The organism is Gordonia sp. NPDC003504 (genome assembly GCF_053587995.1).
Genome location: NZ_JBSFPC010000001.1, coordinates 801028 through 857597, shown reverse-complemented (window position 1 = coordinate 857597; position 56570 = coordinate 801028). Strand labels below are relative to the sequence as shown.

General features: G+C 66.4%; 54 protein-coding genes (2 of these 54 only partly in view). 32 read left to right on the top strand and 22 right to left on the bottom strand.

The genetic code is table 11. The features are described from left to right. The 8 genes from ACWDPV_RS03825 to ACWDPV_RS03790 form a co-directional block, all read left to right on the top strand. Positions 1–1028, top strand: the 3' portion of a protein-coding gene (locus ACWDPV_RS03825; RefSeq protein ID WP_348810232.1) for a glucose-6-phosphate dehydrogenase. Its footprint begins 331 nt before the window's first position; only the last 1028 of its 1359 coding nucleotides appear in the window; the start codon falls outside the window, past its left edge; its stop codon occupies positions 1026–1028. Beyond that, entirely contained in the window at positions 1013–1489 is a 477-nt protein-coding gene (locus ACWDPV_RS03820) for an SRPBCC family protein (protein ID WP_348806434.1), read from the top strand. The genes ACWDPV_RS03825 and ACWDPV_RS03820 overlap by 16 nt, the downstream gene beginning before the upstream one ends. A gap of 11 nt (positions 1490–1500) precedes the next feature. Next, a complete protein-coding gene (locus ACWDPV_RS03815; RefSeq protein WP_348810230.1) occupies positions 1501–1881 on the top strand; it encodes a DUF427 domain-containing protein in 381 nt (126 codons plus the stop codon). A 254-nt stretch (positions 1882–2135) separates the two neighbouring features. Continuing rightward, entirely contained in the window at positions 2136–2648 is a 513-nt protein-coding gene (locus ACWDPV_RS03810) for a MarR family winged helix-turn-helix transcriptional regulator (RefSeq protein ID WP_449741810.1), read from the top strand. Beyond that, positions 2645–3067: an organic hydroperoxide resistance protein gene (locus ACWDPV_RS03805; RefSeq protein ID WP_348806437.1), complete on the top strand. Its 423-nt coding sequence runs from the start codon at positions 2645–2647 to the stop codon at positions 3065–3067. The genes ACWDPV_RS03810 and ACWDPV_RS03805 overlap by 4 nt, the downstream gene beginning before the upstream one ends. Positions 3068–3076: 9 nt before the next feature. Further along, the gene (locus tag ACWDPV_RS03800) at positions 3077–3505 is read left to right on the top strand and encodes a DoxX family protein (RefSeq protein WP_348806438.1); all 429 of its coding nucleotides are present in this window, start codon (positions 3077–3079) and stop codon (positions 3503–3505) included. Between the two features lie 25 nt (positions 3506–3530). Next, positions 3531–4973, top strand: coding sequence for a DHA2 family efflux MFS transporter permease subunit (locus ACWDPV_RS03795; RefSeq protein WP_348810227.1), 1443 nt, complete (start codon positions 3531–3533; stop codon positions 4971–4973). A 93-nt stretch (positions 4974–5066) separates the two neighbouring features. Then, on the top strand, positions 5067–5939 hold the full coding sequence (locus ACWDPV_RS03790) for an SGNH/GDSL hydrolase family protein (RefSeq protein WP_348806440.1): 873 nt from the start codon (positions 5067–5069) through the stop codon (positions 5937–5939). A gap of 26 nt (positions 5940–5965) precedes the next feature. Here ACWDPV_RS03790 and ACWDPV_RS03785 read toward each other — a convergent pair whose 3' ends face one another. The 4 genes from ACWDPV_RS03785 to ACWDPV_RS03770 are packed head-to-tail and all read right to left on the bottom strand — an operon-like array spanning position 5966 to position 9277. Next, complete coding sequence (locus ACWDPV_RS03785; protein WP_449741809.1) at positions 5966–6640, bottom strand: FadR/GntR family transcriptional regulator; 675 nt, start codon at positions 6638–6640, stop codon at positions 5966–5968. 20 nt (positions 6641–6660) lie between these two features. Then, entirely contained in the window at positions 6661–7614 is a 954-nt protein-coding gene (locus tag ACWDPV_RS03780) for a sulfite exporter TauE/SafE family protein (RefSeq protein WP_449741808.1), read from the bottom strand. A gap of 47 nt (positions 7615–7661) precedes the next feature. Then, complete coding sequence (locus ACWDPV_RS03775) at positions 7662–8873, bottom strand: RNA polymerase sigma factor (protein WP_449741807.1); 1212 nt, start codon at positions 8871–8873, stop codon at positions 7662–7664. After that, positions 8870–9277 (bottom strand): YciI family protein, encoded by a 408-nt coding sequence (locus ACWDPV_RS03770; protein WP_348806444.1) that lies wholly within the window; start codon positions 9275–9277, stop codon positions 8870–8872. Before ACWDPV_RS03770 ends, ACWDPV_RS03775 begins: the two co-directional genes overlap by 4 nt. A 167-nt stretch (positions 9278–9444) precedes the next feature. Here ACWDPV_RS03770 and ACWDPV_RS03765 point away from each other — a divergent pair, with 167 nt between their 5' ends. Then, positions 9445–9984, top strand: coding sequence for an alpha/beta hydrolase (locus tag ACWDPV_RS03765; RefSeq protein ID WP_449741806.1), 540 nt, complete (start codon positions 9445–9447; stop codon positions 9982–9984). On the opposite strand, the gene ACWDPV_RS03760 is transcribed toward ACWDPV_RS03765, so the two are convergent. The 4 genes from ACWDPV_RS03760 to macS form a co-directional block, all read right to left on the bottom strand. Beyond that, the gene (locus tag ACWDPV_RS03760) at positions 9934–11433 is read right to left on the bottom strand and encodes an IS1634 family transposase (protein ID WP_449741805.1); all 1500 of its coding nucleotides are present in this window, start codon (positions 11431–11433) and stop codon (positions 9934–9936) included. The two genes, ACWDPV_RS03765 and ACWDPV_RS03760, sit on opposite strands and share 51 nt — an antisense overlap. 238 nt (positions 11434–11671) lie before the next feature. Next, positions 11672–13324 (bottom strand): DUF2339 domain-containing protein, encoded by a 1653-nt coding sequence (locus ACWDPV_RS03755; protein WP_449741804.1) that lies wholly within the window; start codon positions 13322–13324, stop codon positions 11672–11674. Between the two features lie 588 nt (positions 13325–13912). Then, on the bottom strand, positions 13913–14572 hold the full coding sequence (locus tag ACWDPV_RS03750) for a response regulator (protein WP_449741803.1): 660 nt from the start codon (positions 14570–14572) through the stop codon (positions 13913–13915). Further along, positions 14569–15810, bottom strand: a complete 1242-nt coding sequence (macS, locus tag ACWDPV_RS03745; RefSeq protein ID WP_449741802.1) for a MacS family sensor histidine kinase — start codon at positions 15808–15810, stop codon at positions 14569–14571. Before macS ends, ACWDPV_RS03750 begins: the two co-directional genes overlap by 4 nt. 127 nt (positions 15811–15937) lie before the next feature. On the opposite strand from macS, the gene ACWDPV_RS03740 reads away from it, so the two are divergent. Both ACWDPV_RS03740 and ACWDPV_RS03735 read left to right on the top strand, forming a co-directional pair. Next, positions 15938–16066, top strand: a complete 129-nt coding sequence (locus tag ACWDPV_RS03740; protein WP_449741801.1) for a hypothetical protein — start codon at positions 15938–15940, stop codon at positions 16064–16066. Between the two features lie 141 nt (positions 16067–16207). Continuing rightward, complete coding sequence (locus tag ACWDPV_RS03735; RefSeq protein WP_449741800.1) at positions 16208–16843, top strand: hypothetical protein; 636 nt, start codon at positions 16208–16210, stop codon at positions 16841–16843. 187 nt (positions 16844–17030) lie between these two features. On the opposite strand, the gene ACWDPV_RS03730 is transcribed toward ACWDPV_RS03735, so the two are convergent. Further along, positions 17031–17474 (bottom strand): Ltp family lipoprotein, encoded by a 444-nt coding sequence (locus ACWDPV_RS03730; protein WP_449741904.1) that lies wholly within the window; start codon positions 17472–17474, stop codon positions 17031–17033. A gap of 159 nt (positions 17475–17633) precedes the next feature. Here ACWDPV_RS03730 and ACWDPV_RS03725 point away from each other — a divergent pair, with 159 nt between their 5' ends. From ACWDPV_RS03725 to ACWDPV_RS03685, 9 genes are all read left to right on the top strand, one after another. Then, positions 17634–18926: a glycosyltransferase gene (locus ACWDPV_RS03725; protein WP_449741799.1), complete on the top strand. Its 1293-nt coding sequence runs from the start codon at positions 17634–17636 to the stop codon at positions 18924–18926. 467 nt (positions 18927–19393) lie between these two features. Next, the gene (gene lon, locus ACWDPV_RS03720; protein ID WP_449741798.1) at positions 19394–21730 is read left to right on the top strand and encodes an endopeptidase La; all 2337 of its coding nucleotides are present in this window, start codon (positions 19394–19396) and stop codon (positions 21728–21730) included. Between the two features lie 253 nt (positions 21731–21983). Beyond that, a complete protein-coding gene (locus tag ACWDPV_RS03715; protein ID WP_449741797.1) occupies positions 21984–23504 on the top strand; it encodes a catalase in 1521 nt (506 codons plus the stop codon). 238 nt (positions 23505–23742) lie between these two features. Beyond that, positions 23743–24099 carry a hypothetical protein gene (locus ACWDPV_RS03710; RefSeq protein ID WP_449741796.1) on the top strand — a complete coding sequence of 119 codons (357 nt, stop codon included), beginning with the start codon at positions 23743–23745 and terminating at the stop codon, positions 24097–24099. A gap of 384 nt (positions 24100–24483) precedes the next feature. Continuing rightward, entirely contained in the window at positions 24484–26337 is a 1854-nt protein-coding gene (gene dnaK / locus ACWDPV_RS03705) for a molecular chaperone DnaK (RefSeq protein ID WP_449741795.1), read from the top strand. Beyond that, positions 26334–26987 carry a nucleotide exchange factor GrpE gene (gene grpE, locus ACWDPV_RS03700; protein WP_449741794.1) on the top strand — a complete coding sequence of 218 codons (654 nt, stop codon included), beginning with the start codon at positions 26334–26336 and terminating at the stop codon, positions 26985–26987. Before dnaK ends, grpE begins: the two co-directional genes overlap by 4 nt. A 113-nt stretch (positions 26988–27100) precedes the next feature. Further along, entirely contained in the window at positions 27101–28309 is a 1209-nt protein-coding gene (gene dnaJ / locus ACWDPV_RS03695) for a molecular chaperone DnaJ (protein ID WP_449741793.1), read from the top strand. A gap of 3 nt (positions 28310–28312) precedes the next feature. After that, positions 28313–28723: a heat shock protein transcriptional repressor HspR gene (locus ACWDPV_RS03690; protein ID WP_449741792.1), complete on the top strand. Its 411-nt coding sequence runs from the start codon at positions 28313–28315 to the stop codon at positions 28721–28723. 147 nt (positions 28724–28870) lie between these two features. Further along, complete coding sequence (locus tag ACWDPV_RS03685) at positions 28871–30073, top strand: hypothetical protein (protein ID WP_449741791.1); 1203 nt, start codon at positions 28871–28873, stop codon at positions 30071–30073. Positions 30074–30122: 49 nt separating this feature from the next. Here the strand turns inward: ACWDPV_RS03685 and ACWDPV_RS03680 are convergent, their stop codons facing one another. Beyond that, a complete protein-coding gene (locus ACWDPV_RS03680) occupies positions 30123–31274 on the bottom strand; it encodes an FAD-binding oxidoreductase (protein WP_449741790.1) in 1152 nt (383 codons plus the stop codon). A 184-nt stretch (positions 31275–31458) separates the two neighbouring features. Between ACWDPV_RS03680 and ACWDPV_RS03675 the strand changes: the two genes are divergently transcribed. After that, positions 31459–32580, top strand: a complete 1122-nt coding sequence (locus ACWDPV_RS03675; RefSeq protein WP_449741789.1) for an amidohydrolase family protein — start codon at positions 31459–31461, stop codon at positions 32578–32580. Positions 32581–32792: 212 nt separating this feature from the next. Here ACWDPV_RS03675 and ACWDPV_RS03670 read toward each other — a convergent pair whose 3' ends face one another. Together ACWDPV_RS03670 and ACWDPV_RS03665 are read right to left on the bottom strand one after the other, a co-directional pair. After that, on the bottom strand, positions 32793–33701 hold the full coding sequence (locus tag ACWDPV_RS03670) for a serine/threonine-protein kinase (protein WP_449741788.1): 909 nt from the start codon (positions 33699–33701) through the stop codon (positions 32793–32795). A gap of 82 nt (positions 33702–33783) precedes the next feature. Then, positions 33784–34212: a nitroreductase family deazaflavin-dependent oxidoreductase gene (locus tag ACWDPV_RS03665; RefSeq protein WP_449741787.1), complete on the bottom strand. Its 429-nt coding sequence runs from the start codon at positions 34210–34212 to the stop codon at positions 33784–33786. Between the two features lie 129 nt (positions 34213–34341). Here ACWDPV_RS03665 and ACWDPV_RS03660 point away from each other — a divergent pair, with 129 nt between their 5' ends. Then, positions 34342–35709 (top strand): FAD-binding oxidoreductase, encoded by a 1368-nt coding sequence (locus tag ACWDPV_RS03660; RefSeq protein ID WP_449741786.1) that lies wholly within the window; start codon positions 34342–34344, stop codon positions 35707–35709. Between the two features lie 91 nt (positions 35710–35800). On the opposite strand, the gene ACWDPV_RS03655 is transcribed toward ACWDPV_RS03660, so the two are convergent. Then, positions 35801–38194 carry an acetyl-CoA acetyltransferase gene (locus ACWDPV_RS03655; RefSeq protein WP_449741785.1) on the bottom strand — a complete coding sequence of 798 codons (2394 nt, stop codon included), beginning with the start codon at positions 38192–38194 and terminating at the stop codon, positions 35801–35803. 922 nt (positions 38195–39116) lie between these two features. On the opposite strand from ACWDPV_RS03655, the gene ACWDPV_RS03650 reads away from it, so the two are divergent. Next, complete coding sequence (locus ACWDPV_RS03650) at positions 39117–40013, top strand: LysR family transcriptional regulator (protein WP_348809889.1); 897 nt, start codon at positions 39117–39119, stop codon at positions 40011–40013. Between the two features lie 42 nt (positions 40014–40055). Here ACWDPV_RS03650 and ACWDPV_RS03645 read toward each other — a convergent pair whose 3' ends face one another. Beyond that, on the bottom strand, positions 40056–41735 hold the full coding sequence (locus ACWDPV_RS03645) for an acyl-CoA dehydrogenase family protein (RefSeq protein ID WP_449741784.1): 1680 nt from the start codon (positions 41733–41735) through the stop codon (positions 40056–40058). Further along, complete coding sequence (locus ACWDPV_RS03640; protein WP_449741783.1) at positions 41732–42385, bottom strand: TetR/AcrR family transcriptional regulator C-terminal domain-containing protein; 654 nt, start codon at positions 42383–42385, stop codon at positions 41732–41734. The genes ACWDPV_RS03645 and ACWDPV_RS03640 overlap by 4 nt, the downstream gene beginning before the upstream one ends. A gap of 193 nt (positions 42386–42578) precedes the next feature. Between ACWDPV_RS03640 and ACWDPV_RS03635 the strand changes: the two genes are divergently transcribed. From ACWDPV_RS03635 to ACWDPV_RS03620, 4 genes are all read left to right on the top strand, one after another. Next, the gene (locus ACWDPV_RS03635; RefSeq protein ID WP_449741903.1) at positions 42579–43451 is read left to right on the top strand and encodes a universal stress protein; all 873 of its coding nucleotides are present in this window, start codon (positions 42579–42581) and stop codon (positions 43449–43451) included. Between the two features lie 438 nt (positions 43452–43889). After that, positions 43890–45074, top strand: a complete 1185-nt coding sequence (locus ACWDPV_RS03630) for a 4-hydroxybenzoate 3-monooxygenase (RefSeq protein WP_449741782.1) — start codon at positions 43890–43892, stop codon at positions 45072–45074. Between the two features lie 61 nt (positions 45075–45135). Beyond that, on the top strand, positions 45136–45330 hold the full coding sequence (locus tag ACWDPV_RS03625) for a helix-turn-helix domain-containing protein (RefSeq protein WP_449741781.1): 195 nt from the start codon (positions 45136–45138) through the stop codon (positions 45328–45330). Positions 45331–45364: 34 nt separating this feature from the next. Continuing rightward, positions 45365–45661: an IclR family transcriptional regulator domain-containing protein gene (locus ACWDPV_RS03620; protein ID WP_449741780.1), complete on the top strand. Its 297-nt coding sequence runs from the start codon at positions 45365–45367 to the stop codon at positions 45659–45661. Here the strand turns inward: ACWDPV_RS03620 and ACWDPV_RS03615 are convergent. Next, positions 45594–46268, bottom strand: coding sequence for a TetR/AcrR family transcriptional regulator (locus ACWDPV_RS03615; protein ID WP_449741779.1), 675 nt, complete (start codon positions 46266–46268; stop codon positions 45594–45596). The genes ACWDPV_RS03620 and ACWDPV_RS03615 overlap by 68 nt on opposite strands. Positions 46269–46389: 121 nt before the next feature. Here ACWDPV_RS03615 and ACWDPV_RS03610 point away from each other — a divergent pair, with 121 nt between their 5' ends. Further along, the gene (locus tag ACWDPV_RS03610; RefSeq protein WP_449741778.1) at positions 46390–46785 is read left to right on the top strand and encodes a (R)-mandelonitrile lyase; all 396 of its coding nucleotides are present in this window, start codon (positions 46390–46392) and stop codon (positions 46783–46785) included. Positions 46786–46805: 20 nt separating this feature from the next. Next, positions 46806–47660, top strand: a complete 855-nt coding sequence (locus ACWDPV_RS03605; protein WP_449741777.1) for an aldo/keto reductase — start codon at positions 46806–46808, stop codon at positions 47658–47660. A gap of 141 nt (positions 47661–47801) precedes the next feature. Here ACWDPV_RS03605 and ACWDPV_RS03600 read toward each other — a convergent pair whose 3' ends face one another. From ACWDPV_RS03600 to ACWDPV_RS03580, 5 genes are all read right to left on the bottom strand, one after another. Next, a complete protein-coding gene (locus ACWDPV_RS03600) occupies positions 47802–48416 on the bottom strand; it encodes a TetR/AcrR family transcriptional regulator (RefSeq protein ID WP_449741776.1) in 615 nt (204 codons plus the stop codon). A 4-nt stretch (positions 48417–48420) separates the two neighbouring features. Beyond that, positions 48421–49284: an ABC transporter ATP-binding protein gene (locus tag ACWDPV_RS03595; protein ID WP_449741775.1), complete on the bottom strand. Its 864-nt coding sequence runs from the start codon at positions 49282–49284 to the stop codon at positions 48421–48423. Continuing rightward, positions 49281–50117, bottom strand: coding sequence for an ABC transporter ATP-binding protein (locus tag ACWDPV_RS03590; RefSeq protein ID WP_449741774.1), 837 nt, complete (start codon positions 50115–50117; stop codon positions 49281–49283). The genes ACWDPV_RS03595 and ACWDPV_RS03590 overlap by 4 nt, the downstream gene beginning before the upstream one ends. Next, on the bottom strand, positions 50114–51193 hold the full coding sequence (locus ACWDPV_RS03585) for an ABC transporter permease (protein WP_449741773.1): 1080 nt from the start codon (positions 51191–51193) through the stop codon (positions 50114–50116). Before ACWDPV_RS03585 ends, ACWDPV_RS03590 begins: the two co-directional genes overlap by 4 nt. 394 nt (positions 51194–51587) lie before the next feature. Then, on the bottom strand, positions 51588–52739 hold the full coding sequence (locus ACWDPV_RS03580; RefSeq protein ID WP_449741772.1) for a diguanylate cyclase: 1152 nt from the start codon (positions 52737–52739) through the stop codon (positions 51588–51590). Positions 52740–53037: 298 nt separating this feature from the next. Here ACWDPV_RS03580 and ACWDPV_RS03575 point away from each other — a divergent pair, with 298 nt between their 5' ends. The 3 genes from ACWDPV_RS03575 to ACWDPV_RS03565 all read left to right on the top strand — a co-directional run bounded on the left by ACWDPV_RS03575 (position 53038) and on the right by ACWDPV_RS03565 (position 56090). Further along, positions 53038–53424 carry a MarR family winged helix-turn-helix transcriptional regulator gene (locus tag ACWDPV_RS03575; protein ID WP_449741902.1) on the top strand — a complete coding sequence of 129 codons (387 nt, stop codon included), beginning with the start codon at positions 53038–53040 and terminating at the stop codon, positions 53422–53424. A 276-nt stretch (positions 53425–53700) separates the two neighbouring features. Next, positions 53701–55335 (top strand): MFS transporter, encoded by a 1635-nt coding sequence (locus ACWDPV_RS03570; protein WP_449741901.1) that lies wholly within the window; start codon positions 53701–53703, stop codon positions 55333–55335. A 122-nt stretch (positions 55336–55457) separates the two neighbouring features. Beyond that, a complete protein-coding gene (locus ACWDPV_RS03565) occupies positions 55458–56090 on the top strand; it encodes a TetR/AcrR family transcriptional regulator (protein ID WP_449741771.1) in 633 nt (210 codons plus the stop codon). Between the two features lie 42 nt (positions 56091–56132). Here the strand turns inward: ACWDPV_RS03565 and ACWDPV_RS03560 are convergent, their stop codons facing one another. Next, positions 56133–56570, bottom strand: the 3' portion of a protein-coding gene (locus ACWDPV_RS03560) for an oxygenase MpaB family protein (RefSeq protein ID WP_449741770.1). Its footprint extends 447 nt past the window's final position; only the last 438 of its 885 coding nucleotides appear in the window; the start codon falls outside the window, past its right edge; its stop codon occupies positions 56133–56135.

The window sequence follows — 56570 nt, the reverse complement described above, 5'->3', positions numbered from 1 at the left end:
GGTCGTGTGAGGCGTTGCGGGACGTCGACATTCCCGACGGCACCATCCTGGCACCCGAAAAGCCCTTCGGCACCGACGAAGACAGTGCCCGCAAGCTCAATGCCCTGCTCACCGAACTCGTTCCGGAAGAGCAGGTTTTCCGCGTCGATCACTTCCTCGGTCAGTCGGTCCTCCTCGATCTCCTGAGTATTCGGTTCGCCAACAGGCTGTTCGAGCCGGTGTGGTCGGCGGACAGTATCGAGTCGGTGGTCATTCGGTACGACGAGAGCATCGGATTGGAGGGGCGCGCCGACTTCTACGAGAAGGAGGGGGCGTTGCGGGACATGGTGCAAAGCCACCTGCTGCAGTTGCTCGCGGTGGTCGCCATGGATCCGCCCGCCTCGCTGGCAGAACGCGACCTGCGTGACGCGACCGGTGCGGCGTTGCGCGCCACCCACATCTGGGACGACGACCCGGTGGCGTCCTCGCGTCGTGCCCGCTACACCGCGGGCGAGTCCGGTGGTGAGTCGATGCCGTCGTACGTCGACGAGGACGGTGTCGATCCCGCACGCAACACCGAGACCCTGGCCGAGGTGACACTCGGGGTGAGATCGGCTCGCTGGCAGGGAGTTCCCTTCACCCTGCGATCCGGCAAGGCGCTCGAAGCGGACAAGGAGATCGCGTTGACGTTCCGCCCACTGCGCCACATCCCCGCACAGTTCGGCACCGATGTGGCGCCCAACGTGGTGCGGCTGCGTCTCGGACCGGACGCCATGTCGGTCCAACTGAATGTCCACGACGGTGCCGATCCGTTCACCCTCAAGACCATCGACTTCGACACCGACCTCGGCAGCGGATCGGTCCGCGCCTACGCCGAGGTGTTGTCCGGCATCCTCGACGGTGACGCCACACTCGCCGTCCGTGGTGACGCGGCCGAACAGTGTTGGCGCATCATACAACCCGTCATCGACGCCTGGGAAGCCGACAAGGTCGCGATGGATGAGTATCCGGCGGGCAGCACCGGACCGGCGGGATGGCCGTCGTTGTGACCGCCCGATCGCAGATCGCCTCGGTGCGTGTGGATATCGATGCGCCCGTCGACGTGGCGTTCGGCTATCTCACCGATCCTGACCACAGACCCGAGTGGCAATCGAGCCTGTCACGCATCGACGACGTGGTCGCGATGGGTTCGCGTCCTGGTGATGTGGGGAGCAGTTGGCGTGACATCACCCGGGTTCCGCTGGTCCGCCCGGCGATGGAGGTGGTCACCAACGAACCCTGCCGTCGCTGGGCGGAAATCGGCCGTTGGGGACCCGTCGACGCCGAACTCGTCCTCGAATTCGCTTCTCCCGCTGAGGATCGCACCAGTGTCACGGCCACGGCGGTGATGACCGTACCGACCGTCGCGGCACCAACACTTTACGTTCTGCGTCTGATCACCCCCGCGGCATTGCGCAGCGATCTGAAAAGGGCTGCTGCTCTGCTGAAGTCACCAACCACCACCCCATAGCGAGGAACCTCATGTCCGACCGACCGCACCTCACACCCGACGCCACCCATCCGATCACCGTCGAACCGACCCCGGGGCGGGTGCGGGTGTGGCTGGGCGACACCCTGATCGCCGACACCACCCGTGCCCAGACCCTGCGTGAATCAACCTATCCGGCAGTGCAATATGTACCACGCGCCGACGTGGTCGCCGAAGTGCTGACCGGCAGTGACCTCTCGACCTACTGCCCTTACAAGGGAGACGCCGGCTATCACGGCCTGCGTGATGCGACGGGAACCGTGCTGGCCGACAACGCATGGTTCTACGCCACGCCGTATGCGGCCGTCGCCGACATCGCCGATCATCTGGCCTTCTATCCCGACGCGGTGCGGATCGAGATATCGGCAGGTTGAGGCCCGGTGGGTGGATGCGGTTCCTCGCGTGGGGTTGTCGGCTTTCGGTGGTCTCGACTCGGCGCTCGCCCTGGGGGCTCGCACCGGCTCGACCGACGGGTGTGACGACTACCCGCTGGTCGAGGCCCGTGTCTGCCGGGCCGAGCTTGGAGAGGTCGAGGCCGCCTTCGTAGGTGATAGCCGATGCCGGACCGCCAACCTTGTGCCACACAACTAGGTTGTGCAACATATAAATGACGTCTACAGTCGATGACGTGAACAGCCCACGCCTCGATGACCAGTTGTGTTTCGCGTTGTATGCGGCCTCGCGGGCCGTGATCGCTGCCCAACGCCCTGGCCTGCGAGAACTGGGACTCACGTATCCGCAGTACCTGGTGATGATGGTGCTGTGGGAGCAACGATCGGTTCCCATCGGCGGATTGTGTGAACGACTGCACCTGGATTCGGGGACGGTGTCGCCCTTGGTGCGCCGCCTCGAGTCGGCGGGTCTCGTGCGTCGTCGTCGCTCGCCGGAGGACGAACGGTCCGTCATCGTCGAACTGACCGACGAGGGCGCGGCGATGTCGGATCGCTCGGATTGCGTCACCGCTGCGCTCGCCGATTCCGTCGAGGCGTTGACCGCGGACGGTCACGAACCCTCGGTGACGGCCGACGACCTCGGTCCCCTCAAGGCAGTCCTGCACAACCTCGTCGACGAACTCGATCGACTCAATTCCGTTCAGACACAACGAGAACAATCACAACGGCAACAAGGAGAATCCGCATGAGTCACCTCTACACCGCCGAAGCACTGGCCACCGGCGACGGACGTAACGGACACGGACGCACCTCGGACGGACGCGTCGACGTCGACCTGGCCACGCCCAAGGAACTCGGTGGCACCGGTGAGGGCACCAACCCCGAGCAGCTGTTCGCCGTGGGATACGCGGCCTGCTTCCACAGTGCACTCCGGGTGGTTGCGCGTGCCGAGAAGGCCGACGTGACCGATTCTGCTGTCGGCGCACGGGTCTCGTTGGACTCCGACGCGGAAGGGCGTTTCGGCATCGCGGTCGACCTGGAGATCACGCTACCCGCCGTCGACAAGGCCACCGCGCAGGAACTGGCGGAGAAGGCGCATCAGGTGTGCCCGTACTCCAACGCGACTCGCGGCAATGTCGATGTCACCCTGACGATTTCCGAGGACTGAGGGCCAACCATGTCACTTGCATCGCTTGCGCCGACCACGACGCCCCAATCCCGAGGGCGAGCCGCAGCCCGCATCGCGCTCGGAGCGGTCCTCGCACTGGCCGGCATCGGGCACATGACATTTCAGCGTGACGAGTTCCAGGCCCAGGTCCCCGACTGGGTGCCGGTGGGCAAGGACTTCACGGTCCTCGCCTCCGGGGTCGTGGAGATCAGCCTCGGCGCGGCACTGATCGCACTGCCACGGCATCGCCGCATCGTCGCGGGAATCGCCGCACTGTTCTTCATCGCGGTGTTCCCCGGCAACATCCATCAGTACGTCGCCCACATCGACGCCTTCGGACTCGACTCCGATACCAAACGACTGGTGCGGTTGTTCGGTCAGCCCGTGCTCGTCCTGTGGGCCCTCGCGGCAGGCAGCGACGGAAAAACGAAGAGCTGAACGCGATCACGACTGCATTCCCCACATGACCACCCCGATCTCGAGCGCGCGAGGACGTTGGCTGATCGCCGCGTCGGTGCTCGGATCGGGTGTGGCATTTCTCGACGGCACCGTCGTCAACGTTGCCCTGCCGGCGATCTCGCGCGACCTCGACACCGGACTGCAGGGCCAGCAGTGGGTACTCGACGGCTACCTGCTGACCCTCGGCGCCCTTCTGCTGATCGGCGGGGTCGCCGGGGATCGGTACGGCCGCCGCCGCGTGTTCGTCGGTGGACTGGTGCTGTTCGCCCTGGCATCGATCGGATGCGGATGCGCCCCGACCATCGGCTGGCTGGTGGCGGCCAGGCTCGTCCAGGGAATTGCCGCGGCCGCAGTGGTGCCGGGCAGCCTGGCACTGATCAATGCCGGCATCGACGAAGACGATCGTGGCCGGGCGGTCGGCCTCTGGGCCGGGATGTCCGGAGCAACAAGTGCATTGGGACCGTTCGTCGGAGGCTGGCTGGTCGACGCGGTGTCGTGGCGGTGGGTCTTCCTGCTCAGTGTTCCGCTCGCTGCCGGAGCGATACTGATTGCGCTGAAACACATCCCGGAGTCCCGCGATGGATCGGCAACCGGCCGGCTGGATCTCGCGGGCGCACTGGCGATGACCATCGGACTGGCCGGGGTGATCTATGCCCTGATCGAGGGTCCGGCACGCGGCTGGGGGACCGGTACGATCGTCGCCGCCGCGATCGGAACCCTCAGTCTCTGCGGGTTCCTCATCGTCGAAAACCGGGTGCGCACACCATTGTTGCCGCTTGAGCTGTTCCGGTCCCGCCAGTTCTCCGGGGCGAACCTCACCACCCTGCTGGTGTACGCGGCCCTCGGTGGGGCGCTGTTCCTGCTGGCGTTGCAATTACAACAGAGCATGGGGTACTCGGCCCTCGAGGCCGGAGCCGCGATGTTCCCGGGCACGGTCATCATGCTGTTCGGGTCGCCCGCCGCGGGCGCCATCGCCCAGCGCACCGGCCCACGGATACCGATGACGATCGGCCCCGTGATCGCCGCCGTCGGCTTGGGTCTGATGGCCAGAGTCGTTCCCGGACAGCACTATCTGACGTCGGCCTTTCCCGCCGTGGTGCTCTTCGGGATCGGTATGACGGTCACCGTGGCCCCGTTGACCGCCGTGGCGCTGGGCGCGGTCGACGATGCACACGCCGGTACCGCGGCGGGCGTCAACAACGCCGTGGCCCGCATCGCGGGCCTGCTGGCGGTCGCGGTCCTTCCAGCCGTCGCCGGGATCACGGCCGGACCGGGTGAACCGCTGGGTGACGGATTCGGCGTCGCGATGCTGATCGCGTCCGCCATGTGCGCGGTGGGTGGACTCGTCTCGGCGCTCACAATCTCTTCCGGAGCAGGGTTTCGTCCCCAGGTGATCCCGGCGGTCAACAGCGCCTGCCAGGACCCGGCCACCCGACGTCCCGTCTGATCTCTTCGCCGGTCCCAACGGTCGAGTCGTCGGCTACCTGCAGGGATGCTAATCTCATCGCCGGTCGTCGGGGCTGATCTCGGGTAGGTGGACATGCTCCGTGACGTCTTCGTGTGGCGTCGTGCCGTTTTCGTGCTCATCGTCGGTCTGTCGGCGCTGACATCGGTCATGACGCTCGCCCCGGCGGGCGCTGCCCCTGCTGCCGCCTCGGCGTACTATGTGGCGCTGGGTGATTCGCGTGCGACCGTTGCCTCCTGGACCGCACCGTTCGTCGACGGATGTGGTCGCGGCCCGGACTCCTACCCGCTGCTCGCTGCGACGACACTGGGCGTCTCGGTGACCACGCGGGCCTGCGGCGGCGCGACCACTGCCAACGTGACCACCACACCGCAACTCACCCTCCACGGCTTCATGCGCCCGCAGATCGAGGCGCTGCCGGCACAGACACGGGTGGTGACCCTGTCGATCGGCGGCAATGACATCGGCTGGTGGGGGCTGATCTCCCCGTGCTTCGCACCGATCTTCGGCATGGACGCACGATGCCGAACGAACACGTCGATGGCCTCGACCATCGACACCGCACTGGACGGACTGGCACCGAAGATGGACACGACGTTGCGCGCGGTGCACGCCAAGGCCCCATCGGCCCGGGTGCTCGTCGTCGGACACGGCGGCTACTACGGGGCGAAAGGCTGTCCTGGACAAGCGAACATCAGCGACGCCGATGTTCCCGTCGTGACCCGGTTCTTCGACCGGTTCAACGATGTGCTCCGATCCGCGGCCGCCAGATCGGGCGCGGAGTTCGTCGACATCGCCACACCCGCCCGGGGACACGACGCGTGCGCCCCCGACGCCCTGCGATGGTTCCAGGGCAACAGTGACGCGCTCACGGTTCAGGCCCGTCACCCCACCCCGCTGGGTCGGCGGGCCATGGCCGACATCGTGGCGTCCGCCATCGGAAGGTGACGGGGCCCAAGCGCGACGGTCCGCCCTCAATCCCGCTTTCCGAGTTGGTCTGCGAGGCCCAAAAGGTGTATGCGAGTGAGAGCTTCGGCAGTTTCCGGATCACGGTCCAAGACGGCTGCCACCAATCTCTCGTGATCTGATGTGTCGTGATCGTCGAGGTCCATCAACGTGAGCATGTCGGTCATGGCGGTGATCAGGCGCGGTCGCAGACTGTCGAACAGCGCGATCAACAACGGGCTGTGCGACGCCTGAACCATTCGCCGGTGCAGTCGGATGTCGGCCGTCGCAAGTGCTTCGGGCCCGGAGCCGGCGACATCGTTGCGGGCGTTGAGGGCCTCCCGAATCGCGGTCGCATCTTCGCTGTCGTGGGCGAAGGCTGCCAGTGCGGCAGCCCGCGACTCGATGGCGATGCGGACCTGCAAGACGTCGCCGATCTCGGCGATCTGCGCGAGTTGATCCCATGGCTCGGCCGGTTCTGCGGCGGCGAGAAACACGCCGACACCTTGTTTGGTGACCAACACGCCGCGAGCAGCCAACCGGCGGATCGCCTCGCGTATCGTCGAGCGGCCCACCGAGAGTTCGCTCGCGAGTGCCACTTCACCGGGAAGTTGCTCACCGATCGCCCAACGTCCGTCGCGGATGTCGTCGAGCAATGCCCGGGCCGCCCGCTCCGACAGCGGCACCCGTGTGAGTGCTTCCATTTCTCCCGTTTCCCGCATCCCTAGCCATGTGACGACGATCGCTGACGATGATAGTCAGACCGGGCTGCCGTGGGCTGCGCCGCAGCGCTCACCTCACGCCACATGCGGTACATCTCTCGGACGGCGATTGCGAGGGCGAAGAGGGCGAACACCACGCTGAGGACCTTGATGTCGAGTGCCAACGCCAGCAGGACCCCGACGACGGCGCCTGGCAGCGCGCCGATGTTGAGTAGGGTGCCGAGGCGCAGATCGGCCGTGCCCTGGCGGGCATGGGCGATGGTCCCGACGATGGCGTTCGGAAAGAACATCAGCAGCGAAGTGCCTTCCGCGGTCGGCAGGTCAGTACCGAAGAGCAGCATCAGTGCGGGCACGGCGAGAAGACCACCACCCAGTCCCATACCGGCGGCCCAGGCCCCGATGACGAACCCGAGAATCAGCGAAACCGGAAGCGTGAATCCCCAGGAGGCAATCCAACCGGCGGGCACCACGGCCGATCCCTGGAGGGGGTCGGCTCCGGCGGCATCGAGAATCAGTTTGAGGCCCGTGGCCAGCAGAATCGCGACGAACAACCACCGCAGCACCAGGTGCGGGATCTTCAGGATCAATGGCACGCCGAGGAGTGCGCCGAGTGTTCCGCCGATGACCATTCCGGTGCCGGCGTGCAGATCGATAGAGCCACCGACCAGGGCGAAGGTCGCCGCGCCCACTCCGGTGACGGCGATGTTGGCGGCGCCGGCCGTGCCGTGCAGGCTCGGCCGCTGCAGCGAGGTCACCTTCTCGAGAGCGGGGACGTAGAAGACGCCGCTACCGCCGCCGAGCAGTCCCCCGATGACGCCGCCGGTCGCGCCGATGCCGAGCGCTATGCCCAGCCCGGGCCGGTCTGCGCGGTGGTGATCGGACGGATGGCGGGACGTCATATCGGGTCTCCTTGAGCGAACCAGCAGTGTGCACGCAGAGTAGCACTTGTCTGACAAGTGAGGAAGATGCAGTGCCTTCTGTCAAAGTGATCCGCACAGCGTCCTCAGTGGTCCGTCGGGCGATCGTCTCCGGTGTTGAGCGTGGTGGTGGCGTGCAGGGCCTGTCGGGTCAGATGATCGCGCTCGGCGTTCGTGGTCGCCTGGCGCGCAGCCTCAGCGAATTCCTTTGCGGCCGTCGCGTAGTCGCCGGCGTTGAGATGTAGATGGGCGGACGCGGCGACAAACCGGGGCACCGTCGGATCGACCTCACTCAGCGCGGCGAGCCCGGCGGCCGGACCGTCGGCCTCCCCGACCGCGACGGCTCGATTGAGTTGCACGACAGGAGAATCGGTCAACACCACGAGCTCGTCATACCACTGGACGATCTGCACCCAGTCGGTCTCCTCCACACGCTGGGCATCCGCGTGTAAGGCGGCGATCGCCGCTTGGGCCTGATACTCGCCGAGCCGATCGCGAGCCAGCGCGGCCTGCAGGATCGCCACCCCCTCGACGATGAGCGAGGAATCCCAGGCCGACCGGTCCTGCTCGGCGAGCGGAATGAGTTGTCCGCCAACGCCGATCCGCGCCGGACGTCGAGCATGATGCAGCAGCATCAGCGCGAGCAACCCGTCGGTCTCCGGATCGTCGAGCCGTGCTGCGAGCGTGCGGGTCACCCGGATCGCCTCGGCGGCGAGGTCGACCTCGCCCGAGTATCCCTCGTTGAACAACAGGTACAGCACGTGAAGCACCGTCGCCACATCACCCGGCTCGTCCAGACGGACACCCGCGATGCGTTGCTTGGCCCGGCTGATCCGTTGCGCCATGGTCGATTCCGGCACCATGTACGCCTCGGCGATCTGTCGGGTCGTCAAGCCCGCGACCGCGCGCAGCGTCAACGCGATCGCCGACGACGGCGTCAACCGCGGATGGGCACACAGAAAGTACAACCACAGCGTGTCGTCGGTGTCTGCCGAGTCGCCGGGCGCCGGCTCGGCGGCGACGAGTTGCTCACGCGCAGCACGGGATCCGTCGGCACGTACCTGATCGAGAAAGATCCGCCACGCGGTCGTGACGAGCCAGGCCTTCGGGTTCTGTGGGGGCCGCGTCGGCCAGGTTTCCCAGGCGCGGACCAGCGCGGACTGCACCGCGTCCTCGGCGGAGGCGAAGTCGGCCCCGCGTCCGACGAGGATGCCGATGACCGCGGGGATCTGGGCGCCGATCGCCGACGCATCCAGATCCCCGAGATCCCCGAGATCCCCGCGGTCGCCGGTGGTCATTCGGTGATGGTCGGTGGCGCGGACATCACCGGCCGCAACTCGAGCCATTCGCCGAGCGGACGCCCACCGGCGCCCGGAGCCGCCGACAACTCGCCGGCCAGTTCCAGGGCGCGGTCATAGGAATCGACGTCGATGATCATCCAGCCAGCGATCAGATCCTTGGTCTCGGCGAACGGGCCGTCGGTGACCGGCGGTCGGCCCTCACCGTCGGAACGCACCCACACGCCGTCCATCGACACCGCGTCGGCGGAGACGAACTCGCCGGACGACTCGAGTTTCTCGGCGAAATCCTGCATGTACTGGATGTGCGCCTCCCACTCGGCGGGAGTCCACTGATCGGTCGGAACGTCGTTGACCGGGGTCTTTCCGCCGCGGTAGTGCTTGAGCATCAGATACTTGGCCATCGGCCTGCCTTTCGTCCGACGCGGACATGTGTTCCGCATTCACTGAGGAGACGGAGCCACCACACGGAATTCGACATGTCTCAGGAGAATCTTTTCGCCCGATCCGCCGGCAGCGATGAGTTTCGTCGCCGGGCCGGGTCTGTACTCACCATAGAGAGGAGCCGCTGATGACGAGGCGATTGTTGTTCATCCACGGGGCCGGGGGTGGCGACGACGACCGATCCCTGGCCGACGGGCTGGCGAGCCTGCTCGACGCCGACCTGACCTACCCGCTGCTCCCCGACGAGGACATGTCACCGGCCGCGTGGGCATCCCCGATCCGCACCCACCTGCACCGACTCGGCCCCGACGACGTCCTCGTCGCCCACTCGTTCGGGGCATCGGTGCTGCTCCAGGTCCTGGCCGAGACCGCCACCTCCGTGCCGGTGCGGCGCGCCACGTTGCTGGCGATGCCGAACTTCGAGCCCGTCGGATGGGATGTCCCCGAGTACGCCTTCGACGGCCCCGAACCCGACGTCGAACTCGCGCTGCATCACTGCGCCGACGACGAGGTGGTGGAGTTCGGGCATCTGACGCTGAACGCCGCGCGGCTTCCGTCGGCGACCGTGCACCGCCACACCACGGGTGGGCATCAGTTCGACCTGACTTGGCTCAATTTAGTGTCCACCTCGGATCGCGATGATCGCTTCGCGGAGGCCGTCGGGTAGTGGATCGGCGGCGGTGAGGGTCTGTTCGCCGGCTTGGATGGTGACGGTGCGGTAGCGGCGGGCGGTGGTGACGAACTTCTTGATCGACCAGCCGGTGCGGGTTTCGATGATTCTGGTGATGGCCAGCGCGGCGAACACCACGGCCAAGTGTGCCCGGATGGAGTCCTCGAGGTGATGGAAGATCGGGCGTGCGGCCAGATCGGACTTCGACATCCGGAAGCTCTTCTCGATCCGCCACAGCTGGTGGTAGGAGCCGATTACGAATTCGGTTGTCGGAGAGTCGATGTTGGTGGCATAGGCCTTCCAGCCGGCCAGGGTGCGGGCCTTGGTTTCCAACTCTCGGTTGACGGTCCGGTCCCCGCCTTTGAGCTTGACGAACCGGTTGCGTTTGACCGGGATCTTGCCCTCGACCGCCTTCTCGGCTTTGGCGATCTGCTCGTTGATACCGCGGATGCTGCGTCGCGCTCGGCCGGCGCTGTAGCGGTAGTAGACGACCCGGTGACGGAGGTAACTGGTCTTGGAATTCGCCGGCAGTGGCTGGGTCAAGGTCAGCCCGTCCTCGGGAGTGGAGTTCGGATTGTTCTTGTGCCACTTCTGAATCTGGTAGGGGATTCTGGGGATCTTCTCACCCAGGATGAACGACAACCCGGCATCCTCGATGGCCTTCATGTTCGCCGCGGAGATCATCCCGGCATCGGCCACCACCGTCACATCGGTCAGCTTGTGGGCGGCGATGAACGCGGTCAGGGTCGGCATCATCGTCAACGTCTCAGCTTTGTTCCCGGCGAATGCTTCCATCATCAACGGGAATCCTGTTGCGTCGGTGAGCAAACCGACAGTGACCTGTGGTTCGAGGCGGCGCTCCTTGGAGAACCCGGGTTCGCGGAACCCGTCCGCTTTGTCGGTCTCGAAGTACAGCGTGGTGACATCGTACAAACACAGTGTGGCGGGTCCCAGATTCGCTTGCGCGGCACATGCTTTCGCCATTTCCTGACGCCAGGACGTGTCAGCGTAGATGGGTAAACGTCGTTTCACCGTTGCGTACGAGGCCGGGGCGACACCGGCTTCGGCCAGTACCCGCAGGGAGTCGAGTTTGCTGGTCGGTTCGATGATCCTCGCGGCCACCAGATCACGGAATACGCTGTCAGAGTTCGGGATCGAGGAGAATCCGAGTTCGTCGTACACCGCGGTGATCGCATCCAGCAACACCGCCATCCGGGAACTGGTGATCGGCAAGGGTCCTGCTCCGGACGCGGAAACCAGCCCGAGGTCGAGTTGCTGCTGCCCGGCAGCCAACCGATCAGCGGCCGCGGCCTTCAACGCCGCCAGCTCCGCATCGGTATGAGCTGAGCCGATGTGCTCGATCTGGCGCGACCCGCGACGGTTGGAGTGCACGATCTGGACCGCCGTCGCTCCCGACTTGGTCTTCACCGTCCGCACAAACGCCACCCCAGCAGCCTAAAACCCCCACCGTTAGTGTCCACCCCGGCATCCATCACCCCAGGTCACAGCCCCGCGATCGCCGAAATGGCGAAAATTGAGCCAAGTCAGGTTCGACGGTCTCGCGCAGCGGCTCGCGACGATCATCGGCTGACCCCCACACGCACAAGCGCTGACCCGCACAACGACGGGCCGGTTCGGAGGAATCCTCCGAACCGGCCCGTCAGCCGACGTCACCGCATCCGCATCACCAGGTCTGCGGCGATCGCGGCTGAGGCGTCTGCGCCTGGGGCCCGTGCATCTGCGGCCCATGCGTTTGCGGCCCGACACCGCGGTTGTCCGGCGAACCCAGCGACTGTGCGTACGCCGCACCCAGCGACAGCAACAGCAGCCCGACGACGATGAACGCGATGACCCGGAACACGCCGTCGAGGGCGGCGAGGTCGAACAGGAACAACTTGGCGATCGCGGCGGCGATGACGGCCAGGCTCACCGTGATCGTCATCCCGCGAGCGTTGCCGTGCAGGCGCCGCGCCCACAGCAGACCGGCCGCCGCGGCCAGCACCCACACGATGGTCGCCGCGGCATGTCCACCGCGGATACCGCCGGTGCTCCCACCGCTGATCAGACCCCCGAGGAAGACACAGATCTCGGTGACCAGGAACAGCGCGATCAGGCCACCGAGAATGGCGAAGATCTGCTGGTCGGTGGCCGCACGGCCCTGCGACCACGACCAGACGAGCACACCCACGGCGACGAGCGACAGGACCGCCGACACCAGCAGCGTCGCCTGATCCGCGGTTCCGATCGACGCCACGAACAGCATCTGCAGGGCACCCGATGGCAGGGTGGCCAGGATTGCGGCGCCGGTGAACAGCGAGCCGATGAGGCGCAGCGTGAAGGCGATGGGGGCATCCAGTGAGGCGTCGAGGCAACTCGCGACCGCGACGACCAGACCCAGCCCGGCGATCCCGACGATCATGCCGGTGCCATGGAGGCTCGACCCCACCGCGGCGAGGGCGGTGACCGCCGCTGCGGTCAGCCACACGGTCCGGCACGCGACGGTGATCGACGCATGAAGCTGCCCGCCTCCCACCGCGAGGGAAGCCAGCAGCACGGTGACGGCCGACAAGGCGACGGTGGCGACGAGGGCGCCGGCAATCCCGTTGGCTCCCGGCAGGGGCAGCAGCGGCACCACCGAGAACAACGCCAGCAGCAGGGTGCGGGTGGACCACCGCATCAACACGATCGACGAGCCCAGGGCGAGAAGCACATTGACCAACGCCGCGACCACGAACAGGGCACCGTTACCGGCCGGGGCCGCGATCGCCATCGCGATCAGCGGCAGGGTGACGGCGACGGTGTTGACCGCATACAGCGCGGTCCAGTTGCGCCGCAACTGAATCCACATGGTGGCGGCAGCGTACGCGAGCAGGAACCCGACGAGCAGGGTGTTCGGTCCACCGGACAGGAAGGGCGCGAACACGATCAACGCGACACCGACCATCAGGCCCAGTGCCTGACTGTTCCACACATGGGCGACGGCCAGTCCGCCGGCGGCGATGGCGGCCGCGAGGATCACCGCGACATAGCCGGGGAACCAGTGATAGATGGCGGTCGCGGCGAGGACGTCGAACAGCGCCGTGGTGACGCCGGTGGCGATCACCGCTCCGGCGGCGCTGCGCTTGCCGTCGCGTCGACCGAGAAGCAGACCCGCACCGAACAGGATCGCCGCGAGCAGAGCACCACCGGCGACGCGGATCTCCGGGCGCAACAGTCCCGCCTGCGCGGCGAGTACCAGCAGGAACACCACACCGGTCAGTGTGACGGCCACGCCCGCGATGGCCAGGACCGTCCCGACCAGGCCACGTTCGGTGGCGGCGGCGATTCGCTCGGACATCGACGGTCGCGGTGGCGGGGGCGTGTACGGGCGCGGCGCCGGCGGAAGACCGACGGGATAGGGGCGGACGCCGGCCGGTGGGAACGGCGGCGGACCGGCGGGCGGCGCGACGAACGGTGCCCGGGGTGCTGAAACGAATGGTGCTGAAACGAATGGTGCTGAAACGAATGGTGCCGAAACGAATGGTGCCGCGACGATCGGTGGTGCGACGAACGGTGCCGCGACGAACGGTGCCGCGACGAACGGTGCTGCGGGTGTCGGCGGCGGGGTCGGTGCGCTTGGCTGCTGTGGCGGGACCGGCGGTTGTTCTGCAGCGGGGGTCGGCGACGGCGTTGCGGGTGCGGATTCGGGGGCAGATCCGGGCGCGGATTCGGCGAGGAGCGATTCGAGGGTGGCGACGTCGCCGGAGATGATCGACATGCGTCGCGTGAGGTCGGCGACCTCACCGTGAATGCGGTGGAGCAGGCTCGCGGGGGAGCCGTCGGGGGCGGTGGGAGACATGACTGCAAGCCTCGATCAGACGCGGCCGGCGATCATGCGTACATCTACCCAGTGGCCCTCGGTAGTGGGCCGTGGCGGCTCGTTGTCTCAGTCGCGGTCGAGTCCGTGTTCGATGGCGTAGCGCGTCAACTCGACCCGGTTGGCCAACTGGAGTTTTCGCAGCGCAGCGCCGACGTGGTTCTCGACGGTGCGTGGGCTGATCGACAGTCGTGTCGCGATCTGCCGGGACGAGAGGCCCTTGGCGACCTCCCGCAACACCTGCGTCTCGCGGTCGGTGAGGACAGGGGTGTCGGGCCCGGGATCGCGGGAGATCCGTCGGTACTCACCGAGGACCAGACCCGCCAGCCCGGGCGTGAACACGGTCTGTCCGGCGGCCGTGGCGCGGACCGCGGCGACCAGTTCGGAGCGTTGCGCACTCTTCACCAGATATCCGGTGGCGCCGGCCTTCACGGCCTCGAGGACGTCGTCGCGTTCATCCGACGCCGACAGGATCAGGACGTGGGCGTTGGGGCAGGCCGCGAGGACCTCGGCGGTGGCCGACGCGCCCGTCCCGTCGGGCATCTGCATGTCCATCAGCACCACGTCGGGTTGGACGGCTGCGGCGCGTACGGTGGCCGCGCGGACGCCGTCGGCGGTGGCGACGACCTCGAAGCCCTCATCGGTGAGGTCGCGGGCGACGCCCTCGCGCCACATCGGGTGGTCGTCGACCACCATCACCCGGATCGTGGCATCACCGGTCGCGGTCATCGGGTTGTCTCCTCCGTCGTTCCTCGGTGCCCGGCCGGATCCCGCGGGATCGTCAACTCCCATTCGGTCCCCGCGCCGGGGGCCGTGTGCAACCGCGCGTGGCCCCCGAGAGCGTCGATCCGGCCGATGATCGAGCGGTCGATTCCCATCCTGCCCTCCGCACGCGCCTGTTCGAGACGTCCCGGCGCAATTCCGACGCCCGTGTCGCGGACGCTGACGATCACCTCGTCGTCGAGATCTTCGAGCAGTACATAGCTGTGGGCGTCGGGGCCGGCGTGCAGAGCCGCATTGTGCAGGATGTTGCCGACCGCGGCGAGTATCTCGGCAGCCGCCTCGGCGGGTAGCGCGACGGCGTCGGGTGGGGTGCTGACCGACACCGCGTCGCTGCCGAGGGCCCGCAGTGCTGCGGCGAGATCCTGCGCACCGGCGGGCGGATCGTCGGCCGGTCCCGCCGGTTGCGCGGCGATCAGCCGTCGCAGACGCTGTTCCTGTTCGGCGGCCAGCGTCGCGAGCTCGGCTGTCTCACCACCGATTTCCGAACCTCGACGAGCCACCAGAGCCAGTACCTGCAACACCCCGTCGTGGACCTCGCGGGCGAGTCGTTCACGTTCGGATGCCTCGGCCGCCGAACGGATTGCAGCGCTGAGCCGGGCGTGGGTGACGCGCGCACGCGTCGCGGCCAGCCCGAGGGCCATGCCCGTCATGATGAGCAACAGGAACGTCGCGTTGCGACCGAAATTCCACACGATGTAGTTCTTGACGACGAAGGTGCTCGCGCCGATGGCCGCTCCGGTGGCCATCCCGTACAGCGACCCGCCGAGCAACGCCGCCGACAGCACGCAGTTGGTCATCCACAGGGTGGTGGGCCAGGGTTGGTTGCCGGCCACCCAGGCCGCGTCGGCGACGTAGGAGGTCGACAGGATCATCACCACCGACACCGCGATCTCGCTGCCGACGAACCACCAGTTGCGTCCGAAACCGGCGACGTATCCGATCGACCACCACACGTTGGCGACGGCCATCAACGCGAAGAGCACCCAGGTCAGGCCGGGTCGCACGAGGTCATTGTTGATGGCGATCTGGAACCCGAGGGCGTAACAGAACGACGCGAGCCGGAAGATCTGCGCGGCCCGCCACAGCGGTCCGACCGGATCGTTGTCGTCGAGGCTGCGCAACCGCGACGGGAAGAGACGGTCGACGTCGGTCGGGGTGACGGGAACCGATCGGGACGACGGCATCGTCAGATCGCTACGCGGGACGGGCGGCCGAGACGGGTGAGGCGCATGCGTGCTCCGGCAGTCGACGACGAGGGGTTCCATCATCGCGCATGGTGCCGCGCGTGCGGCCGTTGCGTCACTTTCTGGAATGACGGCGCCCGCCCTCACATTGACGGCGCTTGCCTTCGCGTTGACGGCGCTCGCCCTCTCACCGACAGCGCTTGCCTTCGCGTTGACGGCGCTCGCCTTCGCGCTGACAGCGCCCATTCCCGGTTGAGTCAGCTGCCGTGGCATTCGACCGTGTGAATGACCCGCGCACTTCGATGGAACCGAATGGGTGTCCCGCCCCTCTTATAGGGCAACACCACCAGAGCGCCACGCCAGGAGCGGCGGACGCCACGCGAAAGGGACAACCGACATGCGACCATTTCTCACCTCGGTGATCACCGCGGCGACGGTGATCACTGCCGCCGCATTCTCCGTCGACTTCGGCACCGCGACCGCAGCTGCCGAATCCGGTGCGTCGGAATCGGTCGCCGAGGACTACCGCGTCGCCGTCGAGGTCGTCGGTGACTACTGGGCCGAGCGGGCGCCCGAGCTGTTCGGGATCAACTACGAGCCGCCGACAGTTCGCGGCGTCATCGACCCGGGCGATGCGACCGCGTGTGGTCCGATGCCGGAGATGAATGCGATCTATTGCCCGCGTGATCACTCGGTTCAATTCGGTTCGGATTACTTGGATTTGGCGGACTCGATCGGAGACGTCATTGTCTATGACGTGGTCGCCCACGAGTGGGGACATGCGATTCTTGCGCAGGTGCCGTCGTCCTTGGTCGAGGAGCCGCAGGAGTTGCAGGCCGAGTGCCTGGCCGGCGGGGCGCTCGGCGATCTCGCGCGCGACGGGGTGATCGTCGTCGAGGATGGTGATCTCGAGGAGGTCGTCGAGCTGTTCCGGTATTCCGATGCGCCCGGCGACGCCCATGGCACGGCGGAGCAGCAGGCTTTGGCCTTCGCGGCCGGCTGGCGGCAGGGTCCGGCCGCATGTTTTGAGTGAGGCGCGCACATCCTTCGCCAACGGTCTACGTATGACATGACGACCCGGTCGTCATGTCATACGTAGGCTTCGCAGTTGCGGAGCTACGGCAAAAATGCTGTCGCCGTTGAGCAGTGGGAGGTCCTTCGCAAAGATTGGCGTGTTCACTGCTTCCCACATGCGACCGGTGGTCCCGACTCGACTTTCGTCAGAGTCCCACGGCGGTCACGCCGTACCGCGCCTGTGCGGGGGTGAAGCCCTCGTACTCGAGCTGCTCGATAAGGCCCTGGCGTGAGAACGAACTGATCTCCAGGTAACTCTTCGCGGACTTTGCGGCCTGTTCGTTCCAATCGACAGTGATGTGATCGACGGCGTATCCCGCGTCGGCGTTGGAGAAGCCCTCGTACTCGAGTTGCTCGATGAGCCCCTGGCGCGAGAACGCGCTGATGCTCAAGTAGGCCTCCGCCGACTCCACGGCATTCTGCCGGCTCACGGTGGACGCGGGCACGTACTGATCCTGCGGGCTGGACACCGATTCGGTAATGGCCGAATTGGCAACGGGCTGTGCGGATGCGTGGGCAGTGGTGGCGACGCCGATGGCGAACGGAGCGGCAAGGGCGACGAGCAATGCGGCGGCACGCGATGTTTTCATCTTCACGGACGGGGACGTTACGTGGTCTCTACGACAAGGAGTATCGGTCGTGAGGAGGACACCGCGTCGGGCATGCGCAACCGAGTAGCCCGCTACTCGCGACACCGGCCACGTCAGCGACGACGCTGGGTGCAACACCGCTCGGAAGGATCCCCCCCAATGTCCGACATCGTCATCGGCACCGTTCCGCTGCACGGCCACGTGACGCCGCTGCTCAACGTTGCGCGTCACCTGGTGGAGCGGGGGGATCGCGTCCGCTTTCTGACCGGCTCTCGCTTCGCCGAGAAGGTGAGCGCCGTTGGTGCGCAGCATGTGCCGTTACCACCGGAGGCGGACTTCGACGACCGGCAGGACTGGGACATCGTGTTCCCCGAACGTCGCGAACTCAGCGGGATCCGGGCGATCGCCTTCGATATCGAGCACACGTTCATCCGACCGGCGAAATCACAGTTCCAAGCCCTTCAGATTATCTTCGACCAGGCACCGGCCGACGCGGTCCTGACCGACGGAGCCTTCGCCGGAGGTGCATACCTGTTGGGCGCGGATGCCGCCGAACGCCCACCGGTCATCGCGTGCGGTGTGACCCCGCTGTTCATCAGCAGCCGCGACACGGCGCCCAGCGGGATGGCGTTGATGCCGATGTCGGGGCCCGTCGGGCGGCTCCGCAATGCGGCGCTTCACCGGGTGGCGCGGCGCCTCGTGTTGGGTGAGGCCCAACGGGTCGCCGACGGGATCCATCGCGACATCCATGGCGCGCCTTTGGGATTCCCCGTTCTTGACTGGCCACGGCACGCCGATGCCATCCTCCAGTTCACCGTGCCCGGGTTCGAGTACCCCATGAGCGATGCGCCCCGCCACTTGCATTTCGTCGGACCGGTCTCGGCGACCGGTTCGCGGGCCCCGTTACCCGACTGCTGGTCGCGGCTCGACGGTTCGCGGCCGGTCATCCACGTCACGCAGGGTACCTTCGCCAACCGGGATTACCGTCAGATCATCACCCCGACCCTGGAGGCATTCGCCGACGACGACGTCCACATCGTCGTCTCCACCGGCGGTCGAAGCGTCGACACACTTCCTGAGCTTCCCGCCAATACCTTTGCCGCCGAATATCTTCCGTACGACGATCTGCTCCCGAAGACCGACGTCTTCGTCACCAACGGCGGCTACGGCGGCGTTCAGTACGCGCTGCGGTACGGCGTCCCGGTTGTGACCAGTGGTGGCCTGGAGGACAAGCCCGAGGTGGGTGCGCGGATCGCCTGGTCGGGAGTCGGCCGACGGCTGAAGTCCGAGATGCCCTCTGCCGCTGCAGTGCGCGAGGCGGTGCGCCGGGTGCTCGATGACTCGTCCTATGCGCAGGCTGCCGAGCGCATGGCGACCGCAATGGCCGACAGCGCCGGACTTCAGAAATGTGCCGAGGTCGTCGACCGGCTCATCGGTATGAACAGGGCGTGATTGCGCCGCCCGGGTGGGTGCCGGGTGGGTGACGATGTGTCTTAGCGCGTCTCGCTCCGGGTGTCGTTGTGCGACATCGTCGTGGTGTCGAACAACGAGGAGTCGCCATACCTACGTCATACCTACACGGTCGACGGCGAGTCGAGAATTGCGCGGCATGACCTCCTGAGGACCTGATCACCCATTTTCGGGAAGGTGTGCCGTATGGCGATGTGGCTGCCGTCGTCTACGGTCGCGTCGTCCGGCAGGCCGTCGCCGCCGGCGGTAAGGCCAGAGCCCACGTCCTCGACAGGATGATTGCCGCGGGTGGCCGTCGCGAACGGGTGACGCTTGTGACGCGCAACGGCGCGGATCGCAAGGGCCTGCCCTGTGGGCCTGCCCTGTTCACCCCTGGCGAAATATCGCCGGGAACAAAGAACCCGCCACCGAGGTTGAGTCGGTCAGACTGAACTTTGGAGGTTAGTTAGATGTCACAGACATACTCAGTGCCCGTCCTGTTCGTCCCTGACCTGGTCGTCCTGCCCGGCATGGTGGTGCCGATCCCGCTCGACGACGCGGCTCAGGCGACGATCGACGCGGCCCGGGCCAGTGAGTCCGGCAAACTGCTGATCGCTCCGCGCCTGGACGATCGGTACCCGACCCATGGCGTGATCGCCTCGATCGTGCAGGTGGGTCGCATCCCCGGCGGCCAGACGGCTGCCGTGGTGAAGGGCGAGAAGCGTGCACACATCGGCAGCGGCGCACCCGGTCACGGCAATGCGCTGTGGGTCGAGGTGACCGAGGTCGATGACGGTGAGGCCACCGCCGAGACCAAAGCCCTTGCCGCCGAGTACAAGAAGCTCGTCCTGGCCATGCTCCAACGTCGCGAGGCCTGGCAGATCATCGACGCGGTCAACAAGATGACCGACCCGTCTGATCTCGCCGACACCTCCGGCTATTCGTCGTGGCTCGACGACACCCAGAAGCGGCAACTGCTCGAAACCTCTGACGTCGCAGAACGGCTCGGGCTGCTCATCGACTGGACCAGCGAACACATCGCCGAGACCGAGGTCTCCGACAAGATCGCCGACGATGTCCGCAACGGAATGGAGAAGCAGCAGAAGGAATTCCTGCTGCGTCAGCAGTTGAACGCCATCCGCAAGGAACTCGGCGAGGACGAGCCCGACGGCGCCGACGACTACCGCGGCCGCGTCGAAGCCGCCGACCTGCCCGACAACGTCCGCGAAGCGGCGTTACGTGAGGTCGGCAAGCTTGAGCGATCCAGCGATCAATCACCTGAAAGTGGTTGGATCAGAACGTGGTTGGACACCGTCCTGGATCTACCGTGGAATGTCACCACCACCGACTCCACCGACATCACGGGTGCGCGTGAAATCCTCGACGCCGATCACCACGGGCTCGAGGATGTCAAGGACCGCATCGTTGAATACCTGGCCGTGCGGGCCCGGCGTGCCGAACGTGGCCTGCAGGTCGTCGGCGGACGTGGTTCCGGAGCCGTGATGGTGTTGGCCGGTCCGCCCGGCGTCGGCAAGACGTCTCTGGGTGAGTCCGTGGCCCGTGCCCTCGGCCGCAAGTTCGTGCGCGTCGCCCTCGGCGGCGTGCGCGACGAGGCCGAGATCCGCGGTCACCGGCGTACCTACGTCGGTGCTCTGCCCGGTCGTATCGTGCGTGCCATCGGCGAGGCGGGATCGATGAATCCCGTTGTACTGCTGGACGAGATCGACAAGGTGGGCTCTGACTACCGGGGTGACCCGGCGGCGGCGCTGCTCGAGGTCCTCGACCCCGCGCAGAACCACACCTTCCGCGATCACTACCTCGATCTGGATCTGGACCTGTCCGACGTGGTGTTCCTGGCGACGGCCAACGTCGTCGAGAACATCCCGGGACCGTTGCTGGACCGGATGGAACTGGTGACCATCGACGGCTACACCGAGGACGACAAGGTGGCCATCGCCCGCGATTACCTGCTCCCGCGGCAGCGTGAGCGTGCGGCGCTGACCGACGAGGAGATCTCGGTGACCGACGACGCGCTACGGGAGATCGCGGCCAACTACACCCGCGAACCGGGTGTGCGTCAGTTCGAGCGGTTGCTCGCCAAGCTGATGCGCAAGGAGGCCACAAAGATCGAAAACGGCACGGCGACAACACCGGTCATCGTCGACACGGCGGATCTGAAGGACGATCTGGGTCGGCCGCGGTTCACTCCCGAATCCGAGGAGCGTACCGCGGTGCCCGGCGTCGCGACCGGTCTGGCGGTCACCGGAATGGGTGGCGACGTGCTGTTCATCGAGGCCAACCGCACCGATGCCGGCGAGGGCAAGGGTGGGCTGCAACTGACCGGCCAACTCGGCGACGTCATGAAGGAGTCCGCGCAGATCGCACTGTCCTACGTCCGTGCCCACGCACGTGAACTGGGCATCGATCCGCGTAACCTCGAGGGCACCATCCACGTGCACGTGCCCGCGGGTGCGGTCCCCAAGGACGGCCCGAGTGCCGGCATCACGATGGTGACGGCCCTGGCGTCGATGGCGACCGGCCGCAAGGTGCGCGCCGAGGTCGGCATGACCGGCGAGGTGACGTTGAACGGACGGGTCCTGCCCATCGGTGGGCTCAAGCAGAAACTGCTTGCGGCACAACGCAACGGGTTGACCCAGGTGTTCATCTCGCCCCGTAACGAGGCCGATCTCGACGACGTCCCCGCGGAGATCCTCGAGGCCGTGACGGTCACGCCGATCGCCGACGTCGCCGACATCGTCGCGGCTGCGTTGGAGCCGATTGCCGATGAGGTGACGACGGCCGCCTGACACGGTAGAACCTGCAGAGGCCGCTGGGTGTTTCGCCCGGCGGCCTTTGCTGTGTTTGAGATGCAGCTGTGTATGAGATGCAGCTGTGTATGGGATGCAACGGGTGACGCGCAAACGACCCAGGCGTTACAGTCGGTTGCAGGTGTTAGAGCAGCCTGGCACCGCTGCGCTCGTATCCGCGACGCATCCGGTGGCACAGCCCCGCCGCCGCTGACACCCATGGCCGAAGCCGGGATCCATCCCTGGAGGCAATATGTCCGAGAACGAGAATCTGTACACGACCCGGGATTCGGGTGCTCCTGCCGGGAGTGATGAGCACTCACTCACCGTTGGCGCCGCGGGCCCCATCGTTCTGCATGATCACTACCTGATCGAGCAGATGGCACAGTTCAACCGAGAACGCATCCCCGAACGCCAGCCACATGCGAAGGGAAGCGGCGCATTCGGCAGCTTTGAGACCACCGCCGACGTATCGTCGTATACCTGCGCGGGAATCTTCCAGCCCGGCATCAAGACCGACATGGTGGCCCGATTCTCCACCGTCGCCGGTGAGCGCGGCAGCCCCGACACCTGGCGCGACCCGAGGGGTTTCGCCCTCAAGTTCTACACCGACGAAGGTATCTACGACATGGTCGGCAACAACACGCCGGTCTTCTTCGTCAAGGACCCGTTGAAGTTTCAGCACTTCATCCGGTCGCAGAAGCGGCGAGCCGACAACAACCTGCGCGACCACGATATGCAGTGGGACTTCTGGACGCTGTCGCCGGAGTCGGCGCACCAGGTCACCTGGCTCATGGGTGACCGTGGTATCCCGAAGACGTGGCGGCACATGAACGGGTACAGCTCGCATACCTATCTGTGGGTGAATGCCGAAGGCGTGAAGCACTGGGTGAAGTATCACTTCATCACCGACCAGGGCGTGGAGTTCTTCACCCAGGACGAAGCGGATCAGATGGCGTCGGCCGACACCGATTTCCACACTCGTGATCTGTTCGAGTCGATTGCCGCGGGCGACCATCCGAGTTGGACCCTCAAGGTGCAGCTGATGCCGTTCGACGATGCGGTGTCCTACCGGTTCAATCCGTTTGATCTGACCAAGGTGTGGCCGCATGGTGACTATCCACTGCATGAGGTCGGGAGAATGACCCTGCACACCAATCCGACCGACAATCACGCACAGATCGAGCAGTTGGCGTTCGAACCGAACAATGTGGTGCCCGGCATCGGGTTCAGTCCCGATCGGATGCTGCTGGGCCGAGTGTTCGCCTATGCCGACGCGCACCGCGCCCGATTGGGTGGTAACTACAAACAGATTCCGGTGAACGCGCCCCGCAACGAGGTACACAGCTACTCCAAAGATGGTGCTATGCGCATTGTTCCGGTCTCCGACCCGGTGTACGCGCCCAACTCGAAAGGCGGACCGGCGGCGGCTTACAGCGGCCAGCCGGAACCACAGTGGGCCGCCGACGGGCAAATCGTGCGCAGTGCCTATGTCGACCATCCCGAGGACGACGATTGGGGACAGGCGGGCACCATGGTCCGCGAGGTTCTCGACGACGCGGCCCGCGACCGGCTGGTCGACAACGTGGTGGGCCATCTGCTCAACGGGGTCAGTGACCCGGTACTGGCGCGTGCCTTCGAATACTGGGGCCGCATCGATCCCGGTGTCGGGGCACGGATCAAAGAGGGCGTGGCGGCCAAGGCCGACGAGCCCGATCCCAAGAAGTCCGAGCAGGGTAATCCGGCGCGCACGTCGATGCAGCAGAAGGTGTAGTCCGACGTCGGCGACCTGATGGTCGAACACCGCGGGAGACCCGAGGGGTTCATCCTCGGGTTTTACCGTCGCCGGACGGGGACAGCGCAGCAATGATCACCTGCCTTCGATCCGAAGGAGTGCCGCAGGGCATCAACGGAGAGGTTCCCTCCGACGTCGTGTCCGCATACGGTTGAGGCGGAAAGTTATCTCGTCGCCGTGGTCGAAGGACTCGTCGGCGCAGTCGAAGGAGTTCGCCATGACCACCCTGCCCGAGATCACCGACGCCGAGATGCAGACGGTCCTCGAGTACGCCCAGCCCTACGTCGTGGCCGTCCTCAAAGCCGGGCCGGCGTACGGGAGCGACGAGGCACCGGGCATCATCCGGGAGCACGGTCGTCGACTGATCGCGTTGCGCAAGGCCGGTGACCTGGTGGTCGTGCTGCCGGCCCAGGACGACACCGATTTCTGCGGTGTCGGCGTCTTCGACCGCTCCGTCGAGACGGTCACCCAGCTCATGAACGACGATCCGGCGGTGCAGACGGGCGTCTTCACCTTCGACGTGCATCCCGTCCAGGGTTTTCCGGGCGACGCGCTGCCCCCGGCGTCGAAATAACCGCCCGAAACGCCTGACGGCATCGTTCGCGGGGAACCGAACCCACCCGTGCGAGCCGAACCCACCCGCGCGAACAACCTCAGAAACCCGTCCGAACCAGCAGATACGCGCCATGAAAGAAAGTTGAGCGAAACTCGCTCAACTTTTTTGTCGATTCCGGGAACATACTCGCACCACGCCCCGTTGAAACCATCGAGAACCTGAGCCATACAGGCTCAACTCGACTTGACTGAGACCGACTCAACCAGTAGGACATGAGTCGGACGCACTGAAGTCTGGGTCTGGCGGTCAGGTTTGCCAGACCCCTGCGTGCCGAGTTCACCGAACTCGACCGCGGGACCAAGACCTTGGGTGCACACCCATGAACTAGGAGGAATCGCAAAGATGTCTCGTGCTGTTGGAATCGACCTCGGCACCACGAACTCCGTGGTGGCGGTACTCGAAGGCGGCGAGCCCGCCGTCATCGCCAACGCCGAAGGCTCGCGTACCACCCCGTCGGTCGTCGCGTTCGCGCGTAACGGCGAGGTGCTCGTCGGGCAGCCGGCCAAGAACCAGGCGGTCACCAACGTCGACCGCACCATCCGCTCCGTCAAGCGCCACATGGGCGAGGGTGACTGGAGCGTCGCCATCGACGACAAGAAGTACACCCCGCAGGAGATCAGCGCTCGTACGCTGATGAAGCTGAAGCGCGACGCGGAGGCCTACCTCGGTGAGGATGTCACCGACGCGGTCATCACCGTGCCCGCATACTTCAACGACGCACAGCGTCAGGCCACCAAGGAAGCCGGCCAGATCGCCGGCCTCAACGTCCTGCGCATCGTCAACGAGCCGACCGCCGCTGCCCTGGCCTACGGCCTGGACAAGGGTGAGAAGGAACAGACCATCCTGGTCTTCGACCTCGGTGGCGGTACCTTCGACGTCTCGCTGCTGGAGATCGGCGACGGTGTCGTCGAGGTCCGGGCCACCTCCGGTGACAACAACCTCGGTGGTGACGACTGGGATCAGCGCATCGTCGACTGGCTGGTCGAGAAGTTCAAGAGCTCCTCGGGCATCGACCTGACCAAGGACAAGATGGCCATGCAGCGTCTGCGTGAGGCTGCCGAGAAGGCCAAGATCGAATTGTCGGCCTCGCAGTCGACCTCGATCAACCTGCCCTACATCACCGTCGACGCCGACAAGAACCCGCTGTTCCTCGACGAGCAGCTCTCTCGTAGCGAGTTCCAGAAGATCACCTCGGACCTGCTCGAGCGCACCCGCGCTCCGTTCCAGGCGGTCATCAAGGACGCCGGGATCTCCGTCGGCGACATCGATCACGTTGTGCTCGTTGGTGGTTCGACCCGTATGCCGGCCGTCACCGAACTGGTGAAGGAACTGACCGGTGGACGTGAGCCCAACAAGGGTGTCAACCCCGACGAGGTCGTCGCCGTGGGTGCCGCACTGCAGGCCGGTGTGCTCCGCGGTGAGGTGAAAGACGTTCTGCTGCTTGATGTCACCCCGCTGTCCCTCGGTATCGAGACCAAGGGTGGCGTGATGCACAAGCTGATCGAGCGCAACACCACCATCCCGACCAAGCGCAGCGAGACCTACACCACGGCCGAAGACAACCAGCCGTCGGTGCAGATCCAGGTGTACCAGGGCGAGCGTGAGATCGCCTCGCACAACAAGCTGCTCGGCAGCTTCGAGCTTGGCGGCATTGCGCCTGCGCCGCAGGGCGTTCCGCAGATCGAGGTGACCTTCGACATCGACGCCAACGGCATCGTGCACGTCACCGCGAAGGACAAGGGCACCGGCAAGGAGAACTCCATCCGCATCCAGGAGGGTTCCGGCCTGAGCAAGGACGAGATCGACCGGATGATCAAGGACGCCGAGGCCCACGCCGACGAGGACCGCAAGCGTCGCGAGGAGGCCGAGACCCGTAACCAGGCCGAGTCGCTGGTCAACCACACCGAGAAGTTCCTCAAGGACAACGAGGACAAGGTGCCGGCCGAGGTCAAGGACAAGGTCAACACCGCCATCGGCGAGGCCAACGAGGCTCTCAAGAGCAACGACATCGCGGCCATCAAGAGCGCGATCGAGAAGCTTTCGGCGGAGTCCCAGGAAATGGGTCAGGCTATCTACGCCGCATCCGCGGCCGAGGGCCAGGCCGCAGGCGCCGACGGTGGCTCCGCGACCGCCGGTGACAACGACGTCGTCGACGCCGAGGTTGTCGACGAGCCGAACTCCGGGGACACCAAGTGACCCAGAGTGGGCCCGAGGCCGGTTCGGCCGCCGGGGGCCACGCCCCCGGCGACGAGCCGATCACGGTCACCGACCGTCGGCGCATCGATCCGGAAACCGGTGAGGTGCGTCCCGAGGGTGAACCGACCCCCGACGCCGGAAGCGCACCTGCTTCCGGCGAGGAGCCGGCCTTGGAAGAGGCGAAGGCCCCGGCGACCGACGAGGTCGCCGAGCTCACTGCCGCCCTCCAGCGTGAACGCGCACAGTTCGCCAACTACAAGCGGCGGACCGAGGAGGAGAAGCAGGGGCGAGTCGCCTACGGCAAACAGGTATTGATCGAGAAGCTGCTGCCGATCCTCGACGATCTCGACCGGGCCCGCGAGCACGGTGATCTCGAGTCGGGACCGCTGCGTGCGGTGGCCGACAAGTTGGCCGGCAGCCTGAGTTCGGAAGGACTCGTCAAGTTCGGGGAACCGGGCGACGTGTTCGATCCGGAACTGCACGAAGCCGTCCAGAACGACGGCAGTGGTGCCGAGCCGGTCCTCGGTGCGGTGTACCGCAGCGGGTACCGCCTGGGTGACAAGGTGATCCGGACCGCGATGGTTACGGTCACCGACCCGGCGCCGACCGGCGCATCGGGCGCCCAGGACGCGCCCACTGGTGCACAATAAGCACCTACACGCTCCCCCGGTGATGCGCGGAAACGCCACTGGCGAACCGCGCCTCACCGGGGGCGCACACATACTTCAACCAGACATGTTCATAACGAAGGAGGTGACGTCTGGTGGCTCCACAACGAGAATGGCTTGAACGCGACTTCTACAAGGACCTCGGCGTTGCTTCTGATGCTTCGTCTGAAGAGATCAAGAAGGCTTACCGCAAGCTCGCCCGCGAGCTGCACCCCGACGCCAATCCCGGGGACACGCAAGCCGAAGAGCGCTTCAAGCGGGTGTCCGAAGCCCACAGCGTGCTCGCCGACGCCGACAAGCGCAAGGAATACGACGAGACGCGCGCCATGTTCGCCGGCGGTCGATTCCGCGGCGGCGGCAACGGTTTTCCCGGTGGTTTCCCCGGCGGAGGTACCCGGTACTCCACCGAGACCGGCGCCGACTTCAACATCGGCGACCTGTTCGGCGGTGGCGGCGGGGAGGGCGCCGGCGGATTCGGCGATCTCTTCGAGGGATTGTTCAACCGCGGCGGCTCCGGTGGCGGCGGCACCCGCACGTCGACGGCGACCCGTCCGCGTCGGGGCAACGATCTCGAGACCGAGACGACGTTGTCGTTCGCGGACGCGGCACTGGGTACGACCGTCCCACTTCGGGTGACCAGCCCGGCGCCGTGCACCACCTGCCACGGCAGTGGCGCCAAGCCGGGCACCAGCCCGCGGGTCTGCCCGAACTGCAACGGTTCCGGCTTCGTCAGCCGCAATCAGGGTGCGTTCGGATTCAGCGAACCCTGCCAGGACTGCCAGGGCACCGGCTCCCGGATCGACGATCCGTGCGCCGACTGCGACGGCAGCGGCGTCAAGGTGCGTTCGCGCACCATCAACGTCCGCATCCCGTCGGGCGTCGAGGACGGCCAACGCATCCGGCTCGCCGGACAGGGCGAGGCCGGGCGCCGCGGTGCGCCGTCGGGTGACCTCTACGTCGTCGTCCACGTGACCGCCGACAAGGTCTTCACCCGCAGCGGCCACGACCTGCGTGTGCAGCTGCCGGTGAGCATCTCCGAGCTGGTGCTCGGGGCCACCGTGTCGGTGCCGACCCTCGAGGGATCGGTGGGCGTCAAGATTCCGCCGAACACCAGCGACGGTCGCACCCTGCGGGTTCGTGGACGCGGAGTCCCCAAGCGGGCCGGCGGTTCCGGTGACCTGTTGGTGACCGTCAAGGTCGAGGTTCCCCGCAAGCTCGACGACGCCGCGGTCGAGGCGATGCACGCCTACGCCGAGGCCGAGAAGGCCAGCGGATTCGATCCACGGGCGGGCTGGGGGCGATGAGTCATGGCCGAACAGCACCGACCCGGAACTGATCCCCGGGAAACCAGCGCGACCTTCATGATCTCGGTCGCCGCCGAGCTGGCCGGCATGCATGCGCAGACCCTGCGCACCTACGACCGGCTCGGCCTGGTGACGCCCGAACGCACCAGCGGCGGTGGGCGTCGCTACTCGACGCGCGACGTCGAGGTGCTTCGTGAGATCCAGCGTCTCTCCCAGGAGGAAGGCGTCAACCTCGCCGGGATCAAGCGGATCATCGACCTGACCAATCAGGTCGATGCCCTGCAGCAACGACTGCACGAACTGCAACGCGAGGTCGAGGTCCACCGAGCCCGTCGCGGCGGTGAGCTCGTCCCCGTCCCGCGCACCAATGCGCTCGTCGTGTGGCAACCGCGTCGGCGGCGTGGCGACGACTGAGCGTAACGATCACCACCCTCACAACCGAATAACGTGCGACCCCGGTGCACCGGATCGGCCGACTTCTCACAGCGGCCTGATCTGTTGCCCACCGGGGTCGCACGTTAGTGTGTGGCGTCGAATGCCGGTTGGATGAAGGAGGCGACGGTGAGCCAGTCCCCGGATCTCAACATCACCGGGCCAGCAGTGCTCGGGGTGTCGGTGTTGGGTGAGGAGATCGCCTCGGTTGTGCTTGACGCGGCCGGTGAGATCGTCGCCAGCAACTTCGTCGACCTCGCCGACGATTCCCCGGAATCGGCGTTGACCGCCCTCACCGAGCTCGTCGATTCCGCCCCCTTCGAGATCGACCACATCGTCACCACCTGCGCACGCCCCGACGTCCGCGCCCACCTCGACTTCGCGGTACACGGTCCGGGAGCTCCGGCATGGGCCGCCGCGGTCGTCTTCGTCGACCTGCCCGCCGCGTTGGCGCAGGTGGCCGGGCGGGAGGCCGGTGGCATCGTCGGTGTCGTCGCGCTGGATCAGTCCGGTGCACTCACCACCGGGGACACTCTCGCGCTGGTCGACGCGACGGCGGCACGCACCATCCGGACCGCGCAGGTGTCGCCTGCCGACGCGCATTCGTTGAGCGATGCCGCCGGTGCCACCGCGGCCGCCGATCTGCTGCGTCCCCTGACCGTCGATCCCAGCCCGGCGAGGTTCTTGTGCGTCGGGTCGGGGGCGCAGTTGCCCGAGGTGGTCTCGGCCGTGGCCGCGGCGACCCACCGACCCGCCACCGCGGTCGCCGCACCGGTGTTCGCCGTCGCCCAGGGCGCCACCGCGGTGGTGCTCGCCGACACCCGGGCCATCCCCGTCGGTGCCGCGTTCGGCGGTGCTGCCATCGGCGGTGCTGCCGTAGGTGGTGCCGCGGTCGGGCATACCGCACCCGCCTTCGCCGACGACGCGGCGCCGACCACCGCCCTCGGGTCGCACGGCCTGCGCTGGTGGGCGATCGGCGGCGCGGCAGGAGTCGCGGCACTGTTGTGCCTGGCGGTGCTGGTGGCCTTGTTCACCGGCGTCGGCTCCGAGACCCCGGCGTCGGTGACGTCGACGACGACGGTCACCGGCACCACCGGCGAGGTCACCGTGACCCGCGCGGGGGATCCGGTGACGCAGACCGTCGTCGATCAGCAAACCGTCACCGAGACGGCGACGCCGCCGACGGTCACGCGCACCACGGCGCAGACCGTCACGCAGACGCAAACGCAGACGCAGACAGCGACGGAGACGGTGACCGAGTCGGCGACCGCGACGGTCACCGAGAACGAGACCATCTACGAGACCACGACCGTCACCGAGGGACCGCCCTGATCGGGGGGTGAGCCGCACCTCACGCGGAGCGGACGTCGAAAGGCTGCAATCAGAACATCGGGTCGTGCTGGATGAGGCTGGCCCGCACACCGGCGATGATCAGGCCGCGGCGGGTGTTCTCCACCATCGCCGGTGACCCGGTGATCAGCGTCTGGCGGTCTTCCCACGGGCCGGCCGCGGCGACCACGTCGACGAGCGTGCCGATGCGGTGGTCGATGCCGAGAGCCGCCGGATTCACCGGATGGTCCAGCCACCAGGGATTGGTCGTCTCCTCCGAGACCGCCGTGACCGTCAGCCACGGATTGGTTGAGGCGATCCGCCGCAGGACCGGCAGGTCGTAGAGTTCGCCGGGATGGCGGGCACCGTAGAAGACATGTGTCGGCGGGGTGTCGCCCCGGGTCGACATCTCGATCAACAAGGCGCGCAGCGGTGCGAGTCCGGTTCCGCCGGCCACCATGAGCACCTCACGGTCACGGTCGATGTGCAGGGTGCCGTGCGCCTGCCCGAACGTCCACACGTCGCCGACCTGCGTTTCCTGGACGATCGAGGTGCTGACGCTGCCGCCGGGTACCGCCCGGACGTGGAATTCGAGTTCGCCGTGCGGGTTGGGCGGAATCGCCGGTGACAGATTGCGCCACGTCTTGGGCCACTGCGGGATCTGCGTCTCCAGGTACTGCCCGGTGTTGAACGTCAGCGGCGCCTTCGACACCAGCCGCACGACGGCCAGTCCGCGGGTGATGCGGAACTTCTCGACGACCTCCGCCGTCCACGTCGCCGGGCCCGCCGCGGTCTGCGCGGCACCGCGCATCACGCCGGTCACCAGCATCATGGCCTGACCGACCGTGCGTTGCGCGTCCTCGTCCCACTGGTCACGAAGCAGCGAGGCGAACTCGCCCATCAACGCCTGGTAGATCGCCTGGTAATGCTCGGGCAGGACCCCGTACTTGCGATGGTCGCGCCCGAGTTGGCCGAGGAACTCGACGAGTTCCTGCTGCCCCGACGGTGCGGGGATCACCTCGAGGACGTGGTCGATGACGTGGTAGAACGCCTGCCGCTGCAGCGACATCATCACGCCGAAGAGTTCCCGCAGGTCCGGGTCGACGGCGAACAGGCGCGTGTACAGGTTCGACGTGAAGCGTTCCGGATCGCGGTTGATCAGCTCACGGAGGTGATGCAGCACATGGCGCGAGTGATTCGCCACGGTCCACCTCCCAAACGTCGTTGTTGCGCCCGACGGTCCAACGGTTGTCCGCGTGCGGCGCCCACCCATTGTGCCTCGTGGGCTCGGATGTGACGGCGAACCCGCCCCTCTCGCGTGTACCGCGAACGGCCGCATGCCGGGCCGAACAGATGTGATCAACCCGTGACTATGGCAATGTCGGGGCATGGCCACCATCGACGACCTGATCCCCGGGATCGTCGACGCGCACGTCCAACAGTGGAATCCACGCCGGGCGCCCTGGTCGGGTAGCCGATTGGTACGCGGATACCGTTTTGTGCCGGGCATGGGTGACCGGGTGTTCTCGGTCGCGGTGCCGCAATCCGAACGGGAATACCTGTTGACGCCACGATCGGTCGCGCGGGCCTACGAACCCCGACACTACGGCGCCGACATCGCTCCCGTGTCCGGTGCGATCGGGGTGCCGATCGAATCGGTCGTCATCTCCGAATCGTATTGGCGGCTGCCGGAGTCCGAAGAACCCGAGGCGACGCGCAATGCTGTCGACGAGGCCCGGTACCTGATGGGTTTGCCGTTCGGAATGGGGGTCGCACCCGCCCTCGGGGCGGTCATGGTGCGCGCCGATCCACGTTCGGCGGGTTTCGGCGAGCGCCTCGACGCGCAGATCGAGGTCTGTGATCGCATCCGCGGCATTCAGACCACCGCCACCCGCCATCCCGATCCAAAAGTACGTTCCGGTGGTGCCGTCGACGGTGTGCTGGCATCGGCGGCCTTCCTCACCGGGATCGAGGCGGTCGCGCAACGACGCCTCGCTGTCGAGGTGTTCGTGTATTCGCATCAGCTCTACGACGTGGTCACCCTGGCTCGCGAGTTCCCGGACACCACCATCATCGTCGACCATTTTGGCTGTCCGGTAGGTGCTTTCGGGCCGGTCGGCACCCGGACCGGCACCACCGCGGCCGCACGTGCCGACATTCTGCGTCTCTGGCGTGAACGCATGACGACGCTCGCCTCACAGCGCAACGTGGTGATCAAAATGTCGGGTTTGGCGCTGCCGGTGCTCGGCTACGGTCGACAGTCCATGGGTAACATCGGGACTCGGCAGACGCTGGTCGAGATGGTGGGGCCGCTGATGCAGCACATCGTCGCCCACTTCGGTGCCAGCCGCGTGATGTTCGGGTCCAACTTCCCGATCGACAAGCCCAATGCATCCGTCGACATGCTCGTCGGCGGCCTGCTCGACGTCCTCGAACCCTGGGGAGATACCGTGGTGCGCAACGTCTTCCGCAACACCGCACGGCGCGTATATCGGATCGGCGACGACTGATCCTCACTCCCGCCCCCGTTCTCGCTGACAGCGCTCACCTCCCCGCTGACAGCGCTCACCTCCCCGCTGACAGCGCTCTCAATCTCGTTGACAGCTCCCATCTTTCCCGCTGGTGCGGCCGTCCTCCCGCCGGTCGAGCCCGACGAGGCGCCGGCCGAGGAGGTGTCGAGACTTCCGAGAGCAACGCTGGAAACCACCAAAGACATTGCACCTCAACGCAACCAACCGCGACGACGCGTCACCCCGACGGGCACGGGAACGTCACGCAACGCCCGCGAGATGATCTCGACGAACTCCCCACATGTCTGATAGCGGTCCGCGGGATTCTTGGCGAGGGCCTTGGCGAACACCGAGTTCAACGACGATGGGAGCCAATCCCGTCGGCCGGTGAGCTTCGGAGGTTCGTCGCGGATATGGGCGTAGGTGATCGCGAAGGGGGTCGTGCGCGGGTACGGCGGCAACCCGGTGAACAGCTCGACCAGTGAACACGCGAAGGCGTAGACATCGGTTGCCGGTGAGAGTTGTTGTGCTTGAAGTAATTCCGGCGCCGCGTAGGCGACCGAACCCTGCACCCGGCCGTTGCGGGCGAGGGGGCGGGTGTCGTCGAGGAACCGGGCGATGCCGAAGTCGGTGAGGAGGGCATCGGTGGTGTCGTCGGTGGTGGTGAGCAGGATGTTGGCGGGTTTGACGTCGCGGTGCAGAATGTCCTTGGAATGGGCGTAGTCCAGCGCGGCACCGATTTGTTGGGCTACCCGCAGCACCGCCGACACCTGGGGTTGCTGGTCGTAGCGCGGGATCAGGTAGATCGCCGACGGCCCGGCCACATACTGCATCGCCAACCACAGGGCGGTGTGCCGGGGATGTCCATGATCACCGAGGGCGACTTCGCCACTGGAGTCCATCGCCACGATGTTGGGGTGATGCAGCAGCGATGCGATCGCGAACTCGTGCTCGAAGCGTTCGCGGGCGTGCTCCACGCCGTGAAGGTCGGTGCGCAGCACCTTCAACGCCAACGGAGTCGCCTCGTCATCTCGATGCACGCGGTAGACGTCGGCGCTGCTGCCGTGGCCGACGACCGCATCGATGGTGAACCCCGCCACCACCTCACCCGAGGTGAACATGCGCACAAGAGTAGCCAGGACCGTGCGATTGAGGAATCCGACGAGTCGGGGACGCGGACGGCGTGGGCGCGGACGGCGTGGGCTACGTCTTGGGGGTCAGCCGGAAGATGGGGAAGACGCGGCCCTCCGCGGTCTCGGTGTACTTCAGAAACTGATTCGACGCGGACACGAAGCCCTGCCACGCCTGTTCACGCTCGACAGGGTTGAGTTCGGTCGCGGTCGCGGGGAAGGTCTCGATCCCGGCCTTCTCCCCGGCCACCTCGATGGTGATGTTCGGGTGCTTGCGCAGGTTGTGCACCCAGGCGGGATCTTTCGGTGAGCCGGCCGCGCTGCCGATGATGAATCGACCGCCCGCGCCGTCGGGCAGGGACATCAGCGGGTTGACGCGTTCGGCGCCGGACTTCGCACCGATCGAGTGGACGAGGACGAGATGGCGACCGAAGCCTGCAGTGGTCACGGTGCCGTCGTTGGCGCGGAATTCATCGATGATGGTCTGGTTGAAGTCGCTCACCTGCTCCAGTGTGCGCGATCGTCGGGATCGTGTCGTGAACTCGGGGAAATGGTCCGCGAGCAACCGGGAGAACACCTCGAATCTCACCACGCGACGAACGCGACGATTCCGGACGCCTACCCTTGATCCATGACCACAGTGGATCTGAGCGAGTTGCGTGCCGAATTGCCCGAGCAGATGGTGGTCTCCGATCCGGACATCCTCGCCGGGTACCGCCAGGACCGTGCTGCAGATCCCGGCGCCGGAACACCCCTGGCGCTCATCCGCCCGACGACCACCGAGCACGTCCAGACGACGGTGCGGTGGTGCGCAGCACACGCGATACCGATCATCACCCGTGGCGCGGGCACGAGCCTCTCGGGTGGGTCGACGGCGGTCGACGGCGCGGTGATGATCTCCACCGAGAAGATGCGCGAGTTGACCATCGACACCGCGACCCGTACCGCGGTGGTGCAACCGGGCCTGTTCAACTCCGAGGTCAAGGCGGCTGCGGCGGCACACGATCTCTGGTACCCGCCGGACCCGTCGTCGTTCGAGATCTGCTCCATCGGCGGCAACGTCGCCACCAATGCGGGCGGCTTGTGTTGCGTGAAGTACGGCGTGACAACCGATTACGTGCTCGGCATGGAGGTAGTCCTCGCCGACGGGCGGGCATTGCGCCTCGGCGGCAAGCAACTCAAGGATTCTGCGGGACTGTCACTGACGAAGCTGTTCGTCGGGAGCGAAGGGTTGCTCGGCATCATCACCGAGGTGACGCTGCGTCTGCTGCCGCCGCAGGCGTCGGCGTGCACCGTCGTCGGCACGTTCTCCTCGGTTCACGACGCCAGCGAGGCGGTTCTCGCGATCACCTCGAAGATCCGACCGGCGATGCTGGAGTTCATGGACAAGGTCTCGATCAACGCCGTCGAGGACATGCTGCGCATGGGGCTCGATCGTGAGGCCGGCGCGCTGCTCGTCGCCCAATCCGACGCACCCGGACCCGCCGGCGTCGCCGAGGTGAGGATCATCCGCGAGGCCTTCGAAACCCATGGTGCCGCGGACGTTTTCGACACCTCCGACGCCACCGAAGGGGAGGCGTTCACCGCCGCACGACGCGCCGCGATCCCGGCGGTGGAAAAGCTGGGCTCGCTGCTCCTCGAGGATGTCGGGGTGCCACTGCCCGCGCTACCCGCCCTCATCGACGGCGTCGCGTCCATCGCCGACCAGAACGACGTGATGATCTCGGTCATCGCACATGCCGGTGACGGCAACACGCACCCGTTGATCGTTTTCGATCCCGAGGACGCCGATGAGGCGCAGCGCGCGCAGCAGGCCTTCGGTGAGGTGATGGATCTCGCGATCTCGTTGGGCGGCACAATCACCGGTGAGCACGGGGTCGGTCGGCTCAAGAAGGCCTGGCTGCCCAACCAGGTGGGCCCGGACGTGATGGCCCTGACGGCCGCGATCAAGCAGACGCTCGATCCGGACGGTCTGCTCAATCCCGGCGTGCTGCTGTAGTTCGCGCCGGCTTGGGGGCCCAGCGGCTCGACCGGCAGCAGTGGGGTCGCCCAATCGGCGAAAAAGGTTGGGCTAATCGACTATTCGAGTCTCAGCGGCCCGTCCACCGCGGCGGCCGCTTACCGACGAAGGCACTGATCCCTTCGATCGTGTCCTGGCTGATCAACAGCGCATCGAGCACGTTCGAGGTCTCGTCGATCGCGTCGTCGGGGTCGTCGATCCGCTCGGCGTCGGCCATCGCCTGGAGCGAGGCCCGCACCGACGTGGGTGAGGCGGCGAGGATCTCCTGCGCCACCTCGCGGGCGACGTCGAGGGCGCGGGTGTGGTCGGCGATGCGGCTGACCAGTCCGATGCGGTAGGCCTCGGCGGTGTCGATGCGACGGCCGGTCAGGATCATGTCGCGTGCCAGTGCCGGCCCGATCGCTCGCGGAAGTCGGACCAATCCGCCTGCGGCCGCGGCCAATCCGACCTTGACCTCGGGTAGTCCGAAGCTCGCCTTCTCGTCGGCGACGACGATGTGGCAGGCCAGCGCGATCTCCAGGCCGCCGCCGAGCGCCACACCGTTGACCGCGGCGATCACCGGTTTGGGGCGGTCGCGCCGTGACGTCAGCCCGCCGAAGCCGTTCTTCGGGACGGCGAGCAGGGCGTCACCGGCCATGTGCGCCAGGTCGTTCCCGGACGAGAACGCCTTGTCGCCGGCACCGGTCAGGATCGCCACCCACAGCTCGGGATCGGCGAAGTACGCGTCGAAGATCTCATCCAGTTCTTCGTTGGCCTTGGGGTTCAGCGCATTCCGCGATTCCGGACGATTGATCGTGACCTCCAGGATGCGACCATCGCGACGAACGTCGATGTGCTCGTACCGATCCCGGAGCGCCGGTTCCCGATGCGGGAACAATTCCGCCATCCGTTCAGCCGAGATCGATACCCGGTTACCGCGGGCGAACGAACGGGCGAAGACGCGAGTGCTGATGGGCTCGTCGGCGGTCGCGAGCAGGTCGATCAGGTCGTCATCACCCTCGGCGGTATTCGCGACGAAGCGGTTACCGTCGTCGAGGCGTCCGACGACGATGCCCCGGCGGCGTCCTTGCTTGTCGGGTTCGGTCAGGGTGTAACTCTCGACGACAGCCGGACCGTCGGCGAGCCGTCGTTCGTGAACCGTTGGTACCGAGTCGAGTTCACGTTGGCGGCCGGCGTCGTCGCCGCGCTGCCAGGGCGCCGGGGTGGCCGAGTACACGCCGACCGAGTACTTGCTCATCAGGCCGCCGTTGGCCGCGACGAGACCGGTGCTGCCCGGTGTGCGGCGGACCCGCTCGACGATCGCGGCGATCGCGTGCATCGAGTAGTTGTTGCCGGCACCGCCGAAGTAGGGCAGGCCGCCGGTGACGGTGAGGCCGCGCGGATCGTCGGCGGCCAGCCCGAATGCGTCGCACACGTTGAACACGGCGATCGGGAAACAGCTGTAGATGTCGAGGACGTCGACGTCGCTCAGGCCGACGGAGGCCATGTCCAATGCCGAGCGCACTGCCGCGATGGATGCCGGACTCGTCGACAGGTCCGGCCGCCGCATCAGCGGGCGTTCACGCAGATCGGCATGACCGTGCAGGAACACCCAGCGGGACTCCTCGATGCCGAGGTCACGGGCGGCGCGCACCGACATGATGACGGTGGCCGCGGCCTGATTGACCTGATCACGGGCGACGAGCAGGCGGGTGTAGGGATCGGCCAGTACCCGATTGCCCGCCGACACGGTGGCGACCTCGTCGACGGTACGGCGCTGCGGCGAGGCGGCATGCGGATTGTCGGCGGCGACCACCGACATCGGCGCGAACAACTCCGCCATCGACCGGGCGTACCCGGAGCGCGACGAGCCGAGACGATGTCGTCGCGCATTCTCCAGCAGCGCGTACTGGGTGATCGGTTCGAGCAGCCCGTGCCGCGCCTCCTGCACCGAGGTCAGGCCGGCGAGCCCGAAGCCACGGTCTTCGTGGGAGCCGGGCACCTGCTCGGTGAAGTCCGGCCGGTCGGCCGCGTCGGCCGACCGCGCATGACGCACCGTCGAGATGACCTCGGCACCGAAGACCACCACGGCGTCGCTGTCGCCGTCGGCGATGCGTTGCGCGAACTCGGTGACCAGCTTTTGCGGGCTCTGACCGCCCACCACCTCGGTGATCGCGCCGGCCGGATTCATCCCGGTCCGGGTGGCGACGGCACGGGGCATGTTGTCGGGGCGTCCCAGCGGCGACGACGACAACGGACTGGACACCTCGAACGACCGCACCGCGGCGACGGTGTCGATCCGCGGCGCGAGGACATCGGCGTCGAGCCCGGAGTCGGCGAGTGCCGCTACGACCGCACGCGCGGCGAGATCGGCCTCGCCGAGCGCGCAGTAGTCGGGATCGTCGAGACGTTCGGAGGCTTGACCGACCCCGACGATGACGGGGGTGGACGGGTCGAGTTCGCTCACGGGCACGTCGTCGCGCATGTGTGTCCTCTCGGACGGGGTTGAGACAGGTCGCCATGATCGTGTCATGCGGCGTCGGGAACGCCGGCGGTCACCCCGCGTCACCGAGCATTCGATACGTCCCTGTCGACAGAGCTCGCCGTCGTCGGAGTACCGGAGGCGGCATCGGGGCGTTACCGGAAATGTCCGAAGACCGCGCGCGAGAAACGTTCAGAGTAACCAAGATCACGGAAATGGAAACGTCTCGGGAAACGGGGGGTGAATTGCGGTGATCGGTGAATTGCGAGGAACTTCATAATGATTCGGTGGTGGTTCCCGGTGACCGCGACGCCATGGCGGTCGGTCGCTGCCGTACCGCCGCCGATGGTGCAGAATTCTCGCAAGAGGTGGGTTCCGTCACGATCCCCGGGTGTAACGGGGATGTCGGACGGAGCGAAGACGGAGACAATACCGACACGCGAGACGATGGCCGGCCGAGCTCGTGTGCCGCATAGCAGGTGGCAGCGGACGCCGACGGACCGATGTCCGATACAGCCGTTGTGATCCGAGAGGTGGGCAGGTGAGCGTGGTTCGACGGCGTCATGCGGTCTCCGCGAGTGGTGGTCGGCAGACCTGCCGCCCCGAGGTGGTGGACCGCACGCCGCGACATCCCCTCCGCGTCGCGGTGTGCGGTCCACAGTGTTGCTGCCATGTCGCCGCGGCATCCCCTCCGTGCCGCGGAAACGTAGTCCGTGATCCCCCCGATGTGACGTAGCACCCCCTCGGTGCTGCGTCACGAGCCGCGATGGCTGCGTGCGCCGATCAGTTGTTCTTGTCTCCTTTTTGATCGTGCAGGAACGACTTTAGAGCAACTAATGTCAATCATCGAGTATGAAGATCAAGGAGTTTTGACAATCTGTGCCTGATGATTCGTTCACATCGTTAGGCTGGGGAAAGGGTTATCATGCGTGACCTCGATCTGCGACGTCTCCGGATGTTCGTCGAGGTCGTCGAGGCGCCATCGCTGAGAGTGGCAGCGGAGCGTCTGTTCATCTCGCAGCAGGCCTTGTCGGCGGCCATCCGGGACCTCGAACGACAACTCGGGGTGCAGTTGTTCTCGCGGTCCCGGCGTTCGTTGACGCCGACGCCGGCGGGTAAGGCCCTCTACGAGGGTGCCGTGCCGCTGTTGGCCGGTGGTGCGCACCTGGCGTCGGAGGTGCGGATGATCGATGCCAGCAATCCCGATCCGTACACGATCGGGCACACTCCCGGGCTGGCGCCGTCGGAGGTCTTCGAGATCATCGAGGGTGCCGTGCTGGCCGATCCGTCACTGCCGATCACGGTGCGGCCGTTGTCACCGTCGGCCATCCGGGAGGAGATCCTCGGCGGCAACATCGACCTCGCGCTGGCGCGTAGCCGCGAGGTGCCGCCCGATCTCGCGGGTGCGACGGCGACTCGGCACAAACTCCGGTTGGCGGTCAATGCCCATCACCCGCTCGCCGCCAATGCGACGTGCGCGATGAAGGATCTCGAGTCCTGCCAGATCGTCGTGTCGGAATTGGAGGAGGACTACGTCAACATGCTCGTGTCCTACTGCCGACGGTCCGGGTTCGAGCCGAAGATCATCGCCTCCACGCTGAGGGGGACGCCGCCGCACATGGCGGTGATCACTCACCCGGAGGCGTGTGCGTTCGTCACCAATCAGCCGGGCTGGCTGTACGGCAATCAGATTCGGATCGTCGAGTTCGACGATCCGCCGATGACCCCGGTGATGGCGCTGTGGCTGCCGAACACGGCGCCGAGGATTCGGAACCTGATCCTCGACGCGGTGGGGGTCAGCGTGGAGACCGAGCTGATCTGAGGCGCTCCGTCTCCACGCTCATGTGGCGATCCTCTGCGACGATCAGTGCCGCGACAGGATCGCGGTGAGGTCCGCCCCGGTCGGCAGCGCGCCGTACTCGAAGGCACGGTCGTCGCCGAGTCGTGCGCCGATGAAGGCGTCGGCGACGGGTGCCGGGGAGAACCGCACCAGTAGTGACGCCTCCAACGCCAGGGCCATCGATTCGACGACCCGTCGAGCGCGGCGTTGGGCGCCGGCGGCATCGAGGGCGGCAAGTTCGCCGAGTTGGGTGCGGAGGGCGTCGAGGTGTGCGTCGAGTACCGGGTTCTCGCCGCGGGCCAGGTTGACCTCGGCGTCGAAGGCGCCGACCGATTCGGGCTCGCGGGTCATCGCGCGCAGGACGTCGAGGGCGATGACGTTTCCTGAGCCCTCCCACACGGCCATCACCGGCTGTTCGCGGTAGCGCATGGCGAGGGGGAAGTCCTCGGTGTAGCCGTTGCCGCCGAGGCATTCGAGCGATTCGTAGGCGTGGTGCGGTCCACGTTTGCAGATCCAGTACTTGGCGACGGCGGTGGCCAGGCGGCGGAAGGCGCGTTCGGCGTCGTCGGCGTCCTCGTCGTGGGCCCGGGCCAGCCGCATCGCGGTGACAGTGGCGGCCTCGGATTCCAGGGCCAGATCGGCGAGGACGGCGGTCATCGCCGGCTGGTCGGCGAGGGTGGCGCCGAACGCGGCGCGGTGGCGGGCATGCCAGAGGGCCTCGGCGACGGATTGCCGCATACCTGCCGCGCTGCCCAGGAGGCAGTCGAGTCGGGTCTGGGCGACCATCTCGATGATGGTGCGCACGCCCCGGCCGGGTTCGCCGACCATCAGTGCCACGGTGCCGTCGAGTTCGATCTCACTCGATGCATTGGACTTGTTGCCCAGCTTGTTCTTCAGGCGTTGGATGCGGAAGACGTTGCGGGTACCGTCGGGCAGCACGCGTGGCAGCAGGAAGCAGGAGAGTCCTTCTCCGCCTGGGCCTTCGGCTTGCGCGAGCACGAGGAAGGCATCCGACATCGGCGCCGAGCAGAACCACTTGTGCCCGGTCAACAGGTATTCGGCGCCCGGTCCGCCGGCACCGACCGGTCGGGCGACGGTGGTGTTGGCCCGAACATCGGAACCGCCCTGCTTCTCGGTCATCGACATGCCGAAGATCGCCGAGGTCTTGTCTGCTGACAGATCCGGAGAGTAGCTGCGCGACAGCGCCTTCGGTACCCACTGCGCGGCCACGTCGGGCTGCAGTTCCAGCGACGGGATCACCGCGTGGGTCATCGAGACCGGGCAGGCGTGGCCCGGTTCGATCTGGCCGAAGAGCATGAAGATCGCGGCCCGGGCGACATGTGACCCGGGTTGCGGGTCGTCCCAGCACCGGGTGTGTGCACCGTGGGCCATCGCGGCGGAGATGATGCGGTGATACGACGGGTGGTACTCGACCTCGTCGATCCGGTGGCCCCAGCGGTCGAAGGTGCGCAGTTCCGGGGTGATGGTGTTGGCCAGGTGTGCGTCATGCTGGAACTGTGCGCTGCCGACGAGGGCGCCGACCTCGGCGAGTTCAGTTGCGGCCCAGGAGGCGTCGTGGCGCGTGACCGACTCCTGCAGGACGGTGTTGAGCTCGTATTCGTTGACGTCGACACGTGGCGTGGACTGATTGAACACCGAGTGCGTGACATGCGGCTGCGGGTGGGTGATCGACGAGGAGGTCATGCCGATGGCCTTTCGATGGTGAGGGGCGAGTCCAGGATCTGTTCGGGGACACCGAGATTGGTGAAGATGACGGTCACCGCGTCGGTGAGGGTGGGGCCGAAGGCGTCGCCGGTGGCCGACTTCTGCACGGCCAGACCGAAAATCGCCGACCAGAACGCCTGGGCCTCCACCTCGATGGAAGTGCGCAGCTGCCAGCCGGTGCGGACCAGCGTCTGCATCAGTGCCTCGGCGCCACGTTCATGCAGTGTGCGCAGGGTGCCCGTGATGTGGTCGCGCAGGTCGGTGCGGCGGGACACCAGCAGCATGGCGGTGGTGAACATCTCGACGCTGCGCGCTTCGGGTCCCAGCAGGGTCGTCACCAGGGTTGCGGCATACTCGCGTACGGTCGCAGCGGCCGACGCCGACTCCTCGGCGTGACGCCCGGCGCGCAGCACCGCGGCGCACGCCACCTCGACGAAGAGTTGCTCCTTGGATCCGAAGTAGTAGGTGACCTGATTCGGAAACGTCTGGGCGCGTTCAGAAATCAATGCGACAGAAGCGGTCTCGCCGTGCTCGCGGAACACCTCGTCGGCGGCGCGCAGCAGGGTCGATCGCGTCGCCTTGCCGCTGGTGCGGGTGGCACGTTTGCGTGGGGTGGGTGTCGCTGTCACCGGGCTCCGAGTTTGTCGGTCGTACAAGTTTGTATGGCCGACAATAACGGGCAGGGGAGTGGGGGTCAACAAGAACAACAACAAAGCGACGACGACGTCGACGCTGCTGATGATTCTCAGCCGCCCGTTCAGGCATCTGGCGGCGTCCCTTCTGGGATGCTGACGGTGTACCCGAGGAAAGGAAGTGGTGACAATGCCGGTCAACGCGCCGATCGTGGTCGCGGTGGACGGATCGGAACAGGCGTCCAATGCGGTGCGGTGGGGTTCGCGTGCCGCGCTCCGGGAGAATCGTCCGTTGCACATCGTGAGCGTTGCGGCGCCGCCGGAGCCGGCCTTCACCCTTGCCGCGGTGTCCGGAGTGCAGTCCGCGGCGGCCGCGGGACGTGCCTTCGCCGAAGCGGCAGTCGAGTTGGCGAAGGGCCTGGCCGAGGACACCGCGGAGGGAATCACCGTCAATGGTGAGGTGATCGAGGGCAGGCCGGCGCTGACGCTTCGTGAGATCTCCAGCCGTGCAAACGCTCTGGTGGTCGGCCGACGGGGTTTGGGTGGTGTCAGGGGGCTGCTCCTTGGCTCGGTCAGTACCGATGTGGCAGCACATGCCGAGTGTCCGGTCGTGGTGGTGTCGGATCGACTGCCATCGAGTGGGCCGGTGGTGGTGGGTGTGGACGGTTCGCCGACGTCGACCGATGCGATCACGCAGGCTTTCGCTCAGGCGGGATACCTCGACACCTCTCTGATTGCGGTTCATGCCTACGGCGGATTCTCGGGCGCCGCGTTCTACGAGTCAGGTGAAGACGTGTTGCGCGAGTTGAACGACGAAGCCCGTGAGACCCTGGGTGCGCGGCTCGCGGGGTATTCCCAGGACTATCCCGACGTCGATGTCGAGACCGTCGTGACATCCGACTCCCCGTCGGACCGCATCACCGAATTGTCGAAGGACGCACAACTCGTGGTGGTCGGTAGCCGTGGGCGCGGCGGATTTCGCGGACTGATGCTGGGTTCGACCAGCCAGGCGGTACTGCATGTCGCGCAGTGTCCCGTGATGGTGGTGCACGGTTCGCGCTAGATACGGTCAGGGCGCTTCGCCCCATTCGTCGACCGTGTTCAACGGCAGGACGACGGGTCGTTCGTTTTCGACAACTCGAGTAGTTGGGCGGGTCGTCGGGGCGTTCGCCGAGGACGAATCCGCCGGAGCGCAAATATAATCGGGATCGCTCAGGGTAGCGGAAGCAATAATTGTTTCTGATCCGCTGAGCCATCCCGGTTATATTGCTTGGCCGCCCGATCCCGCCCCCGAATGCTGATGTACACACGGTGTAAGAGGGCCCTTCGCGGCGTATGTGGACACGAGCGCCCGCCAACACCGCGGTCACATCGATGCCGGATCGGGTGACGCACGACCTCGCCCTGGAATTTCACTGAGTGAAAGCCGTCTATCGACAGGTGTGATCGGTGCCTCGTACCGTCGGGCACACGCAATGCCTCACAGGAAATGGAGACACTCATGAGCACTGTGGCCTCGACGCGGACACAGGTGGCCATCGTCGGTGGCGGGCCGGCAGGGTTGATGCTGTCGCACCTGCTGCACGTCGCGGGAATCGAGAGCGTGGTGGTCGACAACCGCACGATCGAGGCGATCGAAACGACGCATCGCGCCGGAATTCTGGAACGTGACAGCGTGCGCCTCCTCGTCGATTCCGGGGTCTCAGACCGCGTGCTGACCGACGGTCATGAACACGAGGGCATCGATCTGCGCTTCGGCGGGGTGAGTCACCGGATCGACTTCCAGAAGCTGGCCGGGGCGTCGTGCTGGTTGTATCCGCAGACCGACGTCTTCATCGACCTGCATCGGGCACGCCTTCGTGACGGCGGGGATCTGCGCTATGGGGTCACCGACACCGAGGTCGCCGAGGTGGTCGATGGCCCGGTCGTGCGGATGACCGCCGCAGATGGGTCACGACAGCAGATCACCGCCGATCTGGTGGTGGGTGCCGACGGGTCGCGCAGCATCTGCCGCGATCTGGTGGCCCGGCCGCATCGGTATTTCCGGGAGTATCCGTTCGCCTGGTTCGGGGTGATGGTGCAGGCTCCACCGAGTGCTCCAGAGCTGATCTACAACCGCTCCCCGCAGGGGTTCGCGTTGATCAGCCAGCGCACGGAGACGGTGCAGCGCATGTACTTTCAGTGCGATCCGACCGAGAACCCAGCCGCTTGGTCGGACGACCGGATCTGGGATCAGCTCCAGACGCGGCTGTCGGGGCCGGATGGCTTCCGGCTCATCGAAGGACCGGTCATCGAGCGAACGGTGTTGCCCTTCCGGAGTTTCGTCCAGTCGCCGATGCGGCACGGGCGGCTGCTGCTGGCCGGCGATGCGGCCCATACGGTTCCGCCGACCGGCGCCAAGGGCCTGAACCTGGCGTTGGCGGATGTCCGGGTTCTGGCCGACGTCATCGAACGCGCCCTGCGCACCAATGACGCCGACGCACTCGACATCTACACCGAGCGGGCTTTGTCGCGGGTGTGGAAGGCCCAGCACTTCTCGTACTGGATGACGACGATGCTGCACAATGCCGCGGATGCAACGGAATTCGACGAACAACGCCAACTCGGTGAGTTGGAGACGTTGGTGGCCTCCGAGGCCGGCTCCACCTATCTCGCCGAAGGCTACACCGGGTGGCCGCAGCACTGACGCCACCCAGGTCGGCGGCGTGATGTCCTATCAATTTGCTGAGTGAAAGTGGGGAACGTCGATGGCGGGCAACACGAGTGCTCCCGGCCAGACGGTCGCAGCGCGAACTCTCGCCGTGCTGGCCGCATTCGACCGTGACCATCGTTGGTTGACCCTGACCGAGATCGCCGATCGCGCCGATCTGCCGCTACCCACCGCCCATCGACTCGCCCGGGAGTTTGTGAGTTGGGGAGCAACTCGCGCACGCCTCCGGTGAGGTGCGCCGCGCCGTCCTGTCTGATCTGCGGCCGATGACCACACACACCGTCGTCGCGCCCGGCGTGCTGGATCGGCAACTGGACCAAATCCGGCGCCTCGGCTACGCCACCACCACCGAGGAGATGACCCTCGGTGCCTGCTCCATCGCCGTCCCGATCCGCACGGCCGACGACGTCGTCGCCGCGCTCGGCGTCGTGGTGCCCTCCACGTCGGCGACCCAAGGGGGCGTCTCGCGGCTGTCGGCCGGCACCCTTCGGGTCGTCACCTGGCCGGCCGCTTCACCGCCCGCCGCTTCCGGGTCATGGCCGAGTGGGTGGACTCGGAGTTGAGTGCGGGCACCGGCAGCGGAGTGAATTCCCGCGTATCGCTGCGGATTCCGTCGAGGAGGAAGGTCAGGTAGCGCTCATACAACTCGGGTGCCACGTCACGGGTGCTGTTCATGATGGGAGCCATGGCGGACTGGATGAAGGTGACGTCGGTGGGTGCGAAATCGTCGCGGAGGACGCCGGCGTCCTGTGCGCGCCGGACCAGTTCGACGATCAGCGGGGCGATGCGCCGCCGCACGTCGCCGATGCGTTCGTCGCCGAGGGTGGGATCGTCGAGGATCTGATGCAGACCGCGATCGCCGAACTGCATCTTCAGGGTGCGACGTAGGTAATCGGTGAGGGCGATCCAGGGGTCGTCCTCCTCGAGCGCTTCGCGGGCGACGGCCTCGACGGCCTCCAAACGCTCCTCGAAGAGGGTGTCGATGATCTCGTCCTTGTTCGCGAAACGCCGGTACGCAGTGCCCACCCCGACGCCGGCGTGGTGGGCGATGTCGTTGAGGGTGACACCAAGCCCTCTCTCGGCGAACAACTCTCGCGCTGCATCGAGGAGTCGTTCGCGATTGATCGACGCGTCCTTGCGCAACGGTCGTGTGGCGTCATTCGCGGCCATCTGCTCACGGTAGCAGACTAAGCGGATTGACTGTATCCGGTTACGGCGGTACGGTGCTAACCGGATGCGCCTAATCCGTTTACCGGTGGGAGGGCGAGTTCATCCCGAGAGGACACGAAAGATGAAGTACACCAAGAGCGGTGGACAGACAGGGGCTGGACCCGAGGCCTGGTTCACCGGCACGGTCCAGATCGACGGCATCAGCACTCCCGACGAGCAGACGGCGATCAGCTGCGGGCACGTGCGGTTCTCGCCCGGGGCGCGCACCGCGTGGCACCACCATCCGAAGGGGCAAACCCTTTACGTCACCGACGGCATCGGTCTGGTCGCCACCCGCGACGGCGGGGTGCAGGAGATCCGCCCGGGTGATGTGGTCTACATCGAACCGGGCGAAGACCATTGGCACGGAGCCACGCCCGACCGGTTCATGGCGCATGTTGCCATCGCGGAAGCCGACGAGAACGGTGAGGTGGTCACCTGGCTCGATCACGTCACCGACGACGAATACCACGCGTGACGACGAAGGAGCGAAAAGCGATGATTCTCAACGACACCTGCGCCCTCTCCAACGACGTGACGATCCCTAAGCTGGGCTTGGGCACCTGGTTCATCGACGACGACAAGGCCGCCCGGGCGGTGTGCGACGCCGTCGAGGTCGGCTACCGCAACATCGACACAGCGCAGGCCTACGGGAACGAACGCGGTGTCGGGGAGGGCGTCCGCACCTGTGGGGTGGCGCGCGACGATCTGTTCGTCTCGACGAAACTGGCCGCCGAGATCAAGAACTATGACGACGCCGTCGCAGCGATCGACGGTTCGCTGTCCACGATGGGCCTGGAGTACCTCGATCTGATGCTGATCCACAGCCCGCAGCCGTGGGCCGACTTCCGCGGCGGCGACTACGCCGAGGGTAACCGCGAGGCCTGGCGTGCACTCGAAGAGGCTTACACTGCAGGCAAACTCCGGTCGATCGGCGTCTCCAACTTCGAGCAGGGAGATCTCGAGAACATTCTCACCAGCTCCACCGTGGCACCGCACGTCAACCAGATTCTCGTCCATGTCGGCTCCACCCCAAGCGATCTCATCGCCTACTGTGCGAGCAAGGACATTCTGGTCGAAGCCTATTCGCCCATCGCCCACGGGAAGATTCTCGAGAACCCTGAGGTCGCGGCGATGGCCGAGCGGTACGGCGTGAGCGTTGCGCAGCTGTGCATCCGCTACGTCATCGAGTTGGGGACGGTGGCGCTGCCCAAGACCGCCAACCCCGACCACATGCGCAGCAACGCCGACGTCGACTTCACCATCGCCGAGGCGGACATGGACCTGTTGCGTGCCATGCATATTCGGGACTACGGAGATGCCGGTGCGTTCCCGGTGTTCAGGGGAAAGTGAGTTCCTGCCGCCGTCGAGCGAACTCACCTGACGCCGTGGCCTATTCCCCGGGGCATTGCCGCGCGAAGATGGTCGTCGGCCTCGGTCATCGCATACCGCACGGCGAGGACTTGAAAGAGACTTGAAAGGACGGTACGGGGATCACGCGGCCGGTGATCCGGGTGGTCCCGTCAGGTACTGCTCGATCACCGGACCGACCCGTCGGGCGAGCACGTCGATGTCGGCGTCGGCGATGTCGGGGAGGCGGAGGACGTAGCGCATCATCAGGATGCCGAGAATGTGACTGGTGATCAGTGCGATGCGGAGATCCCGCTCGTCGTCGGCGGCCATGTCGCCGAGCACCTGTCGGGCCAGCCCGAAGAAGAAGGTGCGCATCCGTTCGGCCACCGGATCATGGGTGACGGCGATGCGCAGCAGTGCGATACCGCGTTCACGTTGCGGGACGTCGTTCTCCCAGACGGTCAGTACCCGCGTCACGAACTCGGTGCCCAGGCCCGGGTTGTCCACGGTGAGCCCGCGGAAGACGGCGGTCGGATCGATGTCGGGGCGCAGCGCCTCGACGGTCAGGGTGTCCTTGGTGCCGAAGTAGTGGTGAATCAATGCGGCATCGACACCGGCGCGAGAGGCGATGGCGCGCATGGTGGTTCGTTCGAAACCCCGCTCGGCGAAGATCTCGCGGGCCGCGGTCAGGATTGCCGTCCGCGTCTCCGGCCGCGCGGAATCCAAACGTGGTCGGCCTCGTGATCGTGTGCTCATGACATCAGGCGTTCCGGGCGAGAACCAGCATCTTTTCCTCGATGGTGGCCGGAACCGGCGTGATGGTGGCGGCAATTCCCGCCTGATCGAGGATCGCATGGAGGTCGTCGGGGGCGGTGTCGGCGACCCGAATGGACCTGCCGGACAGGATGACCGGGACGTGGGCCGAGTTGAGGGCGGCAAACGCCTGCTGCCAGTCGCCGGTCGTCACCGACACCGCGCGGGTGTCACCGATGATGTCGGCCTCACTGCCGTGTGCGACGAGTTCGCCCGCCGACATCAGCAGCAGTCGGTCGCATTCCTGCGCCTCCTCCATGTAGTGCGTGGTGACGAGAACGCCGGTGCCCCTGTCGGATTCGCCGCGGATGGTGTCCCACAGTCGGGCGCGGGACAGCGCATCCACGCCGGAGGTCGGCTCGTCGAGTACCAGGGCGGCAGGAGAATGGGCGAGCGCGACGAGGAACGCGATGCGTCGTTGCGCACCCAGGGGGAGGTCGCCGACCAGGGTGCCCGCATGGGATCGGAGGTCTTCGGGCAGCGTGGGCGTCGGCACGCCGTACGCTCCGGTGGAGAAGTCGAGATTCTCGGCCACGGTCAGATCCCGGTACAAACCGAGGTTCTGTGGGACATAACCCAATCGGGCGCGGCGCCCTCGATCGGGCGGGCCGTCGAACAGGGTGGTGTTGCCCTCGGTGGGGCGGAGCAGGCCGAGCAGGATGCGGATCAGGGTGGTCTTGCCGGCACCATTGGCGCCGAGGAGCCCGACGACCTCGCCGGGCCGGACGTCCATGGTGACGGTATCGACGGCGGTGAAGTCACCGAATCTCTTGGTCACCGCGGTGGCGCGGATGACGGCGTGCTCGCTCATGTGCTCGCCCCGGACGCCAATTGTCGTTCCAGCGACAGGGAGATGACGATGTCCTCGAGGTCCGGTGTGATGGTGGTCCGCTGCTCGGGGTCGGTGGGTGTCGTTCCGGGCGGCCAGTATTCGTGACGGTCGTGCCCACGCCGCCACGACCATTCCCGTCGCGCGGGTTGCGGTGCGGTGGTGACGGTGCCGGCGAACCCGGCGCGTACTGCGTCGTACGAACCCTGTGCGAGGGTGCGGCCCGCGTCGAGGACGAGGAGTTCGCCGGCGCGTTCGGCCTCGTCGAGGTAGGTGGTCGACATGATGACCGCGGCACCGTCGGCGGCGCTCTCGGAGATCATCCGCCACAGGTCGATTCGGCTCACCGGGTCGACGCCGGTACTGGGTTCGTCGAGGATGATCAGCTGCGGTCGGTGAATCATCGCCATCGACGCGGCGAGTTTGCGGCGCATTCCGCCGGACAGCGCCGAGGCGGGGCGATCGGCGGCGACACCGAGCCCGGCGCGGGTGATCATCTCCTCTCGGCGTTCGGTCAGCGCGTCGCCGGACAGCCCGTAGATGCCGCCGACGAAATCGAGGTTCTGACGCACGGTCAGGGCACTCCAGCTACCCGGGCCGGCAGGCAGAAAGCCCATGGTGGCTTTGTCCGGGGCGATCACCCGTCCGGATGCCGGGATGATCTCCCGGGCGAACGTGCGCAGCAGAGTGGTCTTGCCGGCGCCGTCGCCGCCGACAACCGCGACCACGGTGCCGGGGCGCAGTTCGACGGTCACCTCGTCGAGGGCGGCGGTGTTGCCGAACTGCACGGAAACCGATGTGGCAGAGGCGATCATGACGCATCCTCGGCCGGGGCGCCGGTCGGTCCGGTCTTCGGAGCGCTCGGGGTGTTGGGGGCCTTGGGGGCATTGGGGGCGAGGTCACGGCGGAACCGCAATGTCGCACCGGTGAACACGATGACCGCCATCGCCGCCAGTACCAGGAAAGGTAGCCAGAGTGAGGTGATCGGCGCCCCGCGCAGCATGATGCCCTGAGCGATCATGTTGAAATACGTCAACGGCAGGATGTAGCCGATCCAGCGCACCCCAGCCGCCATCGCGTCAAGTGGAAAGATCATGCCCGACAACAAAATCTGCGGCAACATGAACATGAACGCGGTCTGGATGGCCTGGCCTGTGGTCTGCGACACCGTCGATATGAACACGCCGAGGCCGAGGACGACGAACAGGAAGATCCCGCTGCCGAGGATGAACGCGAAGACGTTGCCGTTGAACGGCACTCCGAACAGCCACATGCCCAGCAGGGTCACGATGGCCATGTCGATCGCGGCGAGCAGGAAGTACGGGGCGATCTTGCCCAGGATCACCTGACTGGGTTTGATCGGCATCACCGCCAACTGTTCCAGGGTGCCCGCTTCGCGTTCGCGGACCAGGCCGATGCTGGTGATGATGGTACCGATGAAGGTGAGGATCAGACCGATCAGCGCCGGCACCATCACCCAGGAGGTCTTGAGGTTCGGGTTGAACAGGACGTCGGTGCTCACCGCGGCGCCGGCCTTGTTGAGGACCGCCACGGTGGACTGGGCCGAGAACAGGTTGGAGCCGTCGATCAATGCCAGGGTGGGGGTCTGGCCGGTGACGAATGCGACGTCAACCTTGTTCTCCTTCAACAGGTTCACCGCATCCTGCTGGGTGTCGCCGGGTTCGACGATGGTGACATCGAAGTAGGACGGCAACGCGGCGGCAGCCTGCTTGGCCTGCGGGCCGACGACCGCCGTTTCCGTCGATCCGACGAAGAAGTTTGCGGCATAACCGAAGATGATCAGCAACAACAGTGGCAGTGCGATCAGCATGGCCAGCGTTCGCGGATCACGCCGGAGTTCGCGGAACTCTTTCAGGATCATTGCGCGCATGGCCTGAGCATAGAACCAGAACCACAAAAAGTCATCATTTGGTGAATATTTGTCATGCTGTTGTCGTTGCCGGTCGAGTGGGCGGACGCCGGATACGACGCAGTGACCAGGCCGGACTGAGGGACTACGAGAACTCCGACGGGGTCTGCACCCTCCGTCCCGACGAGACCGCGAGCGGAATCCGTTGCAAAGACGGCACATACAGTCACGCGCAGAACGTCGTCGGCGAGGTTCACATCGGACAGCGCGATGGGGGACTGGACTCGGTGACCGTCTGGATCACCTCGCGCAGGATTTCGGGGGAGGGGGCGCCACCGCCGCCTCGGCCCAGAAGCCGGTCGCGGGTCGACTTACCGTCGTTGAGTGTCCAGTGGCCGGCACCGGTCGTGAAGGCTCACGCGGTGTCCGCGGCCTGCGCGGAGTCTGCCGCGGCCACCACGTAGGTGTTGCGGCCGGAATGTTTGGCCGCGAGCAGGGCGGTGTCGGCCTGGTTGAGGTACGCGGCGAGGACCGCGTCTGCTCGACCTTTCGGCAACGGCGGCAGCGGATCGACGCAGACGGCACCGATACTCATCGTGACGATGCGTCCGCCCACCAGACCCGATGCCGGAACACTGAGCCGGCGGGCCATCCGCTCCAGCGCGTCGTGACCCAGTTGGGCGGCGATGGCGAACTCGTCCCCGCCGAGGCGGCCGACGACGGCGTCGGGTCCGGCGGTCGACCGGATGCGCTGCGCGAGCCGGGTGAGTACGGCGTCACCCACCGCGTGGCCGTAGCGGTCGTTGATCGACTTGTAGTGGTCGATGTCGATCATCACCACCGCGAACGGTCGGCCGGGCCGCGCGGCCACACCCTCCATCGCGGCGGTGAACCCGCGCCGGTTGAGGACGCCGGTCAACGGATCGGTGGTCGTGTAGGCGAGCTGGATCTGCAGCGCGCGCTTGAAGGACAGCGAGTAGTTGCGCAGCAGCAGCACCAGCCCGTTGGCCGAGGTGAGCGCCACCAGCGCGAGATAGACCACGGTGGCGACGCCGACACCCTGTGCCACCGCGAAGGCTGCCGTGGTGACGATGATCGCGGTGGTGAACACCATGTGGACGATGACGATGCGCAGGTGCACAAAATTCGCGACATACCCGCCGATGACGCCGAACAGCGACGAGGCGGCGAGGACGAGGACGGGACTCTGAAATGTCGCGAGCCCGAACGCCAGACCGACGTCGGCGTAGATGGCGAAACTGTTGTTCAAGCCACGCAGTCGTCCGGACTTGCTCCACCATGCCGTGTCCAGGCTCATCTGACTGACGAGCACGGCGAACGGCACGGTCGACGCGGCGATGATCGCCATGGCGATCATGCGTGGCGGTGACCCCGCCGATCCGTCCGGCGTGAACATGCTCATCGTACCCAGCACACCGCACAGCAAGGTGAGAGCGGCGATTCCGTAGCGGGCCAGGGTCTCGTGTCCGCCCGCGCTCTGCAGGGCGTGGCGTGCGTGTAGGAACGCGGGCTCGCGGTCGACGCCATCGGATGAAGGATCGGGCAAGGGTGACGGTACGGCGGCACCGCCCGATGATCCAGCGGTGGCGGAACGGTGTATCCACATGTGCAGCCCTCCCCAGCGCACATCTGACAACCGACCCCGAACAGTGTCATCGAAGGGTGTTTCCAATAGTGACGTGTAGCCAACCGGACGTTCGGTGTCGTCGACGGATGCCGGTGGCACGTGGATGGCTAGTCTGTTTCCCGTGAGCAGCGACGGTATCGATCGCGAGTCGGGAGCAGCCGAATCCGTGCGGACGGCAGCGGATCCGATCACGCGGTTGGAAGACGCGCTGGCCGACATGTGGCGCCAGGGTCGCGGTCGGGCCCGGCTGCGCGCCCACGCGATCGATCCGGCGCTCGACCCCTCGTCGTATCCGCTGTTCACGATCCTGGCGCGGCACGATTCCGTGCCGATGTCGCAGCTGGTGACGGCCCTGGAACTCGACAAGTCGACGGTCACCCGGCAGGTCGACGCCGTGGTGCGACTGGGTTTGGTGGAGCGCCATCCCGATCCGGACGATGCCCGGGCCCGCGTCGTGTCGCTGACCGAGGTCGGCCGGCAACGTGTCGATGCCGTCGTCGCGTCGGCGGTGGCCGAGTGGCGTGCGCGTCTGTCGAAATGGGACCCGGACGACATCCGCACTCTCACCGAACTGCTTCGGCGCCTCGAGACCAGCAGCGACTGACGACACCGGGCACGGATCTGCGGTGCCCCCGGGTTGGACCGCGCAGGGAATAGCGACAGATAGTTGCATGTTGCATCTATCGGCTATAAAGTTGCACTAATCAACTAAGTGGTGCGTCCGAGGGGCCACACCTTCTGCGTCGGTGTCACCACCGACGCACTCACACTTCTTCCTCCGCCGACGCGGTGGAGTGAACTGACCGAAATCCAGGGAGGTTTTCGCATGAGTTCGACTGTGTCGCAGAGCGACTCACACGTCGCCGAAGCGCCGTCGCCGATGACGCACCGTCAGCGCCTCGAAGCGCTCGTCGGGCTGCTGCTGGGAATGTTCGTCGCACTCCTGTCATCGACCATCGTGTCCAATGCGCTGCCGACGATCATCACCGATCTGCGCGGCACGCAGGATCAGTACACCTGGGTCGTCACCGCCACCTTGCTGGCGTCGACGGCCACCACCCCGTTGTGGGGCAAACTGTCCGATCTGATCAGCAAGAAACTGCTGGTCCAGGCGGCGTTGACGGTCTTCGTCATCGGGTCGGTCCTGGCCGGACTGTCGCAATCGGTGGGCATGCTCATCGGTTTCCGCGTGGTCCAGGGTCTGGGTCTGGGTGGTCTGCAGGCGCTGGTCGTGATCGTGATCGCGTCGATGTTCAGCCCGCGTGAACGTGGCCGCTACCAGGGGCCGATCGCCGCGGTGATGTCGCTGGCCACCGTCGCCGGCCCACTGATCGGCGGAGTCATCGTCGACACCAGCTGGCTCGGCTGGCGCTGGACCTTCTACGTGTGCGTTCCGCTCGCGGTGATCGCCCTGCTGGTGATCCAGCGGACGCTGAACCTGCCGGTGATCCGGCGCGAGGTCACCATCGACTACACCGGAGCCGCCCTGATCGCCGCCGGTGTCAGCACGCTGCTGATCTGGGTCACCCTGGCCGGCAAGAACTTCGACTGGGTCTCGGCCATGTCGTTCGGTCTGGTCGCACTCGGTGTGATCCTGCTCGCGGTGGCCGTGTTCGTCGAATCGAAGGCCAAGGACCCGATCATCCCGCTGCGCCTGTTCCGCGACCGCACCATCGCACTGGCGACCGTCGCCAGCATCGCCGTCGGCGTCGCCCTGTTCGGCAGCGCGGTGTTCCTCGGCCAGTACTTCCAGATCGCCCGCGGCTACTCGCCGACCATCGCCGGCCTGCTGATGCTGCCGATGATCGTCGGATCGATGCTGTCGGCAACCGTGTCGGGCACATTGATCACCCGTTTCGGACGGTGGAAGGGCTTCATCGTCGCCGGTGCCGCGTTGATGACCGTCGGATTCGGTCTGCTGTCGACCATCGGAGCGCACACCGACATGGTGCTCGTGGGTGCCTACCTGTTCGTCCTCGGCGTCGGCATGGGGATGAGCATGCAGAACCTGGTGCTGGCCGTGCAGAACAACGTCAAGCCCACCGAACTGGGTGCGGCCACCTCGACCATCACCTTCTTCCGCTCACTCGGTGGTGCCGCGGGTGTGTCCGTCCTCGGTGCCGTGCTGTCCAACCACGTCACCAATCTGATCGCGAAGGGGCTGGGTGCGCTCGGTATCAGCGCGGGAACCGGCGGCGGTACGGCCGGACTGTCCAACCTGAACGAACTGCCCGGCCCGATCGCCGAGATCGTGCGCGGCGCCTACGGCGACGGCACTGCCCGGATCTTCCTGGTGTCGGCCGTGATGGCGGCGATCAGTCTGGTCGCGGTGCTGTTCATCAAGGAGGTCGCCCTGAAGACGGCCAGCGCCCTCGAAGAGCAGGTCGACGAGATCTCCGTGGACGCCGAGGTCGACCAGATCGGCGGTGTTGACGAGATCGGCGAGATCGACGAGATCGGCGGTGTTGACGAGATCGGCGTCGCCAACGTGCCCGTCGGAGCACCCGCTCGCTGACCCCTCGCCTCCCGCACCCTCAACTCCCACCTGCGTACAATGCATTCCGCGCAGGTGGGAGTTGCGCGTGCAACTCCCCAGCAGTCGATGACGCGGATACCGGACGACCGCGGGGAGGTGCGATGAGCGACGCCGTGGCGGCCGTGGCGCCCGCCTTCGACGATTGGCGGCACTACCCGCCGCTGAACCTCCCGAAGATCCTCGACGTCGCGCTCACCGAGATCGTCGAACACGGCTACGACGCGACCAGCGTCCGGACGATCGCCGCGGCCGTCGGGGTCACCGTCCCCGCGCTGTACTACCACTACGACAACAAGCAGGCGATCCTCGTCGCGCTGTTCGACCACGCGATGGCCACCGTGAGCGCCCACGTGGACGCTGCGCTGGTCGAGGCCGGGACAGACCCGGTCCGGCGGCTGTCGGCGATGGTGGAGGCGATCTCGTTGTATATGGCCAACTATCGCGACCTGGCCTTCCTCGATTCCGAGCACCGCTCGCTCACCGACGACAACAGCAGATGGTATCGCGAACATCGTGACACCATCGACCAGCAGCTGCGCGAGGCGATCGAAGATGGTTGCCGCGCCGGTGTTTTCGCCACCAGGGTGCCCGACTCGGCGCGTCGCGCGATCCTGTCGATGTGTCAGGGAATCGCCGGCTGGTACCGCCCCGACGGTCCCCGGACCCCGGCCGAGACGGCCCGCGACTACGTGCACATCGCCTTGGCGGCCGTCGAATTCTCGTATCCTGCTTGATCTTTCGGAGGGATTCGGCGCTGGTCGAGTGGGCGAGGGGTCCTACCCCGCCGACGCGACCGGTTTCTCCGATACGTGGTGCACCGGGCAGCCGGGGGCGAACGTGCCGAGCTTCTCGATGTCGAAGCCGTTGGGGTAGCTGCGGATTCGTGGCATGTCGCGCACCAGTCGAGGCTTGCGCCGAGACGGCAGGGCAGCCACCAGACGTGCCCGGGCCCGCAGACCCGCCACCGACGCTGCCCGTGCGATCCGACCCGGCCGGCGATAGCGGAATGCGGCGAGCAGCGGTTCGTCCATCACCGATCGGCTGAAGATGTCGATCGCGGGAGCCAGTGGTTTCGGATAGAAGGTCTGCATCAGGCGCATCGTCGAGTCGGCGACCCGCCGGGCGCCCGCGTCGTAGGCGAAGTGCTTCGCCTCGTAGGTGTCCATCAGTCGGGCGAACTGCTCGTAGGTGTCCGGGATTCCGGTGATCGCCAT

Bases quoted from the DNA above. Each gene is read 5' to 3' on its own strand.
- ACWDPV_RS03820 (WP_348806434.1), top strand. From the start codon at position 1,013: ATGGCCGTCGTTGTGACCGCCCGATCGCAGATCGCCTCGGTGCGTGTG.
- ACWDPV_RS03815 (WP_348810230.1), top strand. From the start codon at position 1,501: ATGTCCGACCGACCGCACCTCACACCCGACGCCACCCATCCGATCACC.
- ACWDPV_RS03805 (WP_348806437.1), top strand. From the start codon at position 2,645: ATGAGTCACCTCTACACCGCCGAAGCACTGGCCACCGGCGACGGACGT.
- ACWDPV_RS03800 (WP_348806438.1), top strand. From the start codon at position 3,077: ATGTCACTTGCATCGCTTGCGCCGACCACGACGCCCCAATCCCGAGGG.
- ACWDPV_RS03795 (WP_348810227.1), top strand. From the start codon at position 3,531: ATGACCACCCCGATCTCGAGCGCGCGAGGACGTTGGCTGATCGCCGCG.
- ACWDPV_RS03790 (WP_348806440.1), top strand. From the start codon at position 5,067: ATGCTCCGTGACGTCTTCGTGTGGCGTCGTGCCGTTTTCGTGCTCATC.
- ACWDPV_RS03785 (WP_449741809.1), bottom strand. From the start codon at position 6,640: ATGGAAGCACTCACACGGGTGCCGCTGTCGGAGCGGGCGGCCCGGGCA.
- ACWDPV_RS03775 (WP_449741807.1), bottom strand. From the start codon at position 8,873: ATGACCACCGGCGACCGCGGGGATCTCGGGGATCTCGGGGATCTGGAT.
- ACWDPV_RS03770 (WP_348806444.1), bottom strand. From the start codon at position 9,277: ATGGCCAAGTATCTGATGCTCAAGCACTACCGCGGCGGAAAGACCCCG.
- ACWDPV_RS03765 (WP_449741806.1), top strand. From the start codon at position 9,445: ATGACGAGGCGATTGTTGTTCATCCACGGGGCCGGGGGTGGCGACGAC.
- ACWDPV_RS03755 (WP_449741804.1), bottom strand. From the start codon at position 13,324: ATGTCCGAGCGAATCGCCGCCGCCACCGAACGTGGCCTGGTCGGGACG.
- ACWDPV_RS03750 (WP_449741803.1), bottom strand. From the start codon at position 14,572: ATGACCGCGACCGGTGATGCCACGATCCGGGTGATGGTGGTCGACGAC.
- macS (WP_449741802.1), bottom strand. From the start codon at position 15,810: ATGCCGTCGTCCCGATCGGTTCCCGTCACCCCGACCGACGTCGACCGT.
- ACWDPV_RS03740 (WP_449741801.1), top strand. From the start codon at position 15,938: ATGACGGCGCCCGCCCTCACATTGACGGCGCTTGCCTTCGCGTTGACG.
- ACWDPV_RS03735 (WP_449741800.1), top strand. From the start codon at position 16,208: ATGCGACCATTTCTCACCTCGGTGATCACCGCGGCGACGGTGATCACT.
- ACWDPV_RS03730 (WP_449741904.1), bottom strand. From the start codon at position 17,474: ATGAAAACATCGCGTGCCGCCGCATTGCTCGTCGCCCTTGCCGCTCCG.
- ACWDPV_RS03725 (WP_449741799.1), top strand. From the start codon at position 17,634: ATGTCCGACATCGTCATCGGCACCGTTCCGCTGCACGGCCACGTGACG.
- lon (WP_449741798.1), top strand. From the start codon at position 19,394: ATGTCACAGACATACTCAGTGCCCGTCCTGTTCGTCCCTGACCTGGTC.
- ACWDPV_RS03715 (WP_449741797.1), top strand. From the start codon at position 21,984: ATGTCCGAGAACGAGAATCTGTACACGACCCGGGATTCGGGTGCTCCT.
- ACWDPV_RS03710 (WP_449741796.1), top strand. From the start codon at position 23,743: ATGACCACCCTGCCCGAGATCACCGACGCCGAGATGCAGACGGTCCTC.
- dnaK (WP_449741795.1), top strand. From the start codon at position 24,484: ATGTCTCGTGCTGTTGGAATCGACCTCGGCACCACGAACTCCGTGGTG.
- ACWDPV_RS03690 (WP_449741792.1), top strand. From the start codon at position 28,313: ATGGCCGAACAGCACCGACCCGGAACTGATCCCCGGGAAACCAGCGCG.
- ACWDPV_RS03675 (WP_449741789.1), top strand. From the start codon at position 31,459: ATGGCCACCATCGACGACCTGATCCCCGGGATCGTCGACGCGCACGTC.
- ACWDPV_RS03670 (WP_449741788.1), bottom strand. From the start codon at position 33,701: ATGTTCACCTCGGGTGAGGTGGTGGCGGGGTTCACCATCGATGCGGTC.
- ACWDPV_RS03660 (WP_449741786.1), top strand. From the start codon at position 34,342: ATGACCACAGTGGATCTGAGCGAGTTGCGTGCCGAATTGCCCGAGCAG.
- ACWDPV_RS03655 (WP_449741785.1), bottom strand. From the start codon at position 38,194: ATGCGCGACGACGTGCCCGTGAGCGAACTCGACCCGTCCACCCCCGTC.
- ACWDPV_RS03650 (WP_348809889.1), top strand. From the start codon at position 39,117: ATGCGTGACCTCGATCTGCGACGTCTCCGGATGTTCGTCGAGGTCGTC.
- ACWDPV_RS03645 (WP_449741784.1), bottom strand. From the start codon at position 41,735: ATGACCTCCTCGTCGATCACCCACCCGCAGCCGCATGTCACGCACTCG.
- ACWDPV_RS03635 (WP_449741903.1), top strand. From the start codon at position 42,579: ATGCCGGTCAACGCGCCGATCGTGGTCGCGGTGGACGGATCGGAACAG.
- ACWDPV_RS03630 (WP_449741782.1), top strand. From the start codon at position 43,890: ATGAGCACTGTGGCCTCGACGCGGACACAGGTGGCCATCGTCGGTGGC.
- ACWDPV_RS03625 (WP_449741781.1), top strand. From the start codon at position 45,136: ATGGCGGGCAACACGAGTGCTCCCGGCCAGACGGTCGCAGCGCGAACT.
- ACWDPV_RS03620 (WP_449741780.1), top strand. From the start codon at position 45,365: ATGACCACACACACCGTCGTCGCGCCCGGCGTGCTGGATCGGCAACTG.
- ACWDPV_RS03615 (WP_449741779.1), bottom strand. From the start codon at position 46,268: ATGGCCGCGAATGACGCCACACGACCGTTGCGCAAGGACGCGTCGATC.
- ACWDPV_RS03610 (WP_449741778.1), top strand. From the start codon at position 46,390: ATGAAGTACACCAAGAGCGGTGGACAGACAGGGGCTGGACCCGAGGCC.
- ACWDPV_RS03605 (WP_449741777.1), top strand. From the start codon at position 46,806: ATGATTCTCAACGACACCTGCGCCCTCTCCAACGACGTGACGATCCCT.
- ACWDPV_RS03600 (WP_449741776.1), bottom strand. From the start codon at position 48,416: ATGAGCACACGATCACGAGGCCGACCACGTTTGGATTCCGCGCGGCCG.
- ACWDPV_RS03595 (WP_449741775.1), bottom strand. From the start codon at position 49,284: ATGAGCGAGCACGCCGTCATCCGCGCCACCGCGGTGACCAAGAGATTC.
- ACWDPV_RS03590 (WP_449741774.1), bottom strand. From the start codon at position 50,117: ATGATCGCCTCTGCCACATCGGTTTCCGTGCAGTTCGGCAACACCGCC.
- ACWDPV_RS03585 (WP_449741773.1), bottom strand. From the start codon at position 51,193: ATGCGCGCAATGATCCTGAAAGAGTTCCGCGAACTCCGGCGTGATCCG.
- ACWDPV_RS03575 (WP_449741902.1), top strand. From the start codon at position 53,038: ATGTGGCGCCAGGGTCGCGGTCGGGCCCGGCTGCGCGCCCACGCGATC.
- ACWDPV_RS03570 (WP_449741901.1), top strand. From the start codon at position 53,701: ATGACGCACCGTCAGCGCCTCGAAGCGCTCGTCGGGCTGCTGCTGGGA.
- ACWDPV_RS03565 (WP_449741771.1), top strand. From the start codon at position 55,458: ATGAGCGACGCCGTGGCGGCCGTGGCGCCCGCCTTCGACGATTGGCGG.